Genomic DNA, 55,617 nt, shown 5'->3' with positions numbered 1-55,617 from the left:
CGGCTGCCGTCGGCAAAGCAGCCCGCATTATAGGGTCAAATTTCCTGCCGCAGGCGAAAATCGCACAACAAATGCGGAACTGAATTGACAGACTGAGACACAATTCTCCGCAAATTGCCGTTCTCACCACTTATCCGGCAATTTCCTGCTCCCTGCCCTGCTGCGACGCACAAGGCACTCCGGCCCAGAAACACAAACGCCCCGGCGGACCGGGGCGTTTGTGATTGCTGCATCGCGCAGCCGGATGACAAGCCAGCGATCAGCGCTTGGCAACGTCCGGCACGTCGCGGGTAGCTGCGCCAACGAACAGCTGACGCGGACGACCGATCTTGTATTCCGGATCGGTAATCATCTCTTCCCACTGCGAGATCCAGCCCGGGGTGCGGGCCAGCGCGAAGATGCAGGTGAACAGCGAGGTCGGGATGCCCAGCGCGCGCTGGACGATGCCCGAGTAGAAGTCCACGTTCGGGTACAGCTTGCGGCTGACGAAGTACTCGTCTTCCAGCGCGATCTTTTCCAGCTCCATGGCCAGCTTGAACAGCGGGTCGTTGTGCAGGCCCAGCTCTTCCAGCACTTCGTGGCAGGTTTCGCGCATCAGCTTGGCGCGCGGATCGTAGTTCTTGTACACGCGGTGGCCAAAGCCCATCAGGCGCACGCCCGAGTTCTTGTCCTTGACCTGCTTGATGAACTCGTTGATGTTGTCGACGCTGCCGATTTCTTCCAGCATCTTCAGCGCGGCTTCGTTGGCGCCGCCGTGGGCCGGGCCCCACAGGCAGGCCACGCCGGCGGCGATGGCTGCGAACGGGTTGGTGCCCGACGAACCGGCCAGGCGCACGGTCGAGGTCGACGCGTTCTGCTCGTGGTCTGCGTGCAGGATGAAGATGCGGTCCAGCGCGCGCTCCAGCACCGGGTTCACGGTGTACGGGGCGCACGGCGTGCCGAACATCATGCGCATGAAGTTGCCCGAGTAGGACAGGTCGTTCTGCGGGTAGATGTACGGCTGGCCGATGTTGTACTTGTACGCCATGGCGACCAGGGTCGGCATCTTGGCGATCAGGCGGATGGCCGAGATCTCGCGCTGGTGCGGATCGTCGATGTCCATCGCGTCGTGGTAGAACGCGCTCATGGCACCGACCATGCCGGTCAGCACGGCCATCGGGTGCGCGTCGCGGCGGAAGCCGCGCATGAAGAACTGCATCTGCTCGTGAACCATGGTGTGGTTCATCACGTGGCCGACGAATTCTTCCTTCTGCTTGGCGTTGGGCAGTTCGCCCTTGAGCAGCAGGTAGCAGGTTTCGAGGTGGTCGCACTTCTGCGCCAGTTGCTCGATCGGGTAGCCGCGGTACAGCAGTTCGCCCTTGTCACCGTCGATATAGGTGATCTTGGAATTGCACGAAGCCGTCGACATGAAACCGGGGTCGTAGGTGAACTTACCGGTCTGTCCGTACAGCTTGCGAATGTCGATTACGTCCGGGCCAACGGTACCCGTGTAGATCGGCAGCTCAACGCTGGGGGAACCATCGGAGAACGATAGCGTGGCTTTCACATCGGACGGCGTCATGTCGGATCCTTCAAATGCTGTGAATAATAATGTTGACCAAAACTCAGACCGTACGCAGCAGGGTGATCACTCGCTGCATCGGGGGCGTGTCGAGCTCACCGTCCAGTTCCTTGCGCGCAAGGAGCAGGTCCATCAACTCGTTGTCGCTGAGTTCGAACAGCTCGCTCAACGAAGCCACGTCCTCGTCGGACAGGCTCTCCTCGTAACGGTTGAAAAAACGTTCGACGATGATGTCGTTCTCCAGCAGACCGCGGCGGGCGCGCCAGCGCAGACGTGCGCGCTTGTGCGGGTCGGCCTGATGGGAGAAGGTGGTGGCAGGACTCTCAGTCATGGCTTCCTACTTTCGGCGCGCCAGCCAGATATAGCCGCTCTGGCTGACGCGCCGCTTACTACTGCAGACAGCCGCAGGCTCAGACCGCGCGGCGGACCATCAGCTCCTTGATCTTGCCGATGGCCTTGGTCGGGTTCAGACCCTTCGGGCACACATCGACGCAGTTCATGATGCTGTGGCAGCGGAACAGGCGGTACGGGTCGTTCAGGTTGTCCAGGCGCTCGTTGGTGGCCTGGTCGCGGCTGTCCGCGATGAAGCGGTAAGCCTGCAGCAGGCCGGCGGGGCCGACGAACTTGTCCGGGTTCCACCAGAACGACGGGCACGACGTCGAGCAGCTGGCGCAGAGAATGCACTCGTACAGGCCATCCAGCTCGTCACGCTCTTCCGGCGACTGCAGGCGCTCTTTCTCGGGCGGCGGCTCGTCGTTGATCAGGAACGGCTTGATCGAGTTGTACTGCTTGAAGAAGTTCGTCATGTCGACGATCAGGTCGCGCACCACCGGCAGGCCGGGCAGCGGACGCAGCACGATGCGGTCCGGCAGCTCGCGCATATTGGTCAGGCAGGCCAGGCCGTTCTTGCCGTTGATGTTCATCGCGTCCGAGCCGCACACGCCTTCGCGGCACGAACGGCGGAACGAGATGGTCTCGTCCAGCTTCTTCAGCTTGACCAGCGCGTCCAGCAGCATGCGCTCGTGACCGTCCAGCTCGACCTCGTAGGTCTGCATGCGCGGTGCCGCATCCTTGTCCGGATCGTAGCGGTAGACTTCGAAAATACGCTTCATTTCTGTGGGTCCTGTTGTCTCTACGATGCGGTGCTCAGAAGGTACGGGCCTTCGGCGGCACGCTTTCCACCGTCAGCGGTTCCATCTTCACCGGCTTGTAGTCGAGGCGGTTGCCTTCGCTGTAGAACAGCGTGTGCTTGAGCCAGTTCTGGTCGTCGCGATTCGGGAAGTCGCTGTGCGCGTGGGCACCGCGCGATTCCTTGCGGGCGGCCGCCGAGATCATGGTGGCCTTGGCCACTTCCACCAGGTTGGCCACTTCCAGGGCTTCCACCAGCGCGGTGTTGAAGACCTTGGACTTGTCCTTCAGGTGGATGTCGTCGGCACGCTGCGACACTTCCAGGATGCGCTCGACGCCTTCGTCCATCAGCTTCTGGGTACGGAACACGCCGGCATGCGACTGCATGTTCTTGCGGATGTCGTTGGCAATGTCCTGCGTGTACTCGCCCGAGGACGACGACTGCAGCTTGGCCAGGCGCGACAGCGCCAGGTCGGCGGCGTCGGCCGGCAGCGGCTTGTGCTCTTTCTGCTTCAGGTTCTGGGCGATGATGTGGTTGCCGGCGGCGCGGCCGAACACCACCAGGTCCAGCAGCGAGTTGGTGCCCAGGCGGTTGGCGCCGTGCACCGACACGCACGAGCATTCGCCGATCGCGTAGAAACCGTTCAGGACTTCGTTCGGGTTGCCGTTCTTAGGCACCACGACCTGGCCGTGATAGTTGGTCGGGATACCGCCCATCTGGTAGTGGATGGTCGGGACCACCGGGATCGGTTCCTTGATCGCGTCGACGTTGGCGAACTTCATGCCGATTTCGCGGATCGACGGCAGGCGCTTCATGATGGTCTCGGCACCGACGTGGGTCAGGTCGAGCAGCACGTAGTCGCCGTTCGGGCCGCAGCCGCGGCCTTCCTTGATTTCCTGGTCCATCGAGCGCGAGACGAAGTCACGCGGCGCCAGGTCCTTCAGCGTCGGGGCATAGCGCTCCATGAAGCGCTCGCCGTCCTTGTTGCGCAGGATACCGCCTTCGCCGCGCACGCCTTCGGTGATCAGCACGCCCGCGCCGGCCACGCCGGTCGGGTGAAACTGCCAGAACTCCATGTCTTCCAGCGGCACGCCTGCGCGCGCTGCCATGCCCAGGCCGTCACCGGTGTTGATGAAGGCGTTGGTGGAAGCTGCATAGATACGGCCGGCACCGCCGGTCGCGAACAGCGTGGTCTTGGCTTCGAGGATGTAGACCTCGCCGGTTTCCATTTCCAGCGCGGTCACGCCCAGCACGTCGCCGTCCTGGTCGCGGATCAGGTCCAGCGCCATCCACTCGACGAAGAAGTGGGTCTTGGCGCGCACGTTGCGCTGGTACAGCGTGTGCAGCAGCGCGTGGCCGGTACGGTCAGCCGCGGCGCAGGCGCGCTGCACCGGCTTTTCACCGTAGTTGGCGGTGTGGCCGCCGAACGGACGCTGGTAGATGGTGCCGTCGGGGTTGCGGTCGAACGGCATGCCGAAGTGTTCGAGCTCGTACACGACCTTCGGGGCTTCACGGCACATGAACTCGATGGCGTCCTGGTCACCCAGCCAGTCCGAGCCCTTGATGGTGTCGTAGAAGTGGTAGTGCCAGTTGTCTTCGCTCATGTTCCCCAGCGAAGCGCCGATGCCGCCCTGTGCCGCCACCGTGTGCGAGCGCGTCGGGAACACCTTGGACAGCACGGCCACGTTCAGGCCGGCTTCCGCGAGCTGGAGGGATGCGCGCATCCCGGCGCCGCCAGCACCGACGATGACCACGTCGAAACGGCGACGCGGCAATCCAGTCTTGACTGCGACCATTTATTACACCCTCCAGAGAATCTGAGCAGCGTAGCCCGCGCAACCGACGAGCCACAGAATCGTAAGAACTTGCAGCACGAGGCGAACCGCCATCGGACGCACATAGTCCATCCAGATGTCGCGCACGCCGATCCAGGCGTGATACAGCAGCGACAGGATGGTCAGGAACGTGATGATCTTCATCCACTGGTTGGAGAAGAGCCCTGCCCACGCTTCATACGAAGCGCCGTTCGACAGCAGGAAGGCAATGGCCAGGACCACGGTGAAGACCACCATGATCACGGCCGTGACGCGCTGCGCCAGCCAGTCTTTCAGGCCGTAGTGCGCACCGACGACAAGACGCTTGGGACCGATATTATTGTTTGCCACCTTGATTCTCCTCAGAACAGGCCGAACAGCTTCAGGCCGAAAATCAGGGTAAGCAGCAGGCTCACAACCAGCACGCCGATGGCAGACTTGGCCGAAGCCGGCTTGGAAACGCCGACGTGCACATCCAGCAGCAGGAAACGGATACCCGCGCAGAAGTGATGCAGATAACCCCAGATCAGGACCAGCAGAACCAGCTTGACGAAGCCACCGGACAGAAGCGCCGAGAACTTTGCGAAGCTCAGTTCCGAAGTTATGCTCTGCTCAAACAGATACAGGACGAAGGGAAGGAGGAGGAACATCAGTGCACCGCTCACGCGATGCAGGATGGATACCTTGCCGGCCCAGGGCAACCGGTAGCGCGCAATCTGCGCGATACCGATATTCCGGTACTCCGGCCTGGCTTGTTTGACGGCTTCAGCCATGCGAGACCCCATTTGCGGTAAACAAAAAACGAAACTGCCACTGCCCTGCATGCAACGGGATGCATTAGGGCAAATCCATGAGATTTTAGCGCCTTTGTTGCGCGCTGCACCAATAATTTTCAGCTATCAGGCACCAACAGGTGCCGCCCGACAATCGCACACCAATCACATCCGGCGGGCAATCCAGCGCAACATTAGCCGCGCCGCGCAACAGCCCGCACCGTCATGACGAAAGCCACAATAATCAACGCCAGCGGGCGCATCATGCCATGCGCCGGCGTCAGCTCAGGTCGTTCTGGTAATAGTGCCGCGTAGTCACGTACAGCCCGCGGCGCACTTCGACGGGGCGGTCGCCATAGGTGTACGACACCCGCTCGACTGACAGCAGCGGCGAGCCTACCGGGACAGACAGCAACTCGGCCGCGGTTTCATCGGCAGGCACGGCGCGGATCTTCTCCGAGGCGCGGATCATGCGCGTACCGAACTCGGCCTCGAACAATGCATACATGGGGCCCTTCCACTCGGTCAGCTTTTCAGCGGTGAGGCCCTTGAAGTTGGCGCCGAGCAGCCAGATTTCATCCAGCACGGTCGACTCGCCCGAGAAATTCAGCACGCGGCGGATCTGCACCACGCTGTCGCCGGTGCGGATGTCGAGCAGCCGGGCAATTTCGGCGGGGGCGCGCAGGCGCTTGCATTCCAGCACGCGGCTGGCGCCATAATGGGGTTCGCCTTCGTCCGGGACGAGGCGCAGGAAGCGGAACTTGACCACGTCTTCATGGTGCGTGGTCACGAAAGTGCCCTTGCCCTGCCGGCGCGCCACCAGGTTCTCGGCGGCGAGTTCATCGATGGCCTTGCGCACCGTGCCCTGGCTGACCTTGTAGCGCGAGGCCAGCTCCATTTCGCTGGGGATCATCTCGCCGGGCTTCCATTCGCCGGATTGCAGGCTGCGCGTGATCAGCGCCTTGATCTGCTGGTAGAGCGGACTGAAGGTGGGCGACGGCACGGACTGCAGACCAGAGGCGGGACCAGATTGCGGGGCCGCCTGCGGCACAGGCGCGGGCGGCGAAGAAGGCGGCTGCGCCCCGGCGCCAGGCGTGGCGGCGCCAGATTCCGGCGCGCCGGGTGCGGCTGCGCCAGTCAGGGACGTAGGCAGGGAGGACATAGCGGGATTTCACCACAAAAGGGCAAGATACGTCCAGCCTTACGTTAATTGTCTTATGTCTTATATAAGACATATGAATTGACATCACGGGAGGCCCGTCCTACACTCGCGCTGGTCCACGCCCGCGATGGCCCCAGGCACGCCAGCAGCAGTCAGGATACCGGAATGTATCGGCCCGGCAGAATCCCGGCAGCGCTCCGGTCTGGAAATGGCGCCACGCTTCGCAGTAGACTAACGCTTTGTTGCATCACCATGACCCGTTGTGGCTCTCCCTCACCGGTTCCGCCCCGTGGCCCCGCCACCTGGCTCCGGCGGACGGCCGCTCCCCGCTGTGGCGACAACCAGCACCCGGTGACCCGCCGCACCCCTTGTTATGGCAACGGCATGCCACCGACCGGCTTCCCCCCTTCTATCGTTTGGAGATTTACTCATGGCTAAAGCCCCAATGCGCGTCGCAGTGACCGGCGCCGCTGGCCAGATCGGCTACTCCCTGCTGTTCCGCATCGCCAATGGCGACATGCTGGGCAAAGACCAGCCGGTCATCCTCCAACTGCTCGACCTCCCGCAAGCCCAGCAAGCCGTCAAGGGCGTGGTGATGGAACTGGAAGACTGCGCGTTCCCGCTGCTGGCCGGCGTGGTCATCACCGACGACCCCAAGGTTGCCTTTAAGGACGCCGACGTGGCCCTGCTGGTTGGCGCCCGTCCGCGCAGCAAGGGCATGGAGCGCAAGGACCTGCTCGAAGCCAATGCCCAGATCTTCACGGTGCAGGGCAAGGCGCTGGACGAAGTCGCCAGCCGCAACGTCAAGGTGCTGGTGGTCGGCAACCCGGCCAACACCAACGCCTACATCGCCATGAAGTCGGCACCGAACCTGCCGCGCGAGAACTTCACCGCGATGCTGCGCCTGGACCACAACCGTGCCCTGTCGCAAATCGCCGCCAAGACCGGCAAGCCGGTGTCGTCGATCGAGAAGCTGTTCGTGTGGGGCAACCACAGCCCGACCATGTACGCCGACTACCGCTATGCCACCGTCGACGGCAAGAGCGTCAAGGACCTGATCAACGACCCGGTGTGGAACAACGACGTGTTCCTGCCGACCGTCGGCAAGCGCGGCGCCGCCATCATCGAAGCGCGTGGCCTGTCGTCGGCTGCTTCGGCCGCCAACGCCGCCATCGACCACGTGCGCGACTGGGTGCTGGGCACCAACGGCAAGGTCGTCACCATGGGCATCCCGTCGAACGGTGAATACGGCATCCCGGCCGACACCATGTTCGGCTACCCGGTGACCACCGCCAACGGCAAGTACGAGATCGTCAAGGGTCTGGAGATCGACGCCTACAGCCAGGAAAAGATCAATATCACCCTGAACGAACTGGAAGAAGAAAAGGCCGGCGTGCAGCACCTGCTGGGCTGATCCTCCGATCGCTCGAGGAAAGACCGGGGTTCCGCAACGATTCACGAATCAGTGCGGACCCCGGTTTTTTAATATCCAGGGGCTACGATGTCCCCTTGCTCTCCCCCCTCAACCCAAACCGGTCCGAATCAACGTGCATCCTTCCGAGGTCTTGTTCCAGGGCGAAGCCATCCCGGTCCAGTTGCCGGTGTGTGACCACTACGCGGGCAGCGAAAAGCTGATGCGCAAATCGCTTGCCCTGCAACAAGAGCTTGGCCCGGTCTTCGACATCACCTTCGACTGCGAGGACGGCGCCGCCGTCGGCCGTGAGAGCGAGCATGCCGAGCTGTGCGCGCAACTGGTCAACAGCCCGCTCAATGCCCACAATCGCGTCGGCGTGCGCATCCATGACCCGGCCCACCCGAACTGGCGCGAGGACGTCGACGTGCTGGTGCGCGCCGCCGGCGCGCGCCTGGCCTATGTGGTAGTGCCCAAGGTCAGCGACGTGGTCGAGGTTGCGCGCGTGACCGATCATGTCAACCAGGTGGCGCGCAATGCCGGCATCGCCCGGCATATCCCGATCCATGTGCTGGTCGAGACCCACGCCGCGCTGGAACAGGCCTTCGATATTGCCGCGCTGGTGCAGGTGGAATGCCTGAGCTTCGGCCTGATGGACTTTGTCTCGGCCCATCATGGCGCCATCCCGGGCGAAGCCATGCGCTCCCCACAGCAATTCGAACACCCGCTGATCCGCCGCGCCATGCTGGAGATCTCCGCCGCCTGCCACCGCCACGGCAAGGTGCCGTCGCACAACGTCAGCACCGACGTGCAGGCGCCGCAGCGCGCCGGCGACGATGCGCTGCGCGCGCGCAGCGAGTTCGGCTACCTGCGCAAATGGAGCATCCATCCGGGCCAGATCGCGCCGATCGTGGCGGCGTTCCGCCCCGGTGCCGAAGAAATCGGCGCGGCCAGCCAGATCCTGCTGGCCGCGCACGAGAACAGCTGGGCCCCGATCCGCCACGAGGGCCAGCTGCACGACCGCGCCAGCTACCGCTACTACTGGTCGCTGCTGCAGCGCGCGCAGGCCACCGGCACGCCGCTGCCGGCCAATGTGGAGGCATTGTTTTTCGCCTGAAGCCGATACCCGTACCAAAAACAAACAGGGCAGCGCCCAAGGAGACACGGATGTCCGCCTCGAAGTTCGCCGCACCCGACGCTGCACCCGACGCCACGGCCAGCGAGCCGGCCGCGCCCCGGGTCAAGAAATCCGTCGCCCTGTCGGGCGTGACCGCCGGCAATACCGCGCTGTGCACCGTCGGCCGCACCGGCAACGACCTGCACTACCGCGGCTACGATATCCTCGACATCGCCGAGACCTGCGAGTTCGAGGAAATCGCCCACCTGCTGGTACACGGCAAGCTGCCGACCAGATCCGAACTGGCCGCCTACAAGGCCAAGCTCAAGAGCCTGCGCGGCCTGCCCGCCAATGTGAAGGCCGCGTTGGAATGGGTGCCCGCCAGCGCCCACCCGATGGACGTGATGCGCACCGGCGTGTCGGTGCTGGGCACCGTGCTGCCGGAGAAGGAAGACCACAACACCCCGGGCGCGCGCGACATTGCCGACCGGCTGATGGCCAGCCTCGGCTCGATGCTGCTGTACTGGTACCACTACAGCCACAACGGCCGCCGTATCGAAGTCGAAACCGACGATGACTCCATCGGCGGCCACTTCCTGCACCTGCTGCACGGCGAGAAGCCGTCGGCGCTGTGGGAGCGCGCCATGCACACCTCGCTCAACCTGTACGCCGAGCACGAGTTCAACGCCTCGACCTTCACCGCCCGCGTGATCGCCGGCACGGGCTCGGACATGTATTCGTCGATCAGCGGCGCCATCGGCGCACTGCGCGGCCCCAAGCACGGCGGCGCCAATGAAGTCGCGTTCGAGATCCAGAAGCGCTACGACAACCCCGACGAGGCCCAGGCCGACATCACGCGCCGCGTCGAGAACAAGGAAGTCGTGATCGGCTTCGGCCACCCGGTGTACACCACCGGCGACCCGCGCAACCAGGTGATCAAGGAAGTGGCGAAGAAGCTGTCAAAGGATGCCGGCTCGATGAAGATGTTTGACATCGCCGAGCGCCTGGAAACGGTGATGTGGGACATCAAGAAGATGTTCCCGAACCTGGACTGGTTCAGCGCGGTGAGCTACCACATGATGGGCGTGCCGACGGCGATGTTCACGCCGCTGTTCGTGATCGCGCGTACTTCGGGCTGGGCCGCGCACATTATCGAGCAGCGCATCGACAACAAGATCATCCGCCCGAGCGCCAACTACACCGGTCCGGAGAACCTGAAGTTCGTGCCGATCGGCAAGCGCAAGTGAAGCGGGGCCAACTAGCCCCCGTCGATAATGTAACCAAAGACCAGAGCACTACGCCGCTCTGGGCAAATCGTAGAGAATAGCGGCGGAAATTGTCCCGGCGCCGCCCGGTTTGACGGCGGCGAATGAAACATAAATCGATTTCAGTATCCGAAAGGCACTCACAATATGAAACATCTTGTCCTTGCCGCCTGCATCGGCGCATTCAGCCTGACCACCGCCACCGCCGTGATGGCGCAGGAACCCGCCAAGAAGACCACCAGCAAGAAGGCTTCGACCAAGAAGAAGGCGGCCGCCGGAACCGCCGCAGCGGCCGGCGCTGCTGCCGCGGTCACCCCGAACGGCGAAAAATGGCAGTGTGAACTGGGCAACAACCTGTATATCGCCGGCGACATGCTGCGCGACGAAGTCCTGACCGTGCACTGGCAAGGCAAGGACTACAAGCTGCCGCGCCAGGCCACGGTGACCGGCGCCGACCGCTACTATGACGCCCGCACCGGCCTGGACCTGGTGGTGATCCCGAGCAAGGCCATGCTGTTCAACAAGAACCTGGGCCAGCGCCTGGCCGACGACTGCCAGAGCGCCGCCATGCAGGCTGGCGCCGCGGCCCCGACCCAGGCCGGCGGCCTGCGCGCCCCGGCCACCACCCCGCTGCTGGTCACGCCTCCGGGCGGCCCGACGCAGGTGCCGGAAGGCGCCCAGCAATCCGCAGCACCCAAGCAGTAAGTCCGTACCGGGGCGCTGGCGGCCGCTGAATTCGGCCCGCCAGCGCCCTTTTTTGCCTTGCCGGGCGGCCAATCCCGGGTGGGCATGCTGTCGGGCCGGCGCCGTCGCGGCCGGCGGGTTGCCGAGCCGGGTGGCGCCAAAGCCGCGCGGCGGTTAGAGTATGCAGTTGCAGTGCGCTGCCGGCCTCGGACCGCGGTCAAATGCCGCGGCAGCGCACCGGGGTCTCGATTCAGGTCCGAGCCAAATGCCATCGCATCATCCTTCGATCGGAGTACGGCAATGCCCCACAACCTCAAGAACACGCTAAAAGAATTCAAGATCGGCTCTTCCGGCAAGGGCCAGTATTACTCCCTGCCCCAGTTGGGCGAGGAGCTGGACGTGGTAATCGGGCGACTGCCGGTGTCGATCCGCGTGGTGCTGGAATCGGTGCTGCGCAACTGCGACGGCAAGAAGGTCACCGAAGAGCACGTCAGGCAACTGGCCAACTGGAAGCCGAACGCCGAGCGCGTCGACGAAATTCCCTTCGTGGTGGCCCGTGTGGTCTTGCAGGACTTTACCGGCGTGCCGCTGCTGGCCGACCTCGCCGCGATGCGCAACGTCGCCGAGAAGATGGGCAAGAACCCCAAGAAGATCGAGCCGCTGGTGCCGGTGGACCTGGTGGTCGACCACTCGGTGCAGGTCGACCATTTCCGCGAAAAGAAGGCGCTGGACCTGAACATGCAGCTGGAATTCCAGCGCAACAACGAGCGCTACCAGTTCATGAAGTGGGGCATGCAGGCCTTCGATACCTTCGGCGTGGTGCAGCCGGGCTTCGGTATCGTCCACCAGGTCAACCTGGAATACCTGGCCCGTGGCGTGCACAAGAGAGACGGCGTCTACTACCCGGACACCCTGGTCGGCACTGACTCACACACCACCATGATCAACGGCATCGGCGTGGTGGGCTGGGGCGTCGGCGGCATCGAGGCCGAAGCCGGCATGCTGGGCCAGCCGGTCTATTTCCTGACGCCGGACGTGGTTGGCGTGGAGCTGAAGGGCCGCCTGCGCGAAGGCGTCACCGCCACCGACCTGGTGCTGACCATCACCGAGATGCTGCGCAAGGAGAAGGTCGTCGGCAAGTTCGTCGAGTTCTTCGGCGAAGGCACCGCCAGCCTGGCCCTGCCCGACCGCGCCACCATCGGCAACATGGCGCCGGAATACGGCGCCACCATGGGCTTCTTCCCGGTGGACGAGAAGACCATCGACTACTTCAAGGGCACCGGCCGCACCGAAGAGGAAATCGCCGCGTTCGAGGGCTATTTCCGCGCACAGAAGATGTTCGGCATTCCCAGGGCCGGCGAGATCGACTACAGCAAAGTGGTGACGCTGGACCTGGGCACGGTGGCGCCGTCGCTGGCGGGCCCGAAGCGTCCGCAGGACCGCATCGAGATCGGCAACGTCAAGAGCACCTTCGCCTCGCTGTTCAGCAAGCCGGTGGCCGAGAACGGCTTCAACAAGGAGGCGGCCGACCTGGACCGCGCCTACACCACCACCGACGGCCTCGAGGTGAAGAACGGCGACGTGCTGATCGCCGCGATCACGTCCTGCACCAACACCTCCAACCCGAGCGTGCTGCTGGGCGCCGGCCTGCTGGCCAAGAAGGCGGTGGAAGCCGGCCTGACGGTGGCGCCGCACATCAAGACCTCGCTGGCCCCGGGCAGCCGCGTGGTGACTGAATACCTGACGGCCGCCGGCCTGCTGCCCTACCTGGAAAAGCTGGGCTTCGGCGTGACCGCCTATGGCTGCACCACCTGCATCGGCAACGCCGGCGACCTGACGCCCGAGCTGAACGAGGCCATCACCAGGAACGACCTCGTGGCCGCTGCCGTGCTGTCGGGCAACCGCAATTTCGAGGCCCGCATCCACCCGAACATCCGTGCCAACTTCCTGGCCTCGCCGCCGCTGGTGGTGGCCTACGCCATCGCCGGCAATGTCACGCGCGACCTGATGACCGAGCCCGTGGGCAAGGGCAAGAAGGGCCGCGACATCTACCTGGGCGATATCTGGCCGACCTCGGAAGAAATCCACGCACTGATGAAGTACGCGATGGATGCCAAGACCTTCAAGGGCAACTACGAACAGGTCAAGAAGCCGAGCAAGCTGTGGGCCGGCATCAAGGGCACCAAGGGCCAGGTCTACGACTGGCCCAAGTCGACGTACATCGCCGAGCCGCCCTTCTTCCAGGACTTCAGGATGCAGCCCGCCGCCACCAGCGCCAGCGTGCGCGGCGCGCGTGCGCTGGGCATCTTCGGCGATTCGGTGACGACCGACCACATCTCACCGGCCGGATCGATCAAGGACACCTCGCCCGCGGGCAAGTACCTGCTGTCGCACGGCGTGCTGAAGGCCGACTTCAACAGCTACGGTTCGCGCCGCGGCAACCATGAAGTCATGATGCGCGGCACCTTCGCCAACGTGCGCATCAAGAACCTGATGATCCCGCCCAAGGCCGACGGCTCGCGCGTGGAAGGCGGCATCACGCTGCACCAGCCCACCGGTGACGAAATGTCGATCTACGATGCCGCCATGAAGTACGTGGCCGAGGGCACGCCCACGGTGGTGTTCGGCGGCGAAGAGTACGGCACCGGCTCGTCGCGCGACTGGGCCGCCAAGGGCACGCAGCTGCTGGGCGTGAAGGCCGTGGTGGCACGCAGCTTCGAGCGCATCCACCGCTCCAACCTGGTCGGCATGGGCGTGCTGCCGCTGCAGTTCAAGGGCAACGACAGTGCGCAGACGCTGGGCATCACCGGCAACGAGACCTTCGATATCGAAGGCATCGAGGGCGACCTGAAGCCGCAGCAGGACGTGGTGCTGGTGATCCATCGCGCCAATGGCGACGTGCAGCGCGTGCCGGTGCTGTTGCGCATCGATACGCCGATCGAGGTCGACTACTACAACCACGGCGGCATCCTGCCGTTCGTGCTGCGCCAGCTGCTGGCCGCCTGAGATCCACCTGAGGCGCCCGCAGCCTGCCAAGGCTGACGCCGCCTGCCCGGGCCCCGTTGCGGGGCCCGGGCAGGCGGCGTTTTTCATTGAGGTCCTGCGCCCCTTGCATCACCCCGAACGAAGCCGGGCGCGTGTAAGTTCCACGCAAGCCAGTGCTGCCACACTGTGTTGCACAAGAACAGCGGTCGCACGACCGGAAGCCGGGTCCGCCCGGCATCATCCAGAATCAGGAGACACCATGGTTAAGATCCTTATCGCATTCGTCGTGGTTGCCGGCGCGGCCCTCTACCTGCTGACCAAGGGCGGCAGCGACGTTTCCATGTCCGGCGAGTCGCACAGCGTCGAAAGCCACGCGCCCGCGGCCCCTGCCGCCTCCGCTCCGGCCCAGAAATAAAGCCACACGCCCGGGCGCGTCCGCACACGCTGCACGCATATAGCGGCCTGCGTGTCAACGCAACGAGTAGAATACCGTTTTACGCATAAACGGACGGTTTCTTTCTATGGCAGGTTTTCGCCCCAAGGCTTCCCCACGACTCTCCCCTGACGCCGAGCGTCTGGTGGCCGATGCGCTCGCCCTCGACGCTTCGGGCAGCCGCATGGAGGACGCGTACTGGGAACGGCGGCTCTCGCAGCGCCTGGGCCGCCTGCTGAAGAACGGGAGCCAGACCGCGCTCGACGCGGCGCTGGAACACCTGTTCAAGCACAATGCAGACGCCTCCGACGTGCTGGCCGAGCAGGCCGAGACGCTCGCCGAATCCGCCACCATCGAGGTCGACGGCCAGCGCCATGACGCGCTGCTGATCGCCGCCCCGATCCTGGCGCACACGCGCTACGCCATTCCCTCCGGCTCGCTCAAGCCGGAGCTGGCGCAAACGTTGGCGGTGCACTTGCAGGCACATGTGCTGGCCACCGGGACCAAGGTCTCGCTGTCGCCCTACCTATACAGCATCGACCAGCTGCCGCGCACGCACAGCGACACCTTTGCGCTGACGCACAAGCTGTCCGCGGCCGCCCTGGCCGGCACGGTACCCAAGGTCGACTTGCGCGACCTGCCCGAGACCGCGCCGATCCTGGCCGATCCGCGCTACCTGCTGGCCGTGGTGGTGGCTCCGCACGAGCAGGCGCTGTTCCGCTGGCAGGAAGACGCCAAGGAGCACCACGCCGAGCGCTCGACCTGCCTCGACCAGTGGCGCACCCAGGTGCAGCCGTCGGTGGCGCTGCTGCTGCCGGGCTGCGAGTTCGAGCTGCTGCTGCCCGACGCATTCTTCCTGTCCTGCCGCGAGTCCGACAAGAGCATCCGCCCGCTGACCGTGCGCGCCGCGGTCAACTACCTGTGCGGCACGCTCGACATCTCCGCCGGCCAGCTGGCCGCCGTGGTGGCTGCCTTCGGCGAGGAAGTGGTCGAGGAATACCGCGTGGGCTTCACCATGCGCGGCGAGAAGGATGTGATCTACGGCATCGTGTGGCCGGTCTACGGCCGCGAAGCCGGCGAGGTCGATGCCGACGAAAAGGGCAACCCGCTCGAGCAGATCTGCGAGGAACTGCGCAACGCCGGCGTAGAAGACATCTTCCGCCACGCCGCGCTGTTCGATCCGGAATACTGCGAGGACTGCGGCACGCCGCTGTACGCGGACCGCAACGGCGAGATCGTGCATGCCGAACTGCCCGAGGACGCCCCGACGCAGCAGCCGCTGTTCCACTGACGCGCCCGGCTGCGCCTGGCAAAAAGACGGCCCGCATGCGCGGGCCGTTTTCATTGGCGAGCCGCTCAGGCGCGCTGGCGCTCGCTGACGCAGCGCCACAAGCCGTGGCCCGATGCCCCGTACTTGCGCTCGAACGGCGTCATCGGTTGCGCCGGGGCCCACGCCTCTACCCGCGCCGGGCGCCCGACCAGTGCTAGCGCCTGGGCAAACTCATCGATATAGATGCGCCAGTTGCTGCGGCACTCCAGATAGTCGCCGCAGGCGGCCAGCGCCGGGAACACCGCATGCCCCTGCCAGCGCCGCCCCAGGTGGCCGATCTTGGGCCACGGGTTCGGGTACAGCACGTAGTGGCGCGCCACCGGCACGGCCTCGGCCTGCAGCAGGCGCCACACGTCGACCAGGTCGGCCCGCGCCCAGCAGAAGTTGGCTGGCATCGGCGCCTCGCCCCACCAGTCCTTGCCGGCGGCCAGGCGCTTCTCGGACTGGTCGATGCCGATCACGAAGTGGTCCGGGAACGCTGTGGCCAGCCGCAGCGTGCTTTCGCCCACGCCGCAGCCCGCATCCAGGATCAGCGGCGCGCCGCCGGCCTGCTGCCAGCTTTGCAGCGCCGCGCCGAGCTCGCGCCGGCTGGCTTCGCCGATGGGCTTGCGGAACGGCTCGGCCAGGTGGCGCGCGACGCGCGCGGCCAGGTGTTCGTGGACATCGGCCTGGGCCGAGACAATGGTGCGGGAATTGGCAAACATGGGCGCCATTCTAACGGCGCCGTCCCGCATCGGCTTGCCTGCCCGCGCCAAAGGCTGCAACCAAGCCACTTTAGCGGCACAATGCGGGACAAACCCGCCTGAGAACCCGGCCGCGCCCGCGCGGACCCGTACGAGGAGCCAGCCAGATGACACCGACCCACGCCCTGCCGCCGCAACGTCCGCCCCGCCGCCCTGCCCGTCGCGCCGTGCTCCATGCCGCCACCGCGCTGGTGCTTGGCAGTGCCGCCTTCACGCTGCTGCCGGCGGGTGCCGCCCACGCCGAAGACCTGCGCATCGGCCTGGCGGCCGACGTGACCTCGATGGACCCGCACTGGAACAACTCGGGCCCCAACAACGCCATCGCGCTGCATGTGTTCGAGTCGCTCGTGTTCATGGACAAGAACGCGCGCTACATCCCCGGCCTGGCGTTGTCGTGGAAGCCGGTCAACGCCATCACCTGGGAGATCAAGCTGCGCCCCAACGTGAAGTGGCATGACGGCTCGCCCTTTACCAGCGAGGACGTCAAGGCCTCGCTGGAGCGCCCGGAGAAGCTGGTCAACAGCCCCGGCTCGTTCACCAGCTACACCAAGCCGATCGCGCGCATCGACACGCCCGACCCGCTGACGGTGCGCCTGACCATGAGCGTGCCCAATTACGCCAACCTGGCCAACGACCTGAACAGCGTGCCGATCATGCCGAAGAAGGTCGCCGCCACGCTGACGCAGGCGGACTTCGACTCGGGCAAGGCGATGATCGGCACCGGCCCGTTCAAGTTCGTGCGCTTTGCGCGCGGGCAGGAAATCGTGATGGAGCGCAACCCCAACTACTGGGGCCCCAAGCCCGAGTGGGACCGCGCCATCTTCCGCATCATCACCGACAACGGCGCGCGTTCGTCCGCGCTGCTGGCGGGCGATGTCGACGTGATCGAGAGCGTACCGTCGGCCGACGTCGCGAAGCTGAAGCAGAATCCGAAGTTCAAGATCGAGCAGCAGGTGTCGTGGCGCACCATCTTCTGGCAGATGGACCAGTCGCGCGACAACCCGCCCTTCGTCACCGACAAGGCCGGCAAGCCGCTGGGCAAGAACCCGTTCAAGGATGCGCGCGTGCGCGCCGCAATCAGCAAGTCGCTGAACCGCGACGCCATCATCAGCCGCATCATGGAAGGGCTGGCGGTGCCGGCATCGTCGATCGTGTCGCCGCAGATCTTCGGGCATCCGGGCACCAAGCCGGAGGCCTATGATCCGGAAGGCGCGAAGAAACTGCTGGCCGACGCGGGCTACCCCGACGGCTTCGGCCTGACGCTGCACGCCACCAACAACCGCTACCTGAACGACGCCGCAGTGGCGCAGGCCACCGCCAGCATGCTGACGCGCATCGGCATCCAGACCAAGGTGGAGACGTTGCCGGTGGCGGCCTACTTCACGCGCGCACGCCAGGGCGAGTTCGCCTTCCAGATGCTGGGCTGGGGCTCGGCCGCGGCCGACGTGGCCTTGCGCTCGATCACTGGCACGCCCAACCCCAAGACCGGTTACGGCACCTGGAACTGGGGCAAGTACAGCAACCAGCAGCTGGACCAGCTGATCGAGAAATCGCTGACTACCGTCAGCAGCGACAAGGCGCGTGAGGAGAATGCCCGCATCGCGGCCAAGTTTGCGCTGGCCGACCACGCGATCATTCCGTCGCACAGCCAGCTGGCGATGTGGGCGATGAAGAAGGGACTGAAGTACGAGGCGCGCACCGACGAGTGGTCGCTGGCGCAGTTCTTCCACAAGGAGTGAGGGCGGGACTGCCCGCTGCCGCTCTCCCGCGCAGCGGGAGAGCGGCCGTTCCTCAGATCTTCAACCGCTCTTCCTGCCGCGCATTCGCCGCGCGCAGCTTCTGCACCCAGTCGCGCGCAGGCAGGCCGGTAGTCTTCTCGACCACATCGGCGCGCGCCTCGATCACTTCCCACGACACATCGATCTCCGGCCCATTGAATGCCAGCGCAATGACGTTGCCGTCATGCACTTCCGGGAACACCAGCACGCGGTTGTCGAAGGCATCGCAGATGCGTTCGATATTCTTCGGAAAGCTGTCGTGGTCGCCGAACAGGTTGATGGTCATCACCCCGGGTGCCTTCAGCGTGCGGCGGCAGGCGCGGTAGAACGCGGTGGTGTCCAGCACCGGGCCGCGCGCGGTGGCGTCGTACAGGTCCACCTGCAGCACGTCGATGGCGCCGGCGTGGGTGCCGTCCATGACGTAGTCCCAGGCATCCTGCTCGCGCACGGTCAGGCGCGCGTCGTCCTCGCGCAGGCCGAACATGCTGCGCCCGGCGATGATCACCGCGGGGTTCAGCTCCACCGCGGTCACGCGCGCGCGGCTGAACTGGCGGTGGCAGAACTTGGTCAGCGCCGCTGCGCCCAGGCCCAGTTGCACCACGTGGAATTCTTCGACCGAGGGCGACAGGAACAGCAGCCAGGCCATCATCTGCTGCGCGTATTCCAGCTCGATCGCATCGGGCTTGCGCAGGCGCATCGCGCCCTGCACCCACTCGGTGCCGAAGTGCAGGTAGCGCACCCCTTCCATTTCCGAGAAGGTCACCGGCGCAAAGCGCGGCGTCATGCGTTTTTCTTCGCGTGCCGGCGCCTCGCCACGGGTGCGGGTGCCACGTGCCGGACGGCGCGAGGCCACGGCTTCAATCGATTTGCGTTTCAGTAGGGTCATGTTGTCGAGAAAGGCGTTCAGCACCCGTTCCAGCATAGATGGGGGAAACGCGGATTACTTGCCCAGCGCCGCCTGCGCGCGCTGCAGCCATTCGCGGTTGTGTTCGCGGGCGTGGCGCGGCCAGTGGCGGGCGTCGTGGACGATATCGGCATAGAGCTGCTGCGCGCGTTCGCGGTCGGCGGCGTCGGGCTGCGCCGCCAGCCAGTCGGCGAAAAGGCAGCGCGGCGCGGCATCGCTGGCGCTGGTCAGCGCCTGCTCGAACGCGGCGCGCGTGCCGGATGCGCCGGTGGCCGCCAGCGCGCGTGCATACAGCAAGGCCGGATCGGGCTGCTGGCGCGACTGCGGATTGGTGGCGAACAGCTTTTCCAGCGTTGCCAGCGCGCCGGCCGCATCGCCGGTGGCGAACTGCGCCTGTGCCAGTCCTTGTAGCAGCGCCGGATCGGTCGCAAACGGTCCGCTGGCCGCTGCCTGGTAGTGCTGCAGGGCTTCCGACGGCTCCCCGGCCGCCAGCAGCGCGGCGCCCAGGCGCATGCGGTGCGCCACCGTCGGGGCGCGGTCAAAGTCTGAGCGAGCCTCGCGCACCGCGCGGTTCGGATCGACCAGTTGCGTGATGGCACGCGTGGCCGCACGCGCGCCGCGCGACTGGCGCAGCTCGGGCAGGTAGATCGCGAAGAAATACACCACGCTGCCCAGCCCCGGGAACAGGAACAGGATCAGCAGCCAGTACATGTTCTGGTGTGTGCGCACCGCGTGCACCGCAAAGAACAGTGCAACGATGATATGGATGCTGATGCCGAAGATACGCATAGGGAATTTACCTTGAAATCAATGGCCGGCGCGCCAGCCGCCGGCATTGTGACAGAAAGGCGGGGCCACGGGTTTCAGCCGCCCGCCGGGATGCCGGCGCCGGCCGATTGCAGCCCCGCCACCGCCTGCGGCGTCAGCACGGCCTCGCCATTGACCGCGCGCGCCACCAGCGCATCGGCCGCCTCGATGGCAATGCCCTGCGCGCTGTACCAGGCATCGTCGTAATAGGTGTTGCCGTAGCGCTCGCCGCTGTCGCACAGCAGGCTGACGATGGCGCCGCCCTCCCCCGCCGCGCGCATCTGCTGGGCCAGGTACAGCACGCCGACGAAATTGGTGCCGGTGGACCCGCCCACGCGGCGCCCGAAGCGCCCGGCGAGGTAGCGCATGGCCGCGAACGAGAGCGCGTCCGGCACCTTAAGCATGGCGTCGATACAGGTCGGGATAAACGAATGCTCCACGCGCGGCCGGCCGATGCCTTCAATGCGCGAGCCCTCCGCCAGGGACAGGTCCGGCTGCGGCTTGCCGTCCAGGCAGCTGCGGAAGTAGTCAAAGAACACCGAGTTCTCCGGGTCCGCGCACAGCACGCGGGTCTTGTGGCGCCGATAGGCCACATAGCGCCCCAGCGTGGCGATGGTGCCGCCGGTGCCGCCGCTCGATACCAGCCAGGCCGGCACCGCATGCTCTTCGTGCGCCATCTGCTTGAAGATCGACTCGGCGATATTGTTGTTGGCGCGCCAGTCGGTGGCGCGCTCGGCGTAGGTGAACTGGTCCATGAAATGCCCGCCCGTCTCCTGCGCAATGCGGCGCGAGGCGGCGTAGATCCCGGACGGGCTGCCCACCAGGTGGCAGTGCCCGCCGTAGAACTCGATCGCCTCGATCTTGGCGCGCGAGGTTCCCGCCGGGATCACCGCCACGAACGGCAGCCCGAGCAGCCGCGCAAAGTAAGCCTCGGAGATCGCGGTCGAGCCGCTGGATGCCTCCACCACCGTGCTGCCCTCGTGCAGCCAGCCGTTGCACAGCGCATACAGGAACAGCGACCGCGCCAGCCGGTGCTTGAGGCTGCCGGTCGGGTGGCTGGACTCGTCCTTGAAATAGACGCGGATGTCCGGGTAGCCCGGCAGGTCCAGCGGGATCAGGTGGGTGTCGGCGGAGCGGTTGAAATCCGCATCGATCTTGCGGATGGCTTCGTGGGTCCAGTCGGAAAGTGGCATGGCAGTGTTCCGGGCAGGCCGGACGTCAGGACAGACCGTCAGGATGCCAGAAGCGCACGCCGCAAATCCAGTTTCCGGGATGGGCAGGCGGGCTGGCACAGCCCGCAAAGGGCGGTTTCACCACAACCGCGGGACCGGGCATGGCATTTCCCGGCCGGATGCAGCCACCGCGCGGGTGCTGGGATATGATAATACGATTAATATCCTATGTGACTGAAACAGATGTCCACGATGTCCGCGATACCCGGGCGAGCCACCCGCCGCCTTGCCCGCGCCAGCCAGCCGGCTGGTCCCCGGATCCTGCATTGCGCAAGGCTGCCGTCATGAACGAACGCAAACCGGACGCCGACCCCGGCGTCGCAGCGGGTAGCCGCCGCACATCCTTTGAGTCTTATATGCGCTTCCTGGCCGAAGCCCCGCGCGACGGCACGCCCGTGGTGCTGGAGACCGAGACCGCCCTGTCGCTGCACTTCGACGTGCTGGCCACGCAGAGCTTCATGTCGCGGCGCGATCCCGACCGGCTGGTGCTGGGCTACACGCGCACCATGATGGGATTCCTGCTGTTGCATCCGTCGCCGGCACGGATTTCGGTGATCGGGCTCGGCGGAGGCTCGCTGGTCAAGTATTGCTACCGGCACCTGCCCGCCACGCGGGTGGTCGCTGTCGAGATCGACCCGGCGGTGATCGCACTGCGCGAGCGCTTCCGCATTCCGCCCGACGATGTCCGCCTGCAGGTGGTCTGCGCCGATGGCGCCGAGTACGTCAGGGGCCGGGAAGCGCGCCCCGAGGTCATCCTCGTCGACGGCTTCCTGGCTGACGGCATGCCGCTGCAGCTTGGCTCCGCCGGCTTCTACGCGGCCTGCCACGCGCGGCTGGCCGACGACGGCATGCTGGTGGCCAACTTCCTTGCAAGCGACCGCGGCATGCCGCACTACCTGGGCGCGGTGCGCGCCGTGTTCGGGGCCTCGATGTCGGTCGCACGCGCCGAGGACAGCTGCAACTACACCTTGTTTGCCTGGAAAGGCCCGCCCCGGCTGCCGTCGCTGCAGACGCTGCTGACACGCGCACGGGCGCTGGAAGCCGTGCATGCATTGAAGCTGACACCGACTGCCCGCCGCATGAAGCGCGGCGAGGCGGTTGCCGCCGACCCCGACGCCTGGCACGCCCTTGCCCGGCCCCGGGACACCCTGTAGCGGCAACGCAGGTCCGCCGCCGCCCTTCCCAATCCGCCAGACGCCGCCCCATCGCCATGCCGATCCTGTACCTGCGCAAACTGACCGGGAAGCGGCGTAGCCCCCACGCCAACCGGCACCTGGCCGGCTACCTCTGCTTTGTCGCCGGCGCCATCAATGCCGGCGGCTTCCTGGCCGTGCAGCAATACACCTCGCATATGTCCGGCGTGGTCTCGGCCATGGCCGACAACCTGGCGCTGGGCAGCTTCGCGCTGGTGCTGGATGGGGTCGGGGCGCTGCTGTCGTTTCTCGGCGGCGCCGCGTGCTCGGCGGTGCTGGTCAACTGGGGACGACGCCAACGGCTGCACAGTGAATACGCGCTGCCGCTGGCGCTGGAGGCGGGGCTGCTGCTGTGCTTTGGCCTGATCGGCGGCAACCTGGGGCAGCACCAGTGGCTGTTCGTGCCAGCCACGGTGATGCTGCTGTGTTTCATCATGGGGCTGCAGAATGCCATGATCACCAAGCTTTCGAACGCCGAGATCCGCACCACACACCTCACTGGCATGGTCACCGATATCGGCATCGAGCTGGGCAAGCTGTGCTACTGGAACGCAGCCGCGCCGGCGCGCACGCCATCACGCACACAAGCGCGCCCACTGCCCCGCGTGCTCGCCAACCGGCGCAAGCTGCGCCTGCTGGTGGTGCTGGTCACGCTGTTCTTTGCCGGCGGCATCACCGGCGCGCTGGGCTTCAAGCACATGGGTTTCAGCGCCACGCTGCCGCTGGCCGCGCTGCTGCTGGCGCTGATCGCAGTGCCGCTGAGCGACGACCTGCGCAGCCGCTGGCGCACAGGCTCACTGCCGCGCCTGGCGGCGCGGATGCGGCAATGCGTGCAGGCGGGCGCGCCGCGCCGGCGGCGCTAGGCGCCGCCTAGCGGTACACCAGCACCGGGATCTTGCTGTGGGTCAGCACCTTCAGGGTTTCGCTGCCGATCAGCATGCCCTGGACCCCGCGCCGCCCGTGCGAAGCCATCACGATCAGGTCGCAGCCTTTTTCCTCGGCCGTCTTGATGATAGCCTCGTAGGGATGGTCGTTGACGACGTATGCCGTGTCACAGGCCACGCCCGCGGCGACGGCCTCGTCGGCCAGTCCGCGCAGGTAGCGGGTCGCGTTTTCCCAGGCCTCCTTCACGTAGGTTTCGCGCGTGTCCTCCAGCATCTCGACCTGGTAGGTCAGGACGTGGTAGTTCGGACAGACGCGCACCGCGGTGGCACTCGCCCCCATGTCCCGCGCCAGCGTGAGAGCCTTGCGGAACGCCGATTCAGACAGGTCGGAACCATCGACCGCCAGCAGGAGATGCTTGAACATGATTGCCTCCTTGCCAGCATGGTTGCCGGCTAAGGCGCTCACTTCCGATGCGTCATCGCCATGCGTCCGAAAGTGCAAGCCCGCAAGGCGCACTACAAGGAGCGATCGATACCCCCGGTTTCGAATGATTCGTCGCTCGACTCCAGTATAGGTGCGCCATGGCCCACGGCAATCCGGCATGCGTCACATGCTCACGGGTGGATTCAGTACGGGCGATTTGCGAAGCCGTTGGCTGGCTGCGGGCCGCGTCAGGCCCGGCATAGGCCATCAGCGCGATGAAGACAGCCATGACGGTGGCGCCGACCGCCATGAACACGCGCTCGCGGCCCTGCCCGACCTTGTCGAGCAGCCAGCCCACCCACGAGCAGGCAGGCAAAGGCCACCACATAGGGCACCGCCGAGGCGATGCCGGCGTGCAGGACGTGGCGAGGCACTGTCAGGAAATCATGCCGTGATGATCGGATCCGCGGCCATGTCCTGGCACCGGGCGGCGCGACGCCATGGCGCTCACCGATGCGGGCGCGAATACCTGGCTGAAATTGCACCGCTGCTGCGGCAGCTGGAGGGGGCCACCATGAACGTGATGGCCCTCAAGGGCAGAGGTGGCGCCCTGTCGCTCTCGGTAGGTGCGTCGCTGGGCAGCTACTGGCTGATCCCGCGCCTGCCCGCATTTACGCGCGCGCACGGCGAGATCACCCTGAACCTGCGCACGCGCGTGGGTCCGGTGGACTTCAGCACCGCGTCCGTGGATGCGTCGCAGCAGCACGAGGCAGGTGTCGCCGAAAGAAGCCTGATGCAACTTCCGTGAGCCATGGCATGGATATTGCGAAGCGGTCGCACAGGCCAACGGCGGCCTTGAAACAAGCTGGCAAGTCGCGATGACATGCTCCGAAAAGGAGCGTCCCGGGCAACGATGCCCCGAAGCGAATGGACCACGAACCGGACAACCGGTTCGCAGGCATCTCGCTTCGGGGCGCTTTTGCTTCGCCGGTCAGCGCGGTGCGCGTCTGCGTCGACACTACCTGCAAGGCATGGCATGAACGCTCTCTCCACTCAGTCACCCGAGACCGAAGTGTCCGCCGAGACCATCGGCGCATTGATCAACCTTTCCGGCAGGCAGCGCATGCTGTCGCAACGGATCGTCCTCCAGATGCTGCTCGCTTCGCGGGGGGACACTGCCGCGCTCGATATCGCACGCAAGTGCCTGTCAATGTTCGAGTCGGCGCATTCGGATCTCGTGACGGGCAGTGAGCGCTTCCCCGGCACATTCTCCGGCGCCTTGCAGCAACTGTACTTTGGCAGTGCGCGCGCTGACGCTCGCATCCGTGAATTCATCGCCCGGGTCAGAACAGCGATAGACACACCACTGGCCGACACCAGCCGGCAAGCGTCATTCCTCGATGTGCTTGTGACGCAGGCCACGCCGATACTTGAGCTGCTGCAGACTGTCACGCAGGCCTACCAGGAGGAAATGCACCGTTGCGAGCTCGCTGTGCGCAAACGCCAGACCGACCTCGCCGATCGCCTCAGCGGTATTTCGATGCAGGCCAACATCGTCGCAATGAATGCACGCATCTCGGCGGCGCGGGCGGGAGAGTACGGCAGGGAGTTCTCGGTGATCACGCAGGTGCTTGCGGACATCATCAAGGAAATGGATCAGCTGATCCGCCACGTCGTCGGCTCGAACGACGGGCCCAAAGGACCAACCAGAGCCTGACGCGGAGACGCCCTTGAAACGTTACCTCAGTTCCTTCTGCCTGATCGTCTGCAGCGTCCTGGCGCTGGCCGGGACCGCTTGCGCCGAAACGCTGACGATCAACGCGGCGATCAACAAGGCGGGCCGCCAGCGCATGCTGTCTCAGCGCATGGCCAAGGCTTACTGCCAGGCTGGCCTCGGCGTTGAAGTCGAACGTTCGAAGAAGATTCTCGAGCAGTCCGTGGCGCTCTTCGACAAGCAGCTCATGGAGCTGACGGCGTTCACACCCACGCCGGAGATCAAGGATTCCTACGCCAGGCTCGGGCAGACATGGATTCCCTATAGACAGTTGCTGTCCGGCGGCGATCCGAATCCCGATAGCGCGAAAACCATCGCAAGAATGAGCGAGGACGTGCTGAAGCTTGCGCAACAGGCGACCCTCCTGCTCGAGAAACATTCGGGCACCGCGACGCAAGCTGATCAACGTTGCCGGCCGCCAGCGGATGCTCTCGCAGAGAATCGCCAAGATCAGCATGTTCCGCGCCTGGGGCATTACCTCCCCCCGGATGGCGCAGGATCTGGACATGGCTACCAGGGAATTCGCAGCCGCGCAGGAGCTTCTCACCTCGGCGCCGCAAAACACCGAGGCAATCCGTCGCGAACTGCTGCTGGCCGGGTCTCAGTGGCTGTTCTTTGAAGAGGCACTCAACCAGACCGGGGTCAGTCGCGCGGAACAGTTGAGGAACATCGCCACGACCAGCGAGCGTATTCTTCAGGTAATGGATGACGTCACCGGCATGTATGAAGGGATGCCCAGGTAACGTGGGTGCGTGAACGAGCTATGCCAGACGCTGCCTTACAGGCAGCCACTCTCGCAATGCCTGCCAGGCGCCCAGCTTTTCCGTGTAGGGCAAGGTATGAGCGGGACTACTGGAAGGAAGCCTGATGATCCGGTGATGGTCGCCATGCTGCCCAAGGGCCTTCAAACCGATACGCGCGGCAGTGCCGCCATTGAAGGCGATGACAGCCAGCCTGGGTAGTGATTCGATCAGGCTCGCCAGGTCGTTGCCGGCGTGATCCCGGATGTTGCTGTCCAGGCTGCCCTCACGCTTCGCTTGCGCCACCACGTCCCACAGACCGACGTGATGCGCCAGAAGCGTTTGCAGCCGCGCGGCATATTCCATGCGGACCAGGTCTTCACCGAGAACTTCGCCGGTCAGGCGCCAGAACTGATTCTGCCGATGCGCGTAATACTGGCATTGCGCCAGTGACGCCTCGCCCGGCAGGCTGCCGAGAATAAGGATGCGCGTGCCGGCGTCAACGACAGGCGGGAAGCACCGCTTCAGTGTCATCGGTCACGCGCTCCGCTACAACATATTGAGATGGGAATCCCCCGCCGCCGGCGCGGCGGGGGCAGCCGGGGCGTCAGGCCAGCAGCTTGTTGACGCGCTGCACATACGCAGCCGGATCGTCCAGCATGCCGCCTTCGGCCAGCAGCGCCTGGTCGAACAGCACCTGCACGCGGTCGCTGAAGGCATCGCCCTCGGGGAGATCGCGCAGTTTCTGCACCAGCGCGTGTTCCGGGTTCAGTTCCAGGATCGGCTGGGCGTCCGGCGCCTTCTGGCCGGCCTGCTTGAGCAGGCGCTGCAGGTAGCCGCTCATGTCGCCTTCGTCAGAGACCAGGCACGAGGCCGACGCGGTCAGGCGCAGCGTCACGCGCACGTCCTTGGCCTTGCCGTCGAGCACGGTCTTGGCGCGATCGACCACGTCCTTCCAGTCGGCCTCGGCCTTTTCCTGCTCGGCCTTCTCGGCCTCGTCGGCGAGCTTGCCCAGGTCCAGGTCGCCGCGCGCGACCGACACCAGTTCCTTGCCGTCGAACTCGCGCAGGAATGAAAGCATCCATTCATCGACGCGGTCGGTCAGCAGCAGCACTTCGATGCCCTTCTTGCGGAACACTTCCAGGTGCGGGCTGTTCTTCGCGGCGGACCAGGTATCGGCGGTGACGTAGTAGATCTTGTCCTGGCCTTCCTTCATGCGGCCGACGTAGGCGGCCAGCGCCACGTTCTGCTCGGCGGTGTCGTTGTGGGTGGAGGCAAAGCGCAGCAGCTTCGCCACGCGCTCCAGGTTGGCCTGGTCTTCACCGATGCCTTCCTTGAGCGCCTGCCCGAACTGCTGCCAGAAGGTGGTGTACTTGGCGCGCTCGGCTTCATCTTCACTGTCGGCCAGCGTTTCCAGCATCGACAGCACGCGCTTGGTGCAGCCCTCGCGGATGGCCTTGACGTCGCGGCTTTCCTGCAGCAGTTCGCGCGATACGTTCAGCGGCAGGTCGGCGGAATCGACCACGCCCTTGACCCAGCGCAGGTAGCCCGGCAGCAGCTGGTCGGCATCGTCCATGATGAAGACGCGCTTGACGTACAGCTTCAGGCCGGCCTTGTGGTTGCGGTCCCACAGGTCGAACGGGGCGCGCGCCGGGATATACAGCAGCTGGGTGTATTCGCTGCGGCCTTCCACGCGGTTGTGGGTCCAGGCCAACGGCGCCTCGTTGTCGTGCGCGATGTGCTGGTAGAAGGCGGTGTACTGCTCGTCGGTGATGTCGGACTTGGCGCGGGTCCACAGCGCGCTGGCCTGGTTCACGCTTTCCCACTCGGCGGTGCGCTGGTAGGTGCTGGATTCAGCGTCCCACACCTCCTTGGGCATGCGGATCGGCAGCGAGATATGGTCCGAGTACTTCTGGATGATGCCCTTCAGGCGCCAGGCCGAGAGGAAGTCGTCCTCGCCCTCGCGCAGGTGCAGCGTGATGGTGGTGCCGCGCTCGTTGCGGGCGATGGCATCGATGGTGAACTCGCCGTCGCCGGTGCTTTCCCAGCGCACCGCGTCTTCGGCGCCCAGGCCGGCGCGGCGCGTTTCCACCGTGACCTTGTCGGCGACGATAAAGGCCGAGTAGAAGCCCACGCCGAACTGGCCGATCAGCGCGGCGTCCTTCTGCTGGTCGCCGGAAAGCTGCTGGAAGAATTCCTTGGTGCCCGAGCGGGCGATGGTGCCGAGGTTGTGGATCGCCTCGTCGCGGCTCATGCCGATGCCGTTGTCGGTGATCGTCAGCGTGCGCGCCTTGGCGTCGGCCTCGATGCGGATCGCCAGGTCGGCGTCGTTCTCCAGCAGGGACGGGTTCGCGATCGCCTCGAAGCGCAGCTTGTCGGTGGCGTCCGAAGCATTCGAGACCAGCTCGCGCAGGAAGATTTCCTTGTTGCTGTACAGCGAGTGGATCATCAGGTGCAGCAGTTGCTTCACTTCCGCCTGGAAGCTCATCGTCTCGTGCGGTGCGGTCATGGTTCTCCTCTTGGAAACAGGCGAATCTGGAAAGTCGGTGTGGCCACGGTCCTGTGGCCGGTGCCGCCAGACATAGGGCCGCCCGGGCCATTTTTCAAGGCCCGGGTGCTGCCGGGATGTGACTTACAGGCGTTCTAGCTGGCGCGCCAGGAAGGCCAGCATTTCCGGGTGGCCGCTGCTGGCAACGTTGAAGCGCATCCAGCCCGACGGCATCTGCGACGGCGAGAACAGGCTGCCCGGGGCGAACAGGTAGCCCTCTTCATGCCCCGCGGTGGCGATCGCGTTGGTGTCGCGGCCGGTATCGGCCCACAGGTACATGCCGGCGTGCTGGCCGGGAAAGAGCCGCAGGCCCAGGCGCTCCAGCTCGCGCCGGGTCTCGTCGCGGGCGCGGTCCAGCCGGGTGCGCACGCGCTCCACATGTTTGCGGTAGTGGCCCTCGGTCAGCACCTTGTACAGCACGCGTTCGTTGATCTCCGGCGTGGCCAGCCCCGCCAGCAGCTTGCTGTCGGTCAGCGCCGACGCCGTCTCCGGGTGCGCGGCGATAAAGCCCACGCGCAGGTTGGCCGCCAGCGTCTTGGAAAAGCTGCCCAGGTAGATCACCCGGCGCAGCTGGTCCAGGCTGGCCAGCCGGGTGGCGGCGTGGCCGGGCGGGCACAGGTCGCAGTAGATATCGTCCTCGACGATCAGGAAGTCGTACTGCTCGGCCAGGCGCAGCAGCTGGAAGGCCTTGGCCGCCGACAGCGAGGTGCCGGTGGGGTTGTGCAGCACCGAGTTGATCACGAACAGCTTGGGCCGCCGCGCCTGCACGATGCGCTCCAGCGCCTCCAGGTCCGGCCCTTCGGCGGTGTACGGCACCCCGATCACCTGGGCGCCCTGCGCGGCAAAGCGGCCGAACATCACGAACCAGGCCGGGTCGCCCACCAGCACCGTGTCGCCGGGCTGCAGGTAGAGCCGCGCGATCAGGTCCAGGGCCTGGGTGATGCCCGAGGTCAGCACGATCTGCTCGGCACTGGCACCGATCTCCAGTTCTTCCAGCCGGGTGCGCAACTGCTGGCGCAGCGGCAGGAAGCCCTGCGGCGTGCCGCTGGCCAGAAAATGGTTGCCGGGCTGGCGGCCCAGCCCGCGCAGCGCGCTGGCGATCAGTTCGCCGTCGAGCCAGTCATTGGGCAGGAAGCCCAGTCCGGGCGCCTTGTGCGCCTCGGCGGTATGGAACATGCTGCGCAGCAGCCAGGTCACGTCGATATTACGCGCCACCGCCACGGCGCCGGACACCGGCGCCGCGGGCGCGGCCGGGGCACGCTCGCGCACGTAGAAGCCGGAGCCGCGGCGCGATTCCAGGTAGCCCAGCGCCACCAGCCGCTCATAGGCCTCGACCACGGTAAAGCGCGAGATGCCCTTCTCCTGGGCCAGCTGCCGGATCGACGGCATGCGCATGCCGGAGCGGAACACGCGCTCGTCGATGCGCATGCGGGCCCATTCGGTCAGTTGCTCGACCAGCGTCATCTGCGCCGAGGGGATCGGATCCGGGAAGCGCTCGGTGGGCGGCACCACCAGCCGCAGCGCGCGGCCGGAGGTATGCCCCGATGTGCTGTGGGCGTCGCCTCCGCTATCCTTCTGACGGGTGACGGTGGCGGTCTCGCCGCCGGCGTCGCCATCCCTGCTGTTGGCATCCATGTGCTGCTCCTGCAACTGTACTGAATACGATCCGCTCAACTGTACCGGTACTGTACCGACTACCTTGTCTACCATCAAGCCAAGATGAAGCTCGCCCTCGATCACCTTGTCATCGCCGCGCCCGACCTGGACGCCGGCACGGACCATGTTGCCGGCCTGCTGGGCATTGCGCCCCAGGGCGGCGGTGCGCACACGGCCATGGGCACGCACAACCGTGTGCTGGGCATGTTCGGCGGCGTCTACCTGGAAGTGATCGCGGTCGATCCGACGGCAACAGCGCCGGCCCGGGCGCGCTGGTTCGGCCTGGACACCGAGGCCGTGCAGCAGCGCCTGCGCGACGGCCCCTTCCTGCTGCACTGGGCCGCGCGCGTGGAACGCCCCGCCGACCTGGGCCGGTGGCAGGCGCAGTACCCGGAGCGCATCGCCCCGGTCATCCCGATGACCCGCGGCGGCCTGCACTGGCGCATCACCGTGCCCGAGGATGGCAGCCTGCCGGCCTGGCCGGGCGAAGCCGACAGCGCCGGCGACGGCCTGCTGCCCAGCCTGATCCAGTGGGACGTGGCCAGCTACCCCGGCGCCAGCCTGCCGCGGCAGGGCCTGGCGCTGCGCAGGCTGTCCGGGCGCCACCCGCGCGCCGAACTGCTGCGCCAGGGGCTGGCCTGGCTGGGCGCCGACCACCTCATCGCCATCGAGCAGGCCGAAGGCCCGCCTGAACTGAGCGCCGAAATCGAAACCGCGCAGGGCATCCGCACCCTGCGCTAGCCACACCCGGAACAAGCCCACCAGGAGACCCCCGATGTCCGCCACCCGCAAGCGCTTCGACGAAGACCCCTACCTCGACCACTGCACCGCCACCGTGGTGGCGGCCGGCGCCGAAGGGATCGAACTCGACGAAACCGTGTGCTACGCGCGCAGCGGCGGCCAGGCCGGCGACACCGCCACGCTGGCGCTGGCCGACGGGCGCACGGTGGCCATCGCCGACACCATCTACGCCGAAGACCGCAGCCGCATCCTGCATGTGCCCGCACCGGATGCGCCGCTGCCGCGCGTGGGCGAGCGCGTCACCGTGACCATCGACTGGGCGCGCCGCCACAAGCTGATGCGGCTGCATACCTGCCTGCACCTGCTGGGCTCGCTGATCCCGGTGCCGGTGACCGGCTGCGGCATCTCGCCGGAGTCGGCGCGCGTCGACTTCGACCTGCCGGAATCGACCCTGGACAAGGCCGACCTGACCGAACGCCTGAACGCGCTGATCCACGCCGACACCGCCGTGCGCACCACGCTGATCACGCCGCAGGAACTGGCCGCCCAGCCCGAGCTGGTGCGCACCATCGGCGCCGCGCCGCCGGCGGGCACGGCCAGCATCCGCATCATCGAAATCCCCGGCGTGGACCGCCAGCCCTGCGGCGGCACGCACGTGGCCAACACCAGCGAGATCGGCGCAGTGGTGGTGACCAGGATCGAGAAGAAGAGCCGCACCAACCGGCGCGTGGTGGTCGCGTTCGCGTGATGGCGTCCGGCTTGCTCACCGGCCTGACGGCCGCGCAGTTCCTGGCCCTGCTGACCCTGCTGACGGTGGGCCTGTTCACGCCCGGGCCCAACACCACCATCGCCGCGGTCACCGGCGCCAACTTCGGGCTGCGCGCCACGCTGCCGCACTGCGTGGGCGTGGCCTTCGGCTTTGCCAGCATCCTGGCGCTGTGCGCACTGGGCGTGGGCGCGCTGATCCTGGGCCAGCCCGCGCTGGCCGCCAGCGTGCACCTGGCCGGCGTGGCCTACCTGCTGTGGCTGGCGTGGAAGATCGCGCGCAGCACGGTGCTGGCGCAGAAGCAGGTGCTGCGCCCGCTCAGCGTGTGGCAGTCGGCGGTGCTGCAGTACGCCAACATCAAGGCGTGGATGCTGGCGCTGGCAGTCGCGGCCTCTTACATGACGGGCGCGCCCTCGCCGCTGCAGCGCGTGCTGCTGGTGTGCGGCTTGTTCGCAGTGCTGGGCTTTGTCAGCAACGGCGTGTACGGCGTGCTGGGTGCGTCGTTGCGGCAATGGCTGCAGCAAGGCCAGCGCGTGAGCTGGTTCAACCGCGCCATGGGCGCGGCGCTGGCGCTGACCGCGCTGTGGATTGCGGTCAGCGCCAGCCCGGGCATGCAGTGACCCGCGGCGATCCGATTCCGAGCCGATTCCGAGCCGATGACAACCAAGACCCCGACCATGCCCGCCAGCCGCCCCGCTTCTCCGCCACTGACGTCTGCCCCACCGGCCTCCGGCGGCATGCTGCTCGGCTTTGTCGGCGTGGCGATCTTCAGCCAGACGCTGCCGTTCACGCGCATGGCGGTGGCCGAGCTGGACCCGGTCTTTGTGGCACTGGCGCGCGCCGTGCTGGCGGCGCTGCTGGCGCTGGCGCTGCTTGCCTGGCGCGGCGCGCTGTCCGCCAGCCGCCGCCCGCGCGGCGGCCAGTGGCCGCGGCTGGCCGTGACCGCGCTGGGCGTGGTGGCGGGTTTCCCGCTGTTTTCTTCGCTGGCGATGCGCGAGGTGCCGGCCAGCCACGGCGCCATCGTGATCGGCCTGCTGCCGCTGGCGACCGCGGTATTCGCCGCCTGGCTCGGGCGTGAGCGGCCGTCGCCGGCGTTCTGGCTGTCGGCCGTGGCCGGCAGCGCGCTGGTGGTGGGCTTTGCCGTCTGGCAGGGTGCCGGCGGCCTGCAGCATGCGGACTGGTACCTGTTCGCCGCCGTGGTGCTGGGCGCGCTGGGCTATGCCGAGGGCGGCAAGCTGTCGCGCGAGCAGGGCGGGCTGGAAACCATCAGCTGGGCGCTGGTGGTGTCGCTGCCGGTGCTGGTGCCGGTGGTGGCCTGGCTGACCCTGCGCGACCTGCCGGCAATAGCCGCGGCGTCGCCGCGCGCCTGGGGCGGCATGGCCTATGTGTCGGTGTTCTCGATGTTTGTCGGCTTCCTTTTCTGGTACGCCGGCCTCGCAAAAGGCGGCGTGGCGCGCGTCGGCCAGATACAATTGCTGCAGCCGTTCCTGACGCTGGCGGGCGGTGCGCTGATCCTGGCCGAGCCGCTTGACGCCCCCACCATCGCCTTCGCGGTGGCGGTGATCGCCGTCGTGGCCCTCGGCCGCCGCGCCGCCGTGCAGCAAAGCGCACCCGCCCCCGCCCCGGAAACGCCACCGATCCTCCCTGGACGCATTCACTGACTGGAGCCTACATGTCCGTCTACGACACCCTTGCCCGCCTCGGCATCGAACTGCCGGCCGTCAACGCCCCCGCCGCCGCCTATGTAATGGCCGCGCAAACCGGCAACACCGTGTTCCTGTCGGGCCATATCGCCCGCAAGGACGGCAAGGTATGGACCGGCAAGCTGGGCAAGGACATCGATACCGAGTCCGGCAAGGCCGCAGCGCGCGCGATCGCCATCGACCTGCTGGCCACGCTGCACGCGCATGTGGGCGACCTGAACCGCGTCACCCGCATCGTCAAGGTGATGAGCCTGGTCAACTCGACTCCCGAATTCACCGAGCAGCACCTGGTCACCAACGGCGCGTCGGAGCTGCTGGCCGAAGTGTTCGGCGACAAGGGCAAGCATGCGCGCAGCGCCTTCGGCGTGGCGCAGGTCCCGCTGGGCGCCTGTGTCGAGATCGAGATGATCGCCGAAGTGAAGGCGGCCTGAGGCCCGCATGCGCATCGACAACCTGCCCTTCGGCACCACCGACTGGTCGGCCATCGCGCCGACCCGCCACCCCGGCGAGCAGGGCGAGGCCACCTGGCGCACGCGCCAGTTCGGCGACATCCGCGTGCGCATGGTCGAATATTCGCCGGGCTACCTGGCCGACCACTGGTGCAGCAAGGGCCATATCCTGTTCGTGCTGGACGGCGAGCTCCATACCGAGCTGGAAGACGGCCGGCAGTTCGTGCTCGGCGCGGGCACCAGCTACCAGGTAGCCGACCAGGCGGAAGCGCACCGTTCGTCCTCGCCGAAGGGCGCACGACTATTTATCGTTGACTGAGCGGCAGGCTTGCCGCTCAGCCCAGAACTCCCCCAGACCACAAGAGACACATCATGAAATGGGCCATCTCCCGCCGGGCACAGCAACTGACCAGCTCGGCCATCCGCGAAATCCTGAAGGTCACCGAGCGTCCGGAAGTCATTTCGTTCGCCGGCGGCCTGCCGTCGCCGGCCTCGTTCCCGGTAGCGGCCATGGAGGCAGCGACGGCCCGCGTATTCGCCGACAACCCGCAGGCGGCGCTGCAATACGCCGCGACCGAAGGCTACCTGCCGCTGCGCGAGTTCGTCGCCAGGCGCCATGGCGCGCCGGTCGAGCGCGTGCTGATCACCACCGGCTCGCAGCAGGCACTGGACCTGATCGCCAAGGTGATGATCGACCCGGGCAGCAAGGTGCTGGTGGAAACCCCCAGCTACCTCGGCGCGCTGCAGGCGTTCTCGCTGTTCGAACCTGAGTTCGTCTCGATCCCCAGCGATGACAAGGGCCTGCTGCCCGAGGCGCTGACGCCCGAGCTGACCGCCGGCGCGCGCTTCCTGTACGCCCTGCCCAACTTCCAGAACCCGACCGGGCGCCGCCTGCCGCTGGAACGCCGCGAGGCGCTGGTGGCCCGCGCCAAGGAACAGGGCGTGCTGCTGGTCGAGGACGATCCCTACGGCGCGCTCAGCTACACCGGCGACCAGCTGCCCAGCCTGCTGTCGATGAATCCGGACGGCGTGATCTACATGGGCTCGTTCTCGAAGATCCTGGCCCCCGGCATGCGCCTGGGCTACGTGATCGCCCCGCCCGAGCTGCACTTCAAGCTGTGCCAGGCCAAGCAGGCGTCTGACCTGCACACGCCGACCTTCACCCAGCGCGTGGCCTACGAGACCATCCGCGACGGCCTGCTCGACACGCATATCCCGACCATCCGCGAGCTCTACGGCAAGCAGTGCCAGTACATGCTGGATGCGCTCAAGCGCCATATGCCCGAGGGCGTGACCTGGAACGAGCCCGAAGGCGGCATGTTCATCTGGATGGAGCTGCCCGAGGGCCTGGACAGCATGGTGATCCTGGAAGAAGCCGTGAAGCGCAACGTGGCCTATGTGCCGGGCGCGCCGTTCTACGCCAGCAACCCGAAGCGCAACGCGCTGCGCCTGGCCTTCGTCACGGTGTCGGCAGAGCGCATCGAGCAGGGCGTGGCCATCCTTGGCGAGCTGTTCCGCGAAGCCATCGCCGCGGCCGCCGCCAGGCAACCGCGCGCGGCCTGAAGCCCGGGCGCGCATCATCACTGGAGCCGAAATGTTGCGTATCTGGGGCCGACTCTCCTCCATCAACGTGCAGAAAGTGGTCTGGTGCGCGCGCGAGCTGCACCTGGACCATGAGCGCGTGGATATCGGTGTGACCAAGGGCGACCTCGACACCGAGGCCTATGTGCGCCTGAACCCGAACCGCCAGATCCCCGTGATCGAGGATTTCCGCGGCACCGATGTCGGCGGCGAGCCCTTCGTGCTGTGGGAATCCAATGCGATCGTGCGGTACCTGTGCGCGCGCTACGGCGAAGGCACGCTGTGGCCCGAGGACGTCAAGGCACGCGCCTCGGCCGACCGCTGGATGGACTGGCAGACCACCGCCTTCAGCCCGGCCATGGTGACGGCGTTCCTGAACCTGGTGCGCAAGCCGAAGGCGGAGCGCGACGAGGCTGCCATCAAGGCATCGTGCGAGCGCACCGAGCCGCTGGCCGAACTGCTGGACAAGGCGCTGGCCGGGCGCGAGTTCATCGGCGGCGACCGCTTCACCATGGCCGACATCTCGCTGGCCTGCGCCGCGCACCGCTGGATGGGGCTGCCGCTCAAGCACCAGTCGCGCCCCAACCTGGAGCGCTGGTTGAGCGCAATGCGCGCCCGCCCCGCCGCGGACGGCATCCTGGAACTGCCGCTGCGCTGAGCCGCGGCAGTTTTTTCTTTCCTGCCGTCCTGCCTTACTTCGCCGCGCGCGAGCCCGACGCCGCGGTAAATACCCCCAGCCCGATAAACGCCGCGCCGGTCAGGTAGCGGCCGAGCGCGCGCGCCCTGCCGGCGCGGCGCAGTGCCGGCATCACCGCGGCGGCGGCCATCACGTAGCAGGCGTCCGTGGTCGCGGCGATCAGCACGAAGGCCACGCCCAGTGCCAGGCTCTGCGTCAGCGCCGAGCCTGCCGGGTTCATGAACTGCGGCAGGAAAGCGGCAAAGAAGATCGCGGTCTTGGGATTGAGCAGCGCCACCACGAAGCCGTCGCGCACCACCTGGCGCAGGCTGCGTGGCGCTGCTTCAACCGTGCCGCCGTCAGCCGCCGCGGCGCCGCCACGCAAGGCGCGGATGCCCAGCCAGATCAGGTAGGCCGCCCCTGCGTACTTGACCACCGAAAACGCCAGCGCCGATACCGAGAACAGCACCGCCAGCCCCAGCGAGGCGCCGATCGCGTTGCCCAGGTTGCCCAGCGCCACCGCGCCGATCGAGGCCAGCCCGGCCTGCCGGCCCTGCGCCAGGGTGCGCGTGACGATATAGACCACGGCCGGGCCGGGCGTGATGGCCAGCGCCAGGCTGGCCAGCACGAATGCGGTCAGCAAAGGCCAGGGGGGAAGGAATTCGGTCATGGGCAGCCTCATTCAATGGTTGGATGCGGGCGGCAGCGCGCCTGCGGCATGACGCCCGCCAGTATGCGCCGAGCGCCGGCGCTTGTGCCAGTCCCGGCATGGCTGCCGGGCCGGTCATGCAAGCCGGTGGCAGGCACGCAGACTTTTGCAACAGGCGCCGTTTAGAGTACTCTCGCCGGAGTGCCTGGAAGGCACCACGTGCGCCGCAATGCCCCCCAGGGAAACCCTGATCCCTGAATGTGGCTCATGCCAGGCATGACGCAATATACGACAGCGAACACGGAACCCGTTCCTACAATCGCTGGTTCTTTCCCGCGCGCGGCGGATGCCGCTCGCCGGGGCAAAGCGCATGCACGGCGCCGAGGGCACGCAGATCGTCCCGGCGCCTGAGCCAACCTGAGGAGGACATCGATCGTGTGGAGTCAAGTCTATGACCCGCTAGGCAATATGGCGCTGTCGACCATTGCCGCGGGCATTCCCGTCGCCGTGCTGCTGGCAGCGCTGGCGTTCTTTCATATGCAGGCCCACCTGGCGGCGGGGCTGGCGTTGCTGATCGGCATCGTGGTCGCCTCCACGGTGTTCGGCATGCCGGCGGCAATGGCCGGCAAGGCGGCGGGGCTGGGCATCGTGTCCGGGCTGTTCCCGATCGGCTGGATCGTGCTGAACATCATCTTCCTGCACCGGCTGACAACCCTTAACGGGTCATTCAAGGTCTTGCAGAACTCGATCTCCGGCATCACCGAGGACCGCCGCCTGCAGCTGCTGCTGGTGGCGTTCAGCTTCGGCGCCTTCTTCGAGGGCGCGGCCGGCTTCGGCACACCGGTGGCCGTGACCGGCGCCATCCTGATCGGCCTGGGCTTCTCGCCGCTGGCCGCCTCGGGCCTGGCGCTGATCGCCAACACGGCGCCGGTGGCCTACGGCGCGCTGGGCGCCCCGATCATCGGCCTGGCGTCGGTGACCGGGCTGGACCTGCTCGACCTGTCGGCCATGATCGGCCGCCAGCTGCCGTTCTTCTCCGTGATCGTGCCGTTCTGGCTGATCTGGGCCTTTGCCGGCTTCCGCGGCATGCTGGCGATCTGGCCGGCGATCCTGGTGGCGGGCGTGAGCTTTGCGATCCCGCAGTTCCTGGTGTCGAACTACCACGGACCGTGGCTGGTGGACGTGATCGCCGCGCTGGTGTCGATGGGCTCGCTGACGCTGTTCCTGAAGGTCTGGCATCCGAAGGAGATCTGGACCTCGACCAGGATCCTGGGCCGCCACGACGACTCCAAGGTCGACCATCCCGAAGCGCTCGAAGCCGATGCCCGCGCCAGCGCCGCCTCGGCCGGCATCTCGGTGGCCAAGGCCTGGATGCCGTGGGTGATCCTGACGGTGTTCGTCTTTGTCTGGGGCGTGCCCGAGTTCAAGAAGCTGATGGATAGCCTGTGGGCGTGGAAATTCCCGATCCCGGGGCTGGACAAGGCCATCGTCAAGGTGCCGCCGGTCGTGCCCAAGGACGTCATCGAAGGCGCGGTCTTCAACTTCAACGTGCTGTCGATGGCCGGCACCGGCATCTTTGTCTCGGCCATCGCCGGCGGCCTGCTGATGGGCTACTCGGTGCCGCGCCTGTTCAAGGAATACTGGGAAACCATCAAGCTGGTGCGCTACTCGCTGCTGACCATCTGCGCGATGTTCGGCGTCGGCTACCTGACCCGCTACTCGGGCCTGGATGCCACGCTGGGCCTGGCCTTCGCCCACACCGGCGTGTTCTATCCGCTGTTCGGCACCATGCTGGGCTGGCTGGGCGTGGCGCTGACCGGTTCGGACACGGCCTCGAACGTGCTGTTCGGCGGCCTGCAGAAGACCACGGCGGAGCAGCTGGGCCTGTCGCCGGTGCTGATGGCCTCGGCCAACAGCTCAGGCGGCGTGATGGGCAAGATGATCGATGCGCAGTCCATCGTGGTGGCCTCGACCGCGACCAAGTGGTACGGCCACGAAGGCGACATCCTGCGCTATGTGTTCTTCCACTCGATCGTGCTGGCGATCCTGGTGGGCCTGTTCGTGACGCTGCAGGCCTATGTGCCGCCGTTCACGCATATGGTGATCCACCACCCCTGACCATTCAGAAGTTTCCGCACTGCGGTTCTGACAAGGCCCCGCCCCTGGCGGGGCTTTTCCATTGTGCAAGGCGCGTATCATGTTGTGTCTGATCCGCCGCACGCGCGCCCCCACCTCCCACGAAGACGCCAGGGCGCGCCGGGCACAACGGGAAACCTGCCATGTTGCGTCGCCTGGAAAGACTGATCGACCCCTTCCGGGGCATGCCCGACCACGAGCCGCCCGGCCAGGTCTGGCGCTTTTATGCCTGGTACCTGCGCGAAGTGTGGGGTGTGTTCGCGCTGCTGTTGCTGGTGGGTCTGGTCGGCGCACTGATCGAGGTGGCGCTGTTCAGCTTCCTCGGCCGGCTGGTCGACATGGCACAGACCACGCCAGGCGCGGAGTTCTTCAGCCGGCATCGCAACGAGCTGCTGTGGATGGCCGTGGTGGCGCTGCTGCTGCGCCCGATCTTCTTCGGCCTGCACGACGTCCTTGTGCACCAGGTCATCAACCCCGGCCTGGCCAACCTGATCCGCTGGCAGAACCACCGCTACGTGCTCAAGCAGAGCCTGTCGTTCTTCCAGAATGATTTTGCCGGGCGCATCGCGCAGCGCATCATGCAGACCGGCTTCTCGCTGCGCGATTCCGCGGTGCAGGCGGTGGACGCAATCTGGCACGTGGTGATCTACGCGATCAGCTCGCTGGTGCTGTTCGCGCAGGCCGACTGGCGGTTAATGATCCCGCTGCTGCTGTGGATCGCGTGCTACGTGGCCGCCCTGCTCCACTTCGTGCCGCGCGTGAAGCAGCGTTCGGTAGTCGCCACGGAATCGCGTTCCCGGCTGATGGGGCGTATCGTCGACGGCTACACCAATATCACCACACTCAAGCTGTTCGCCCACACCCGTCACGAGGAAGACTATGCGCGCGACGCCATGTCCGAGCAGACCGAGAAGTCGCGGCTGGCCGGGCGCATGATCAGCGGCATGGACATCACCATCACCGCCATGAACGGCGCGCTGATTGCCGGCACCACGGGGCTGGCCCTGTGGCTGTGGAGCGAGGGGCACGTCACCACCGGCGCGATTGCGCTCACCACCGGGCTGGTGATCCGCATCAACAATATGTCCGGCTGGATCATGTGGGTGGTCAACGGCATCTTCGAAAACGTCGGCCAGGTGCAGGACGGCATGAAGACGATAGCCGTGCCGCGCGTGGTGACCGACCGCGCCGACGCGAAGCCGTTGCGCGTCACCCATGGCGAGGTCCGCTTCGAGCGGGTGGGATTCCACTATGGCAAGGGCTCAGGCGTCATCGAAGGCGTGGACCTGACGGTGCGCCCGGGCGAGAAGATCGGGCTGGTCGGCCCCTCCGGCGCCGGCAAGTCGACGCTGGTCAACCTGCTGCTGCGACTCTACGACGTCGAGCGCGGCCGCATCCTGATCGACGGCCAGGACATCGCCGCGGTCACGCAAGAAAGCCTGCGCGCACAGATCGGCATGGTCACGCAGGACACCTCGCTGCTGCACCGGTCGATCCGCGAGAACCTGCTCTACGGCAAACCCTCCAGTACCGAGGCTGAACTGCAGCAAGCCCTGCACCGCGCCCGCGCCGACGAATTCACCCCGCACCTGGTCGACGCCCACGGCAATACCGGGCTGGAGGCACAGGTCGGCGAGCGCGGCGTGAAGCTGTCAGGCGGACAGCGCCAGCGCATTGCCATCGCGCGCGTGCTGCTCAAGAATGCGCCGATCCTGATCCTGGACGAAGCCACCTCGGCCCTGGATTCGGAAGTGGAAGCGGCAATCCAGGAAAGCCTGGAAACGCTGATGCAGGGCAAGACCGTGATCGCCATCGCCCACCGGCTGTCGACGATTGCGCGCATGGACCGGCTGGTGGTGCTGGACAACGGCCATATCGTGGAAAGCGGCACGCACGCGCAATTGCTGGCGCACGGCGGACTGTATGCGCGGCTGTGGGCGCATCAGACCGGGGGATTTGTGGGAGTGGATTGAGTCGCTGGTTTGCTCCCCTCTCCCGCTTGCGGGAGAGGGGAGCAAACATTCGCCTGGGCTGACGATTCAGCTAATCAATTGCCGCCAGCCGGCGGCTCCACGCGCACCGGATCGATGCGCGGCTCCTTGAGCTTGGCCTCGATCGCCTTGCCCTTGCGCGCGCGCTTGCCGACGTAGGCCTGCAAGGCCACGCCTGCCAGCTTCTGCGAGGTCGGCTTGCCGCCGCGCCCCGCGCCCGAGAGCATCAGCCCCGGCGCGCCGACGCCCACCGCCTGCAGCAGCTTCTCCTTGGGTTCCAGCTCGATCAGGATCACGCCACGCCCGCCGGCGGACAGCACCTTCACTTCATCGAGCGCCACCAGCAGCAGGCGGCCGTTGCCGGACAGGCAGGCCACATGCGTGGCCTCGTCGCCGATCGGCGCCGGCGCCAGCGGCGTGTCGCCGTCATCCAGCGTCAGGAACGACTTGCCGCCCTTCTGCCGGCTGATCATATCGCCGACCTTGGTCTGGAAGCCATTGCCGCCCGCGGTGGCGATCAGCATGCGCTGCTCCGCGCTGCCGGCAAAGGTGTGCGCGACCTGGCTGCCGGACTGCAACTCGATCAGCGTGGTGATGGGCACCCCGTCGCCGCGCCCGCCAGGCAGGCTGGCGACCGGCACGGAATAGACCCGGCCGTTGGTGCCGAAGACCAGCAGCACGTCGACGGTACGGCATTCGAAGGTGCCGTAGAGCGCGTCGCCGGCCTTGAAGGTGAACTGCTGCGCGTCGTGGCCATGGCCCTGGCGCGTGCGCACCCAGCCCTTCTGCGACATCACCACCGTCACCGGCTCGTCGATCACGCGCACTTCGGCCGCGGCGCGGCGCTCTTCCTGGATCAGCGTGCGGCGCGGATCCTTGTCTTCCGGGCTGTACTGCTTGGCGTCGGTCTCGATCTCCTTGATGATGCGGCGGCGCATCATGGTCTCGGACTTGAGCAGCACGTCCAGGTCGGCCTGCTCCTCGCGCAGTTCCTTGAGTTCCTTTTCGATCCGGATCGCTTCCAGGCGCGCCAGCTGGCGCAGCCGGATTTCGAGGATGTCCTCGGCCTGGCGGTCGCTCAGGCCGAAGGCCTCGATCAGCGCCGGCTTGGGCTCGTCGCTCTCGCGGATGATGCGGATCACCTCGTCGATATTGAGCAGCACCAGCATCCGGCCTTCGAGGATATGGATGCGGTCCTCGACCTTGCCCAGGCGGTGGCGCGTGCGGCGCGTGACGGTGTCGAAGCGGAACGCGATCCACTCCGACAGGATCTCGCGCAGGCCCTTCTGGCGCGGGCGCCCGTCGGTGCCGATCATCACCAGGTTGATCGGCGCGCCCGACTCCAGGCTGGTATGCGCCAGCAGCGTATGGATGAACTCCTGCTGGCCGACGTTCTTGCTCTTGGGCTCGAACACCAGCCGCACCGGCGCATCCTTGCCCGATTCGTCGCGCACCGCATCCAGCACTGCCAGCACGGTGGCCTTGAGCTGCTGCTGGTCCTGCGTCAGCGTCTTCTTGCCGGTCTTGATCTTGGGGTTGGTGATTTCCTCGATCTCTTCCAGCACCTTCTGCGCCGAGGTGTTCGGCGGCAGCTCGGTCACCACCAGCTGCCACTGGCCGCGCGCCATCTCCTCGATGGTCCAGCGCGCGCGCACCTTCAGGCTGCCGCGGCCGCCCTCGTAGATCTGGGCGATATCGGACGCCGGCGAGATGATCTGGCCGCCGCCCGGGTAGTCCGGCCCCGGCATCAGCGCCAGCAGCTCGGCCAGCGTGATATTGGGATTGCGGATCATCGCCACGGTGGCCGCGGCGACTTCGCGCAGGTTGTGCGGCGGGATCTCGGTCGCCATGCCCACCGCGATGCCCGAGGCGCCGTTGAGCAGCACGAACGGCAGCCGCGCCGGCAGCAGCCTGGGCTCCTGCATCGAGCCGTCGTAGTTGGGGGCGAAATCGACCGTGCCTTCATCGATCTCATCGAGCAGCAGCCGCGAGATCGGCGTCAGGCGCGCTTCGGTGTAGCGCATCGCCGCCGCGCCGTCGCCATCGCGCGAGCCGAAGTTGCCCTGGCCGTCGATCAGCGGGTAGCGCAGCGAGAAGTCCTGCGCCAGGCGCACCAGCGCGTCGTAGGCGGACTGGTCGCCATGCGGGTGGAACTTGCCCAGCACGTCGCCGACCACGCGCGCGGACTTGACCGGCTTGGCGTCGGCGCGCAGGCCCATCTCGTGCATCGCGAACAGGATGCGGCGCTGCACCGGCTTCTGGCCGTCGGCCACCTCGGGCAGCGCGCGGCCCTTGACCACGCTGACGGCGTAGTCCAGGTAGGCGCGCTCGGCGTAGCGCGCCAGCGTCAGCGAATCGGCCGGCTCTTCAGGTTGAAACGTGATGTCTTGTTGTTCCATGGGTAGGCAAGAATTCGGCGCGCCACGTTGAACTGCCGGCGCGCCGGGTTGCTTGTTGTTCGGGTATGCCGGTCAGGGCATGGCGCGGCGCCCGCCGATGACCATCTTCACGCGCGGGCCGTCCGCGCTGGCGCTGGCGCGCCTGAGCACCGCGCCCTGCTGCGGCTGGTACAGCCGGTAAAACTGCAGCACGGTGCTGACATACTGCCGGGTCTCCGGGTAAGGCGGAATGCGGTTGTTGTAGCGCTGCACCGCGCCCTCGCCGGCGTTATAGGCAGCCAGCACCAGCTCCAGGTTGTTCGGGAACAGCTGCATCAGCCAGCTCAGGTAGCGCACGCCCGCGGTGATATTGGTGCGTGGATCGGCCAGCTTCTGCTCGATGCTTCGGCGCGCATCGGCGTTCACGCCAAAGCGCGCGCCGGTGTCGGGGATCACCTGCATCAGGCCGATCGCGCCCTTGGGCGACACCGCGCCCGGGTTGAAGCCCGACTCGACCGCCATCACCGCCTTGACCAGCGCGGGATCGACATCCTGCTTGCCGGCGATCTGGTGGATCAGCGGCTCGACGGTCTTGATATTGGGATGGTTGACGACGTAGCGGTACAGCTTGTGCTGCTCCAGGTCGATGTCAGCGCCAGCGGCCGCCTGCGACTGCCGCGCCGCCAGGCGCGCGGTATCCAGCTTGCCGCCATCCTTCATGAACAGCTTGTAGCGCGCGTCGAGCTTCTGGTCGGCAAAGTGCGCCACGCCATCGGCATCGATAAAGCCCCACAGCTCGGCATGCGCCGCCGGCACGAAGGCGAGCCCGGCCAGCGCCACGACGGCTGCCGCCGCCTTGCGCCATGGTTTGCCGGGAGTTCTCGTCGTCATCGTGCGTTCCAGATTACTGTCCGTTGGCGGCCGTCGGGAATGACGGCCAGGCAGACTGGGGGATTATCTACCCAATCACCGGCCGCCGCTTTCCGCTCAGGTTTCGCTCAGATATCGGCCTCGACCTCGTTGCCCTTCTCTTCCAGCCAGCTGCGGCGCTGTGCGGCCTCGCCCTTGCCCATCAGCATATTCATCATCTCGACGGTCTGCGGCAGGTCGTATTCGCCCAGCGACACGGGCAGCAAGCGCCGCGTGTCGGGGTTCATGGTGGTTTCCCAGAGCTGCTCGGCGCTCATTTCGCCCAGGCCCTTGAAGCGGGAAATCTGCCACGAGTTTTCCTTGACGCCGTCCTTGAGCAGCTTGTCCTGGATGGCCAGCAGCTCGCCTTCGTCCAGCGCGTACAGCTTCTGCGCCGGTTTCTTGCCGCGCGCGGGCGCATCGACGCGGAACAGCGGCGGACGCGCCACAAAGACGTTGCCGGTCTCGATCAGCTTGGGGAAGTGCCGGAAGAACAACGTCAGCAGCAGCACCTGGATATGCGCGCCGTCCACGTCCGCGTCGGACAGGATGCAGATCTTGCCGTAGCGCAGGTTGGACAGGTCGGGCTCGTCGTTGGCGCCGTGCGGGTCCACGCCGATCGCCACCGCGATGTCGTGCACCTCGTTGTTGGCAAAGAGACGGTCGCGCTCGGTCTCCCAGGTATTGAGCACCTTGCCGCGCAGCGGCAGGATGGCCTGGAACTCCTTGTCGCGGCCCATCTTGGCCGAGCCGCCGGCCGAGTCGCCCTCGACCAGGAACAGTTCGTTGCGGGTCACGTCGGTGGACTCGCAATCGGTCAGCTTGCCGGGCAGCACCGCCACGCCGGAGCCTTTTTTCTTTTCGACCTTCTGCGCCGCGCGCGTGCGCGCCTGGGCCTGGCGGATCACCAGCTCGGCCAGCTTCTTGCCGTACTCGACATGGTGGTTCAGCCACAGCTCCAGCGCCGGACGGCTGAAGGTGGAGACCAGCCGCACCGCGTCGCGGCTGTTCAGGCGTTCCTTGATCTGGCCCTGGAACTGCGGGTCCAGCACCTTGGCCGAGAGCACGAACGAGGCGCGCGCAAACACGTCTTCGCTCATCAGCTTGACGCCCTTGGGCTGCAGCGCGTGCATCTCGATAAAGCTCTTGACCGCCTGGAACAGCCCTTCGCGCAGGCCGGATTCATGCGTGCCGCCGGCCGGCGTCGGGATCAGGTTGACGTAGGACTCGCGCACCGGCGCGCCGTCTTCGGTCCAGGCCACCACCCAGGAGGCGCCTTCGCCGTCGGCAAAGCCTTCATCGCCGGGATTGGCGTCGGGGTCGGCAAAATGCTCGCCCTCGAACATCGGGATCACCAATTCCGCGCCGCTGCCCTGCGCCAGCGCCTCGACCAGGTAGCCCTTCAGGCCCTGGTCGTACTGCCAGGTCTGGCGCTCGCCGGTCTTCTCGGTCACCAGCGTGACCTTGACGCCGGGCAGCAGCACCGCCTTGCTGCGCAGCAGGCGCTGCAGCTCGGCCAGCGGGATCGCGGCCGAGTCGAAATACCTGGCATCCGGCCACACCTGCACGCGGGTGCCGCTCTTCTTCTCGCCCCGCTCGATCTTGCGCGAGGCCAGCGGCACGGTCACGTCGCCGCCGGAGAAGGTCAGCGTCGAGCACATGCTGTCGCGCCACACGGTCACGTCCAGCTGCGTCGACAAGGCATTGGTCACCGACACGCCCACGCCGTGCAGGCCGCCCGAGAAGGCATAGGCACCGCCCTTGCCCTTGTCGAACTTGCCGCCGGCGTGCAGCCGGGTGAAGACGATCTCGACCACCGGCACGCCTTCTTCCGGGTGGATGCCCACCGGGATGCCGCGGCCGTCGTCTTCCACGCTGAGGCTGCCGTCGCGATGCAGGGTCACCAGGATCTCGGAGCCGTGGCCGCCGAGGGCCTCGTCCGAGGCGTTGTCGATCACCTCCTGCACGATATGCAGGGGGTTGTCGGTCCGGGTGTACATGCCGGGACGCTGCTTGACCGGCTCCAGGCCCTTCAGGACCCGGATGGAAGATTCGCTGTACTGACTGGTTTTGCTCGCCATGGAGTCGCTACGAAAGTGATGGTCCCGGCTGCCATGAGGCGCACAACTGTGCACGCGCCGGGGCACCGGGCACTGCATTGTAATGGAAGCGGGCGACGGCAATCCCGCCAAAAAGGCGCTTGGCCTGCCGACCCGCGCTGGCGCCGGTTTTGCCGGGCCGCCGCCACTTTTTGCCAGGGCGCCGGCAGCGCGGGCAGCGCCGTACGCGTTTTCCCGAGCCGGAGTAAACTCGCCAGCACCCGGCCCCGGCAAGCCCGATTGCCGTCCCGGCATGGACAACAACAAGCACACACAATCCCTGTCGGCACCGCTTACCCGGCGGGACTGCCGCACATCGAGCCAAGACATGCAGAACCGACAACTCTCCCTGACCACCGTACTTGTGTGCGGTGGGCTGCTCGTGACCCTTTCAATGGGCATCCGGCACGGCTTCGGCCTGTTCAACCTGCCGATCACCCAGGCCCATGGCTGGAACCGAGAGACCTTCGCCTTCGCGCTGGCGCTGCAGAACCTGATGTGGGGCGCCAGCCAGCCCTTTGCCGGGGCGCTCGCCGACAAGTTTGGCGCGCTGCGCATCATGCTGGTCGGCGTGGCGCTGTACGTGGCCGGGCTGGTGGTGATGGCGCTGGCCACCAGCGGCACCGCCTTTGCCACCGGTGCCGGCGTGATGATCGGCATCGCCCAGTCCGGCACCACCTACAGCATCGTCTACGGCGTGATCGGCCGTGTGGCCAGCCCCGAGAAGCGGGTCTGGGCCATGGGCATCGCCGCCGCGGCCGGCTCCTTCGGCCAGTTCCTGATGATCCCGGTGGAACAGGGCCTGATCTCCGGGCTGGGCTGGCAGAGCGCCCTCTATGTAATGGCATTGATGGCCTGCGTGATGCTGCCGCTGGTGCTGACGCTGCGCGAGCCGCGCGAAGCGGCCCACACCGGCGGCCACCACCAGACCATCGGCCAGGCCGTGCACGAAGCCTTCGGCAACCGCAACTTCCAGCTGCTGACGCTGGGCTACTTCGTGTGCGGCTTCCAGGTGGTGTTTATCGGCGTGCACCTGGCGCCCTACCTGAAGGACCAGGGCCTGACCGACCCCAAAGTCGCCGTCGTGGCGCTGGCGCTGATCGGGCTGTTCAATGTATTCGGCACCTATACCGCGGGTGCGCTGGGGCAGCGCCTGCCCAAGCGCTACCTGCTGTCCGCCATCTACGTGACGCGCTCGGTGGTGATCGCCAGCTACCTGCTGCTGCCGCTGACGGTGGCCAGCACCTGGGTGTTCGCGGCGGTCATGGGCTTCCTGTGGCTGTCCACGGTGCCGCTGACCAACGGCATCATCGCCCAGGTGTTCGGCGTGAAATACCTGTCGATGCTATCGGGCGTGGTGTTCTTCTCGCACCAGATCGGCAGTTTCCTGGGTGCCTGGCTGGGCGGCTTCCTCTACGACCGCACCGGCGGCTACAACACCGTGTGGCTGATCGCGATCGCGCTGGGCGTGGTGGCCGCGCTGGTGAACCTGCCGATCCGCGAGCAGGCGCTGGTGCGCGCGCAGCCGGCGGCGGCATGATGAGCACGACCCAGGCGCGCGTGATGAAGGCAGCCGGGCTGGCGGTACTGGCCGGGGTGCTGGCGCTTGGGTTCGTGGGTTACCTGCGGCCGGGGTTCATGGTCGACCTGACCAACATGGTGTTGGCCTGGTGCGGGTGAGGGTCGGCTTGCCTGACCTCAGGCCCCCTCGCCCTTCGACTTCGCCTCCAGCACTTCCCAGCGCTCCAGCGCTTCCAGCAGTTCCATCTCGATCTCGTCGTGCCGCGTGCCCAGCTGCGCGGCCTTGGGCGCATCGCTGACATAGAGCGAGCCGTCCGCGAGCTGTGCCGAGATCACCTTCTGCTCGGTTTCCAGCGCGGCAATGCGCTCCGGCAGGCCGTCCAGTTCGCGCTGCTCCTTGTACGACAGCTTGACCGTACGATTGGCGCCGCGCGCTTCGCGCGAATCCTTGCCCTTCACCGGCTCTGCCGCCTTCTGCTCCGGCTTGCGCGCCGCTTGCAGCGCCGCGCTGCGGGCCGACTGCTCGACCCAGTCGGAATACCCGCCCACCGACTCGCGCCACACGCCATCGCCCTCGGCGGCCAGGGTCGAGGTCACCACGTTGTCCAGGAAGGCGCGGTCGTGCGAGACCAGGAACACGGTGCCGCCATAGTCCTGCAGCAGTTCTTCCAACAGTTCCAGCGTGTCGATGTCGAGATCGTTGGTCGGCTCGTCCAGCACCAGCACATTGGCCGGGCGCGCAAACAGGCGCGCCAGCAGCAGCCGGTTGCGCTCGCCACCAGACAGCGACTTGACCGGCGAACGCGCGCGCTCCGGCGCGAACAGGAAGTCGCCCAGGTAGCTCATCACATGCTTGCGCTGGCCGTTGACCTCGACCCAGTCGCTGCCCGGGCTGATGGTGTCGGCCAGCGAGCGCTCCAGGTCCAGCGCGGTGCGCATCTGGTCGAAGTACGCCACCTGCAGGTTGCTGCCGTTGCGCACGGTGCCGCTGTCCGGCGCCAGTTCGCCCAGGATCAGCCGCAGCAGCGTGGTCTTGCCGGCGCCGTTGGGGCCGATCAGGCCGACCTTGTCGCCGCGCATGATGGTGGCGGTGAAGTCGCGCACCACCACCTTGTCGCCGTAGGCCTTGCTGACGTCGGTCAGCTCGGCCACGATCTTGCCGGAGCGGTCGGCCTGCGACACCTCCAGCCTGACATTGCCCTGCACCTCGCGCCGCGCGGCGCGCTCGTTGCGCATCGCCACCAGGCGCTGGATGCGCGACACGCTGCGAGTGCGGCGCGCCTCCACCCCCTTGCGGATCCACACCTCTTCCTGCGCCAGCAGCTTGTCGAACTTGGCCTGCTCGACCTGCTCGGCGGCAAGCATCTCTTCCTTGCGCGCCTGGTAGGCGGCGAAGTTGCCGGGGAAGGACACCAGCCGGCCGCGGTCCAGTTCGATGATGCGGGTGGCGACGCGGTCGAGGAAGGCGCGGTCGTGGGTGATCAGCAGCACGCTGCCGCGGAAGCCCAGCAGCAGGTCTTCCAGCCAGCGGATCGCTTCCACATCGAGGTGGTTGGTGGGCTCGTCCAGCAGAAGGATGTCGGGCTCGGCCACCAGCGCCTGCGCCAGCGCCACGCGTTTCTGCAGGCCACCGGACAGTGCCTCGACGCGCGTGTGCGAATCCAGCCCCAGGCGCGCCAGCGTGGTTTCCACGCGGGTGCGCAGCTGCCAGGCGCCGGCGGCGTCGAGCTCGGACTGCAGCCGGTGCAATTCGGCCAGCGCGGCTTCGTCGTCGTGGTTCTCGGCGACGCGGTCGGCGGCGGCCTCGTAGCGCACCAGCAAGTCGTGCGCATCGCCCATGCCCTGCGAGACCGCGTCGAACACGGTGATGCCCGCCTCGAACTGCGGCTCCTGCGGCACGTAGGCGCTGGTCACGCCGCTCTGGCGCGCGATCAGCCCGTCGTCGGGCGCCGACAGCCCCGCCACGATCTTCAGCAGCGAGGACTTGCCCGAACCGTTGCGCCCGATCAAACCCACGCGCTCGCCGGCCTCCAGCGAAAAGTCGGTGTGATCGAGCAGGGCCACGTGCCCGAAGGCAAGCTGGGCGTCGGTAATGGAAAACAGGGCCATGGGAAAAAGACGAGACGACGAGGGAAAGGAGGGACGGCCTGGCAGCCAGGGCTGGCGTGGCACGGCAGCCCGCATTGTAGACGACCGGGGCCGGGCCAAGGCTGGCCCCAAAAAAGAAGGGCCCGCGCACTGCGGGCCCAAGAGTCTCTCCTCGGTGCCCTGCTCGCAAGGCACGAAGCCAGCATAACAACGCCCCCCTGCCCGCTCCAGTCGGAAAAGTCCGTAAGGGAAAGCCCCGTCAACCGCGATTTCTGGACGCCGCCGCGGCAAATTGGTACGACCAAGGCACTCATGCGAAGATGTCGGCCGTGCCAATGGCCTGCTGCCACCTTCATGACCACCGCTTCGCTGAAATTGTCCGACCTGTCCGTGTCCGCGCTGGTCGCCGGGCTGGTCGCCACGCTCACCGGCTATACCAGTTCGCTGGTGCTGATGATCCAGGCCGGCCACGCCGCCCACCTGACCGATGCCCAGATTTCGTCCTGGATCTGGGCGCTGTCGATGGGAATGGGGATCACCACCATCAGCCTGTCGCTGGCGCTGCGCGTGCCGATCGTGGTGGCCTGGTCCACGCCCGGCGCGGCGCTGCTGATCGCCAGCCTGCCCGGCGTGCCCTACGCGGAAGCCATCGGCGCCTTCCTGCTGGCCGGGCTGATGATGGCCGCGGCCGGCATGACCGGGTGGTTCGACAAGCTGATGCGCGCCCTGCCCGCCAGCATCGCGTCAGCCCTGCTCGCCGGCATCCTGTTCCGCATCAGCGTGGATGTGTTCGTGCAGGCGCAGCACCAGACCGTGCTGCTGCTGGCGATGTTCGCCGCCTACCTGCTCGGGCGGCGCCTGTGGCCGGCCTATGCGGTGCCAGGGGTGCTGCTGACCGGGGCGGTGGTCGCCGGCGTGCTCGGCCAGCTCGATTTCTCGGGCGTGCGGCTGGCGTTGGCGGTGCCGGTGTGGACCACGCCGGCATTCTCGCTGTCAGCCTTGGTCAGCATGGCGGTTCCGCTGTTCATCGTGGCGCTGGCCTCGCAGAACATCCCCGGGCTGGCCGTGCTGCAAGCCGACGGCTACCACGTGCCGGCCTCGCGCCTGATCTCGATCACCGGCCTGACCTCGGCCGTGCTGGCGCCGTTCGGCTCGCACGGCGTCAACCTGGCGGCGATCACCGCCGCCATCTGCACCGGCCCGCAGGCCGACCCCGACCGCAACCGCCGCTATACCGCGGCCGTGGTCTGCGGCGTGGGCTACCTGGTCGCGGGCACGCTGGCGGCCAGCATCGCGGCGCTGTTTGCGGCCTTTCCGCAAGCGCTGGTGGTGGGCGTGACCGCGTTCGCACTGATGGGCTCGATCGCCAACGGCCTGACCGTGGCCATGCAAATCCCGGCCGAGCGCGAAGCCGCGCTGCTGACCTTCATGATCACGGCGTCCGGCATGACCCTGGCGGGTGTCGGCTCCGCGTTCTGGGGCGTGGTGGGCGGCATGCTGGCGTTCCACGTGCTGCGCCGGCGCGCCGCCTGAGCATCGCCGCTAGAGCATCAGGAAAGCCACGTCCGCGTAGCCGATATCGTCGGACGACACGCCCCTGCGGCGCTGGAACAAGACATGCTGCAGCATGCGGTCGCGATGGGCCGCGAAGGTTTCCGGATCCAGGTTCAACGCCGCGCGCGCGTAGTGCTCGGCCATCAGCTTGTAGACGCGATGACGCACCTGCAGCATCTCGTTCGCCGCCTGGAGCCGGCTCATTTCCCCCACATGGTCTTCGTCCAGCTGACGCATGCTGACCACCACCCGGGCATGCATGCCCCGGTAGCGATCGACCTCCGCATGGGCCTTGCGCAACTCTTCGCGCAGCGACCGCACCTCCTGCAACAGCTTCAGGTTGTGCTGCACGCCGCGTTGGATGCGCGAAGCCTCTTCCAGTGCTTGGTCCGCCGCGGCGATGGTGTCCTGCCACGGATTCGCGTCCGGCGCGGGCGCCCCGTCCCCGGGCTGCGAAGACGTCCCGGCGGCCGTGCCGTCGATGCCATTGTGATGCATACCGCTCCCCTTACCCATGCCCGCCGCCGGCATCGTGGGGTTCGTGCCGGCTTGGTCGGGCCAACTACCGCGACTGCCCTGTAGGACTTGTGCCGCGGGCCGGCCATGCGCCCGCTTGTTCTCTTCGTTATAGCCACATTCAATCCTCCATCACCGCTTTGCACAACCACCGCAACGGAGGGGCGCGGCTTTGGCGCAACATGCGGGAGCGCTAAGATGCCGGCTTCGGCCCGTTTCGGCCCACCCATTTATGCGCTCCCATGAACGGATACTTGCTCCTCGCCCTCGCCATCGTCGCCGAAGTCATCGCCACCAGCAGCCTGAAGGCGTCGCAGGGTTTTACGCGCCTGGTCCCCAGTGTGCTGGTCGTGACCGGCTATGTGGCGGCGTTCTATTTGCTGATGCTGGTGATGCGGACAGTGCCGGTGGGGATTGCCTATGCGATCTGGAGTGGGGCCGGGATCGTGCTGGTGTCGCTGATCGCGGTGGTGCTGTACCGCCAGGTGCCGGATCTGGCGGCTTGCGCTGGGATTGGTCTGATTATTGCCGGCGTCGCCGTCATTCAGCTGTTTTCGAAGACTAGCGCGCATTGATCATAGGTATGCTCGGCAGAGATGACCCCTCATCCACTCTTGCCGCAGTCCCATTTTGGGACTGGCATTGCCCACATGCGAATCATAGCGAAGGGGTCTTTGCTGCAATTCAGCAAGTTCCACCCCGAAGCCAGGCAACCGCTGCTTGCCTGGCATGAAGAAGCCCGCTGCGCGGCCTGGACCGCGCCCAGGGACATCAAGGCACGCTACGCCAGTGCCAGCTTCGTCGGCAGCAACCGCGCGGTCTTCAATCTCGGCGGGAACAAGTACCGGCTTATCGTCGCTGTCGCATACCGATTGGGGGTCGTCTGCGTGAAGTTCAAGCGCTGGCCGCGGTCTCCGCCCTGGTCGACGCAGACCCTGCGCCCGACACGCCTGAGGGCGACAAGCTGGAAATCCTCTCCATGCTGGTGGAACGGTATGAAGCCGGGCACTTTCCGATGGATCTGCCGGATCCGATCGCCGCGATCCGCTTTCGCATGGAACAAGCTGGCCTCACGCCACGCGACATGCAACCGTACCTGGGTAACCTCAACCGCGTATATGAAGTGCTCAATGGCAAGCGCGCGCTGAGTCTGGCCATGATCCGGCGGCTGCACCGTGACCTGAAGATTCCCGCGAACGTGCTGATCGCCGAACGCAGTGCGGCATGAGCACTTGCGCAGCGACTGGCGCGCGTGCTAGCCAAAGCGCGCATCGATCTGCTTCCTGGCCCAGTCCGAGGCATGCTGCCATGCCTCGCCTTCGCTGAAGAACTGGCCCGGAACAAGATGGTGATCGAAGACCTTGAGTGGCGCGCCATCCGCCGCTTTCGCGCAGATGGTCACCTCACCTTGCCAGGGGCCGCCAACGCCAAGGGACGTTGCCGATGCTTCATACCAGTGGTCGCGGTAATACGTGAACCCTTGGAGATCCATGTCTTTCTCCACTTGTGGCGTTCAGGAAGTGTCAGTCGTTGGCGTCGCCTGAAGTGGCCTGGTCAATCTCCCGTTTCGCGGACGCATAAGCGTTATCAATCGCGACCGATTCCGTAGGAGCAAGCGCCCCGGTGTTGTGCCGGTGTCCGTGACCGCGGATGCCATATGACCAGTCCCACTGGCCGCCCGAGTCCTTTATGACCTGGATCGAGATCTCTCGGCCTTTGTATTTCAGTTCCATGGCGAGCGCTCCGGAGTTTGGAGGATCGTAGCATGAAGCACCTGTCAATCCAGGCCCTCGACGGCGAGGCTGGCGCCATCCTCTCGGACTGAAACTCCGGGGAATGCCTAGATCGAGTTGGGGAGGAAGCACTGCTGGGAACCACAGCGGTCCCGGCATTCTTCGCCCTGAGTGGCGTAGCTAGGGCGCGCGACGCCCATAGCGGGAGAGATATTCCGGCGCGAACGTCGCCCCCCATCCCGTGTGTATGCGTTCGATCGCTTTAGCCTGGCAAACGCCGGTGCTGATAAGGCGGTGCACTTCGGCATCAACATGTTCCTCAGTGAAAATGCGGGTTTTCACCGGCTCGCCATCATCTGGGCAATGAAACCGTGCCACAAGCGTACTCGGTATGAGATCGGAGAACCACGCATGATTCCCATCTAATTGCCCTCCTTGGCGGTTCATGAGGAACGAAACGGGACCCAACACCATGACGCCCGCGAGCACGAATGCGGCGCGCTTAGCGCCCACCAACCAAAAGCACGCAAGTGCGCCGAACAGTGCGATTGCGCCCATGAATCAGTCCATCCTTTGGAGCGTGCGTGTTGTGACAGCGCCCATGGTAAGTGCCCCCTTCCGGCTAGGTTCTGATAAGAGGCGGCCATTGTACCGTGAGCCGGGCAACTCCCCCGTCCTAGCGCGGGCCACGCCTCCACCGTCTTCCGGTGCTTCGCTTCACACGCCCCTAGCGCTTTCAGCACGCCCCTCATCCCCCATTCCTGCCACGCATCGCATCATAGTCGGCCGTAGCGGTCGCGTCCGGCAGGTCGCCACAGGCCTCTTGGCGGCGATGGATCGACTACACGCGGGCACCGAATCGAAGGGGTTTCACGGATGGGAGAACGGGCTGTGCGAGCCCGCCGGCGACCAACTGGAGGAAGTACGGCACGAGTTGGAAATTTTGCTGGCGAGCACGCCAAGGCAAACAAGCCTGATCACGGGCGCCGACTTCGATCCTGAGGCGTTCGAGCGCATCTGGAAGTCGGAAGCCGTCCAGCGAGCAGCAAGCAGCTATGGCTGGCGCGGCTTGGCCGAGGCCGTCTGGGCAGACGCCTTTCACGAAGTGTCGCGGACTTGCCAGCGCCCCCGGAGAACATCGTGCTTTGCGGGGAATGCATCTACCGAGATTAGGTCCCTCCCCACAGGCTGATGAAGCGATCACCAAGATCTTGACGCTCAATCCGGTGGGTCTCTTTGGCCTTCAGGTCAGTCACGAGCCAGGATGACCCGAGCCTGCAAGCACATAAACTATAATCTTGGCGCTTTCCCGTACTTACTCTGTTCATCAAATAAAAGCAGTTGCGGCTCTTCAATCGCGCAATCGCACCAAGGTTCATGAAAATATTGCGACAAGGAAGTATCGATACACAAGCAAAGCTATGGATGCCTGTGCGAGGTTGCCTTATGTTATTGTTGTTGGCAGGGCAAAATCTCCTGATTTTTTGGCGACATTACTTTGATGGCATCGCGTTCCCCGACGACTTCCTGTTGACTTATCACGCCATTCCGTACTACTGGATCGAGGCAGTCAAGTTGGGCAAAGGGATCGCCTGGATTCCTTTTCAGGGTATGGGGTATCCCTTGTTCCTGAACCTGCAAAGCGGAGAGTTTTATCTTCCATTCTGGCTGTTTCCCTTGTTTGACGGAACATACACCATCCATGCCGCTGTCGTGATGCAAGGCGCGCACGTGCTGCTTGGAAGTATCGGCGCGGCCGTCTGCGCACGACTGTTGGGGG

52 protein-coding genes and 3 pseudogenes are annotated in these 55,617 nt (G+C 66.3%); 30 read left to right on the top strand and 25 right to left on the bottom strand.

Translation table 11 applies throughout. From position 1 onward, the window contains the following. Positions 1-259 precede the first annotated feature (259 nt). The 7 genes from gltA to AC3WQZ_RS08610 form a co-directional block, all read right to left on the bottom strand. Positions 260-1,561, bottom strand: a complete 1,302-nt coding sequence (gene gltA / locus AC3WQZ_RS08640) for a citrate synthase (protein ID WP_010814621.1) — start codon at positions 1,559-1,561, stop codon at positions 260-262. Positions 1,562-1,604: 43 nt separating this feature from the next. Continuing rightward, entirely contained in the window at positions 1,605-1,892 is a 288-nt protein-coding gene (locus AC3WQZ_RS08635) for an FAD assembly factor SdhE (protein ID WP_010814620.1), read from the bottom strand. Between the two features lie 79 nt (positions 1,893-1,971). Beyond that, positions 1,972-2,673, bottom strand: a complete 702-nt coding sequence (locus AC3WQZ_RS08630) for a succinate dehydrogenase iron-sulfur subunit (RefSeq protein WP_010814619.1) — start codon at positions 2,671-2,673, stop codon at positions 1,972-1,974. Between the two features lie 34 nt (positions 2,674-2,707). Then, the gene (gene sdhA / locus AC3WQZ_RS08625) at positions 2,708-4,486 is read right to left on the bottom strand and encodes a succinate dehydrogenase flavoprotein subunit (protein WP_492300340.1); all 1,779 of its coding nucleotides are present in this window, start codon (positions 4,484-4,486) and stop codon (positions 2,708-2,710) included. Positions 4,487-4,489: 3 nt separating this feature from the next. After that, positions 4,490-4,855, bottom strand: a complete 366-nt coding sequence (gene sdhD / locus AC3WQZ_RS08620; protein WP_010814617.1) for a succinate dehydrogenase, hydrophobic membrane anchor protein — start codon at positions 4,853-4,855, stop codon at positions 4,490-4,492. An 11-nt stretch (positions 4,856-4,866) separates the two neighbouring features. Beyond that, a complete protein-coding gene (gene sdhC, locus AC3WQZ_RS08615; RefSeq protein ID WP_010814616.1) occupies positions 4,867-5,277 on the bottom strand; it encodes a succinate dehydrogenase, cytochrome b556 subunit in 411 nt (136 codons plus the stop codon). Between the two features lie 280 nt (positions 5,278-5,557). After that, complete coding sequence (locus AC3WQZ_RS08610; RefSeq protein ID WP_011615746.1) at positions 5,558-6,439, bottom strand: GntR family transcriptional regulator; 882 nt, start codon at positions 6,437-6,439, stop codon at positions 5,558-5,560. A gap of 430 nt (positions 6,440-6,869) precedes the next feature. On the opposite strand from AC3WQZ_RS08610, the gene AC3WQZ_RS08605 reads away from it, so the two are divergent. From AC3WQZ_RS08605 to AC3WQZ_RS08575, 7 genes are all read left to right on the top strand, one after another. Further along, positions 6,870-7,853: a malate dehydrogenase gene (locus AC3WQZ_RS08605; protein WP_010814614.1), complete on the top strand. Its 984-nt coding sequence runs from the start codon at positions 6,870-6,872 to the stop codon at positions 7,851-7,853. Positions 7,854-7,986: 133 nt separating this feature from the next. Then, complete coding sequence (locus AC3WQZ_RS08600; protein WP_010814613.1) at positions 7,987-8,967, top strand: HpcH/HpaI aldolase/citrate lyase family protein; 981 nt, start codon at positions 7,987-7,989, stop codon at positions 8,965-8,967. 50 nt (positions 8,968-9,017) lie between these two features. Beyond that, positions 9,018-10,214 (top strand): bifunctional 2-methylcitrate synthase/citrate synthase, encoded by a 1,197-nt coding sequence (gene prpC / locus AC3WQZ_RS08595; protein ID WP_492300338.1) that lies wholly within the window; start codon positions 9,018-9,020, stop codon positions 10,212-10,214. A 165-nt stretch (positions 10,215-10,379) separates the two neighbouring features. Beyond that, positions 10,380-10,937 (top strand): hypothetical protein, encoded by a 558-nt coding sequence (locus tag AC3WQZ_RS08590; RefSeq protein WP_010813536.1) that lies wholly within the window; start codon positions 10,380-10,382, stop codon positions 10,935-10,937. 279 nt (positions 10,938-11,216) lie between these two features. Further along, entirely contained in the window at positions 11,217-13,922 is a 2,706-nt protein-coding gene (gene acnA, locus AC3WQZ_RS08585) for an aconitate hydratase AcnA (RefSeq protein WP_492300337.1), read from the top strand. 238 nt (positions 13,923-14,160) lie between these two features. Continuing rightward, positions 14,161-14,316 (top strand): hypothetical protein, encoded by a 156-nt coding sequence (locus tag AC3WQZ_RS08580; RefSeq protein WP_010813538.1) that lies wholly within the window; start codon positions 14,161-14,163, stop codon positions 14,314-14,316. Between the two features lie 106 nt (positions 14,317-14,422). Then, on the top strand, positions 14,423-15,625 hold the full coding sequence (locus tag AC3WQZ_RS08575; protein ID WP_010813539.1) for a DUF2863 family protein: 1,203 nt from the start codon (positions 14,423-14,425) through the stop codon (positions 15,623-15,625). A 65-nt stretch (positions 15,626-15,690) separates the two neighbouring features. Here AC3WQZ_RS08575 and trmB read toward each other — a convergent pair whose 3' ends face one another. Next, a complete protein-coding gene (gene trmB / locus AC3WQZ_RS08570) occupies positions 15,691-16,377 on the bottom strand; it encodes a tRNA (guanine(46)-N(7))-methyltransferase TrmB (RefSeq protein WP_010813540.1) in 687 nt (228 codons plus the stop codon). A 137-nt stretch (positions 16,378-16,514) separates the two neighbouring features. On the opposite strand from trmB, the gene AC3WQZ_RS08565 reads away from it, so the two are divergent. Then, positions 16,515-18,146 carry an ABC transporter substrate-binding protein gene (locus AC3WQZ_RS08565; RefSeq protein WP_011615749.1) on the top strand — a complete coding sequence of 544 codons (1,632 nt, stop codon included), beginning with the start codon at positions 16,515-16,517 and terminating at the stop codon, positions 18,144-18,146. 52 nt (positions 18,147-18,198) lie between these two features. On the opposite strand, the gene AC3WQZ_RS08560 is transcribed toward AC3WQZ_RS08565, so the two are convergent. The 3 genes from AC3WQZ_RS08560 to AC3WQZ_RS08550 form a co-directional block, all read right to left on the bottom strand. Continuing rightward, positions 18,199-19,071 (bottom strand): class I SAM-dependent methyltransferase, encoded by an 873-nt coding sequence (locus tag AC3WQZ_RS08560; RefSeq protein WP_010813542.1) that lies wholly within the window; start codon positions 19,069-19,071, stop codon positions 18,199-18,201. 54 nt (positions 19,072-19,125) lie between these two features. After that, positions 19,126-19,878: a tetratricopeptide repeat protein gene (locus AC3WQZ_RS08555; protein ID WP_010813543.1), complete on the bottom strand. Its 753-nt coding sequence runs from the start codon at positions 19,876-19,878 to the stop codon at positions 19,126-19,128. A gap of 74 nt (positions 19,879-19,952) precedes the next feature. Beyond that, on the bottom strand, positions 19,953-21,089 hold the full coding sequence (locus AC3WQZ_RS08550) for a PLP-dependent cysteine synthase family protein (RefSeq protein WP_010813544.1): 1,137 nt from the start codon (positions 21,087-21,089) through the stop codon (positions 19,953-19,955). A 323-nt stretch (positions 21,090-21,412) separates the two neighbouring features. Here AC3WQZ_RS08550 and AC3WQZ_RS08545 point away from each other — a divergent pair, with 323 nt between their 5' ends. Both AC3WQZ_RS08545 and AC3WQZ_RS08540 read left to right on the top strand, forming a co-directional pair. Continuing rightward, a complete protein-coding gene (locus AC3WQZ_RS08545) occupies positions 21,413-22,282 on the top strand; it encodes a spermine/spermidine synthase domain-containing protein (RefSeq protein WP_492300336.1) in 870 nt (289 codons plus the stop codon). A gap of 56 nt (positions 22,283-22,338) precedes the next feature. Beyond that, positions 22,339-23,148, top strand: a pseudogene (locus AC3WQZ_RS08540) (YoaK family protein); the annotation flags it as partial. 43 nt (positions 23,149-23,191) lie between these two features. On the opposite strand, the gene AC3WQZ_RS08535 reads toward AC3WQZ_RS08540, so the two are convergent. Further along, positions 23,192-23,629 carry a universal stress protein gene (locus AC3WQZ_RS08535; RefSeq protein ID WP_010813547.1) on the bottom strand — a complete coding sequence of 146 codons (438 nt, stop codon included), beginning with the start codon at positions 23,627-23,629 and terminating at the stop codon, positions 23,192-23,194. Between the two features lie 52 nt (positions 23,630-23,681). Continuing rightward, the gene (locus AC3WQZ_RS08530) at positions 23,682-24,017 is read right to left on the bottom strand and encodes a hypothetical protein (RefSeq protein ID WP_492296553.1); all 336 of its coding nucleotides are present in this window, start codon (positions 24,015-24,017) and stop codon (positions 23,682-23,684) included. A gap of 63 nt (positions 24,018-24,080) precedes the next feature. Between AC3WQZ_RS08530 and AC3WQZ_RS08525 the strand changes: the two genes are divergently transcribed. From AC3WQZ_RS08525 to AC3WQZ_RS08515, 3 genes and pseudogenes are all read left to right on the top strand, one after another. Next, a complete protein-coding gene (locus AC3WQZ_RS08525) occupies positions 24,081-24,437 on the top strand; it encodes a hypothetical protein (RefSeq protein ID WP_492296551.1) in 357 nt (118 codons plus the stop codon). 228 nt (positions 24,438-24,665) lie between these two features. Next, complete coding sequence (locus tag AC3WQZ_RS08520) at positions 24,666-25,346, top strand: methyl-accepting chemotaxis protein (RefSeq protein ID WP_041687462.1); 681 nt, start codon at positions 24,666-24,668, stop codon at positions 25,344-25,346. Positions 25,347-25,359: 13 nt separating this feature from the next. Continuing rightward, positions 25,360-26,146, top strand: a pseudogene (locus AC3WQZ_RS08515) (type IV pili methyl-accepting chemotaxis transducer N-terminal domain-containing protein). Between the two features lie 18 nt (positions 26,147-26,164). Here the strand turns inward: AC3WQZ_RS08515 and AC3WQZ_RS08510 are convergent. The 3 genes from AC3WQZ_RS08510 to AC3WQZ_RS08500 form a co-directional block, all read right to left on the bottom strand. After that, positions 26,165-26,677 carry a DNA-deoxyinosine glycosylase gene (locus tag AC3WQZ_RS08510; RefSeq protein WP_011615757.1) on the bottom strand — a complete coding sequence of 171 codons (513 nt, stop codon included), beginning with the start codon at positions 26,675-26,677 and terminating at the stop codon, positions 26,165-26,167. 73 nt (positions 26,678-26,750) lie between these two features. Further along, positions 26,751-28,652, bottom strand: coding sequence for a molecular chaperone HtpG (gene htpG, locus AC3WQZ_RS08505; RefSeq protein WP_439668083.1), 1,902 nt, complete (start codon positions 28,650-28,652; stop codon positions 26,751-26,753). A gap of 123 nt (positions 28,653-28,775) precedes the next feature. After that, on the bottom strand, positions 28,776-30,326 hold the full coding sequence (locus tag AC3WQZ_RS08500) for an aminotransferase-like domain-containing protein (RefSeq protein WP_010813554.1): 1,551 nt from the start codon (positions 30,324-30,326) through the stop codon (positions 28,776-28,778). 84 nt (positions 30,327-30,410) lie between these two features. Here AC3WQZ_RS08500 and AC3WQZ_RS08495 point away from each other — a divergent pair, with 84 nt between their 5' ends. The 8 genes from AC3WQZ_RS08495 to AC3WQZ_RS08460 are packed head-to-tail and all read left to right on the top strand — an operon-like array spanning position 30,411 to position 36,245. Continuing rightward, the gene (locus AC3WQZ_RS08495) at positions 30,411-31,088 is read left to right on the top strand and encodes a VOC family protein (protein ID WP_492300335.1); all 678 of its coding nucleotides are present in this window, start codon (positions 30,411-30,413) and stop codon (positions 31,086-31,088) included. A 34-nt stretch (positions 31,089-31,122) separates the two neighbouring features. Beyond that, entirely contained in the window at positions 31,123-31,836 is a 714-nt protein-coding gene (locus tag AC3WQZ_RS08490) for an alanyl-tRNA editing protein (protein ID WP_010813556.1), read from the top strand. Next, positions 31,836-32,474 (top strand): LysE family translocator, encoded by a 639-nt coding sequence (locus AC3WQZ_RS08485; protein WP_010813557.1) that lies wholly within the window; start codon positions 31,836-31,838, stop codon positions 32,472-32,474. The genes AC3WQZ_RS08490 and AC3WQZ_RS08485 overlap by 1 nt, the downstream gene beginning before the upstream one ends. Before the next feature lie 57 nt (positions 32,475-32,531). Continuing rightward, positions 32,532-33,515 carry a DMT family transporter gene (locus AC3WQZ_RS08480; RefSeq protein WP_011615760.1) on the top strand — a complete coding sequence of 328 codons (984 nt, stop codon included), beginning with the start codon at positions 32,532-32,534 and terminating at the stop codon, positions 33,513-33,515. An 11-nt stretch (positions 33,516-33,526) separates the two neighbouring features. Then, a complete protein-coding gene (locus AC3WQZ_RS08475; RefSeq protein ID WP_010813559.1) occupies positions 33,527-33,988 on the top strand; it encodes a RidA family protein in 462 nt (153 codons plus the stop codon). A gap of 7 nt (positions 33,989-33,995) precedes the next feature. Next, positions 33,996-34,325: a DHCW motif cupin fold protein gene (locus tag AC3WQZ_RS08470; protein ID WP_010813560.1), complete on the top strand. Its 330-nt coding sequence runs from the start codon at positions 33,996-33,998 to the stop codon at positions 34,323-34,325. Positions 34,326-34,378: 53 nt separating this feature from the next. Continuing rightward, positions 34,379-35,569 carry an aminotransferase-like domain-containing protein gene (locus AC3WQZ_RS08465; RefSeq protein WP_439668085.1) on the top strand — a complete coding sequence of 397 codons (1,191 nt, stop codon included), beginning with the start codon at positions 34,379-34,381 and terminating at the stop codon, positions 35,567-35,569. Positions 35,570-35,600: 31 nt separating this feature from the next. Beyond that, positions 35,601-36,245 (top strand): glutathione S-transferase family protein, encoded by a 645-nt coding sequence (locus AC3WQZ_RS08460; RefSeq protein ID WP_010813562.1) that lies wholly within the window; start codon positions 35,601-35,603, stop codon positions 36,243-36,245. 34 nt (positions 36,246-36,279) lie between these two features. Here the strand turns inward: AC3WQZ_RS08460 and AC3WQZ_RS08455 are convergent, their stop codons facing one another. Further along, positions 36,280-36,933, bottom strand: coding sequence for a LysE family translocator (locus AC3WQZ_RS08455; protein WP_011615762.1), 654 nt, complete (start codon positions 36,931-36,933; stop codon positions 36,280-36,282). Between the two features lie 414 nt (positions 36,934-37,347). On the opposite strand from AC3WQZ_RS08455, the gene AC3WQZ_RS08450 reads away from it, so the two are divergent. Next, positions 37,348-39,030 (top strand): L-lactate permease, encoded by a 1,683-nt coding sequence (locus tag AC3WQZ_RS08450; RefSeq protein WP_010813564.1) that lies wholly within the window; start codon positions 37,348-37,350, stop codon positions 39,028-39,030. Between the two features lie 161 nt (positions 39,031-39,191). Further along, a complete protein-coding gene (locus AC3WQZ_RS08445) occupies positions 39,192-41,021 on the top strand; it encodes an ABC transporter ATP-binding protein (RefSeq protein ID WP_010813565.1) in 1,830 nt (609 codons plus the stop codon). 74 nt (positions 41,022-41,095) lie between these two features. Here AC3WQZ_RS08445 and parC read toward each other — a convergent pair whose 3' ends face one another. The 3 genes from parC to AC3WQZ_RS08430 all read right to left on the bottom strand — a co-directional run bounded on the left by parC (position 41,096) and on the right by AC3WQZ_RS08430 (position 46,407). Next, positions 41,096-43,438 carry a DNA topoisomerase IV subunit A gene (gene parC, locus AC3WQZ_RS08440; RefSeq protein ID WP_492300333.1) on the bottom strand — a complete coding sequence of 781 codons (2,343 nt, stop codon included), beginning with the start codon at positions 43,436-43,438 and terminating at the stop codon, positions 41,096-41,098. Between the two features lie 72 nt (positions 43,439-43,510). Continuing rightward, complete coding sequence (locus tag AC3WQZ_RS08435; RefSeq protein ID WP_010813567.1) at positions 43,511-44,308, bottom strand: lytic transglycosylase domain-containing protein; 798 nt, start codon at positions 44,306-44,308, stop codon at positions 43,511-43,513. 107 nt (positions 44,309-44,415) lie between these two features. Next, on the bottom strand, positions 44,416-46,407 hold the full coding sequence (locus AC3WQZ_RS08430) for a DNA topoisomerase IV subunit B (RefSeq protein WP_010813568.1): 1,992 nt from the start codon (positions 46,405-46,407) through the stop codon (positions 44,416-44,418). Positions 46,408-46,753: 346 nt separating this feature from the next. Between AC3WQZ_RS08430 and AC3WQZ_RS08425 the strand changes: the two genes are divergently transcribed. Beyond that, complete coding sequence (locus AC3WQZ_RS08425) at positions 46,754-47,965, top strand: MFS transporter (protein WP_492300332.1); 1,212 nt, start codon at positions 46,754-46,756, stop codon at positions 47,963-47,965. Continuing rightward, the gene (locus tag AC3WQZ_RS08420) at positions 47,962-48,105 is read left to right on the top strand and encodes a hypothetical protein (RefSeq protein WP_155737093.1); all 144 of its coding nucleotides are present in this window, start codon (positions 47,962-47,964) and stop codon (positions 48,103-48,105) included. The genes AC3WQZ_RS08425 and AC3WQZ_RS08420 overlap by 4 nt, the downstream gene beginning before the upstream one ends. Before the next feature lie 18 nt (positions 48,106-48,123). Here AC3WQZ_RS08420 and AC3WQZ_RS08415 read toward each other — a convergent pair whose 3' ends face one another. Continuing rightward, positions 48,124-50,055, bottom strand: coding sequence for an ATP-binding cassette domain-containing protein (locus AC3WQZ_RS08415; RefSeq protein ID WP_011615765.1), 1,932 nt, complete (start codon positions 50,053-50,055; stop codon positions 48,124-48,126). 333 nt (positions 50,056-50,388) lie between these two features. Between AC3WQZ_RS08415 and AC3WQZ_RS08410 the strand changes: the two genes are divergently transcribed. Continuing rightward, on the top strand, positions 50,389-51,567 hold the full coding sequence (locus AC3WQZ_RS08410; RefSeq protein ID WP_010813572.1) for a benzoate/H(+) symporter BenE family transporter: 1,179 nt from the start codon (positions 50,389-50,391) through the stop codon (positions 51,565-51,567). A 9-nt stretch (positions 51,568-51,576) separates the two neighbouring features. Here AC3WQZ_RS08410 and AC3WQZ_RS08405 read toward each other — a convergent pair whose 3' ends face one another. After that, entirely contained in the window at positions 51,577-52,086 is a 510-nt protein-coding gene (locus tag AC3WQZ_RS08405; protein WP_492300363.1) for a hypothetical protein, read from the bottom strand. A 260-nt stretch (positions 52,087-52,346) separates the two neighbouring features. On the opposite strand from AC3WQZ_RS08405, the gene AC3WQZ_RS08400 reads away from it, so the two are divergent. The 3 genes and pseudogenes from AC3WQZ_RS08400 to AC3WQZ_RS08390 all read left to right on the top strand — a co-directional run bounded on the left by AC3WQZ_RS08400 (position 52,347) and on the right by AC3WQZ_RS08390 (position 53,332). Continuing rightward, on the top strand, positions 52,347-52,679 hold the full coding sequence (locus tag AC3WQZ_RS08400; RefSeq protein WP_010813574.1) for a DMT family transporter: 333 nt from the start codon (positions 52,347-52,349) through the stop codon (positions 52,677-52,679). Positions 52,680-52,700: 21 nt separating this feature from the next. Next, positions 52,701-52,940, top strand: a pseudogene (locus AC3WQZ_RS08395) (type II toxin-antitoxin system HigB family toxin); the annotation flags it as partial. A 29-nt stretch (positions 52,941-52,969) separates the two neighbouring features. Then, the gene (locus AC3WQZ_RS08390; protein ID WP_492300361.1) at positions 52,970-53,332 is read left to right on the top strand and encodes a helix-turn-helix domain-containing protein; all 363 of its coding nucleotides are present in this window, start codon (positions 52,970-52,972) and stop codon (positions 53,330-53,332) included. Between the two features lie 27 nt (positions 53,333-53,359). On the opposite strand, the gene AC3WQZ_RS08385 is transcribed toward AC3WQZ_RS08390, so the two are convergent. The 3 genes from AC3WQZ_RS08385 to AC3WQZ_RS08375 all read right to left on the bottom strand — a co-directional run bounded on the left by AC3WQZ_RS08385 (position 53,360) and on the right by AC3WQZ_RS08375 (position 54,395). After that, positions 53,360-53,596 (bottom strand): hypothetical protein, encoded by a 237-nt coding sequence (locus tag AC3WQZ_RS08385; protein ID WP_010813577.1) that lies wholly within the window; start codon positions 53,594-53,596, stop codon positions 53,360-53,362. A gap of 31 nt (positions 53,597-53,627) precedes the next feature. Continuing rightward, positions 53,628-53,837 carry a hypothetical protein gene (locus AC3WQZ_RS08380; RefSeq protein ID WP_058696641.1) on the bottom strand — a complete coding sequence of 70 codons (210 nt, stop codon included), beginning with the start codon at positions 53,835-53,837 and terminating at the stop codon, positions 53,628-53,630. Positions 53,838-54,017: 180 nt separating this feature from the next. Then, entirely contained in the window at positions 54,018-54,395 is a 378-nt protein-coding gene (locus tag AC3WQZ_RS08375; protein ID WP_010813579.1) for a hypothetical protein, read from the bottom strand. Between the two features lie 888 nt (positions 54,396-55,283). Between AC3WQZ_RS08375 and AC3WQZ_RS08370 the strand changes: the two genes are divergently transcribed. After that, positions 55,284-55,617, top strand: a 334-nt coding sequence (locus AC3WQZ_RS08370; protein WP_492300330.1) for a hypothetical protein, incomplete at its 3' end; no start/stop codon positions are given.

The sequence above is a fragment of the Cupriavidus sp. FW305-26 genome (genome assembly GCF_058787975.1).
The sequence above is the reverse complement of the archived record's forward strand: the minus strand, read 5'-3'. Positions and strand labels throughout refer to the sequence as shown.

Coding starts and splice junctions, on each gene's coding strand:
- gltA (WP_010814621.1), bottom strand. CDS start 1,561: ATGACGCCGTCCGATGTGAAAGCCACGCTATCGTTCTCCGATGGTTCC.
- AC3WQZ_RS08635 (WP_010814620.1), bottom strand. CDS start 1,892: ATGACTGAGAGTCCTGCCACCACCTTCTCCCATCAGGCCGACCCGCAC.
- AC3WQZ_RS08630 (WP_010814619.1), bottom strand. CDS start 2,673: ATGAAGCGTATTTTCGAAGTCTACCGCTACGATCCGGACAAGGATGCG.
- sdhA (WP_492300340.1), bottom strand. CDS start 4,486: ATGGTCGCAGTCAAGACTGGATTGCCGCGTCGCCGTTTCGACGTGGTC.
- sdhC (WP_010814616.1), bottom strand. CDS start 5,277: ATGGCTGAAGCCGTCAAACAAGCCAGGCCGGAGTACCGGAATATCGGT.
- AC3WQZ_RS08610 (WP_011615746.1), bottom strand. CDS start 6,439: ATGTCCTCCCTGCCTACGTCCCTGACTGGCGCAGCCGCACCCGGCGCG.
- AC3WQZ_RS08605 (WP_010814614.1), top strand. CDS start 6,870: ATGGCTAAAGCCCCAATGCGCGTCGCAGTGACCGGCGCCGCTGGCCAG.
- prpC (WP_492300338.1), top strand. CDS start 9,018: ATGTCCGCCTCGAAGTTCGCCGCACCCGACGCTGCACCCGACGCCACG.
- AC3WQZ_RS08590 (WP_010813536.1), top strand. CDS start 10,380: ATGAAACATCTTGTCCTTGCCGCCTGCATCGGCGCATTCAGCCTGACC.
- acnA (WP_492300337.1), top strand. CDS start 11,217: ATGCCCCACAACCTCAAGAACACGCTAAAAGAATTCAAGATCGGCTCT.
- AC3WQZ_RS08580 (WP_010813538.1), top strand. CDS start 14,161: ATGGTTAAGATCCTTATCGCATTCGTCGTGGTTGCCGGCGCGGCCCTC.
- AC3WQZ_RS08575 (WP_010813539.1), top strand. CDS start 14,423: ATGGCAGGTTTTCGCCCCAAGGCTTCCCCACGACTCTCCCCTGACGCC.
- trmB (WP_010813540.1), bottom strand. CDS start 16,377: ATGGCGCCCATGTTTGCCAATTCCCGCACCATTGTCTCGGCCCAGGCC.
- AC3WQZ_RS08565 (WP_011615749.1), top strand. CDS start 16,515: ATGACACCGACCCACGCCCTGCCGCCGCAACGTCCGCCCCGCCGCCCT.
- AC3WQZ_RS08560 (WP_010813542.1), bottom strand. CDS start 19,071: ATGACCCTACTGAAACGCAAATCGATTGAAGCCGTGGCCTCGCGCCGT.
- AC3WQZ_RS08555 (WP_010813543.1), bottom strand. CDS start 19,878: ATGCGTATCTTCGGCATCAGCATCCATATCATCGTTGCACTGTTCTTT.
- AC3WQZ_RS08550 (WP_010813544.1), bottom strand. CDS start 21,089: ATGCCACTTTCCGACTGGACCCACGAAGCCATCCGCAAGATCGATGCG.
- AC3WQZ_RS08545 (WP_492300336.1), top strand. CDS start 21,413: ATGAACGAACGCAAACCGGACGCCGACCCCGGCGTCGCAGCGGGTAGC.
- AC3WQZ_RS08535 (WP_010813547.1), bottom strand. CDS start 23,629: ATGTTCAAGCATCTCCTGCTGGCGGTCGATGGTTCCGACCTGTCTGAA.
- AC3WQZ_RS08530 (WP_492296553.1), bottom strand. CDS start 24,017: ATGTGGTGGCCTTTGCCTGCCTGCTCGTGGGTGGGCTGGCTGCTCGAC.
- AC3WQZ_RS08520 (WP_041687462.1), top strand. CDS start 24,666: ATGAACGCTCTCTCCACTCAGTCACCCGAGACCGAAGTGTCCGCCGAG.
- AC3WQZ_RS08510 (WP_011615757.1), bottom strand. CDS start 26,677: ATGACACTGAAGCGGTGCTTCCCGCCTGTCGTTGACGCCGGCACGCGC.
- htpG (WP_439668083.1), bottom strand. CDS start 28,652: ATGACCGCACCGCACGAGACGATGAGCTTCCAGGCGGAAGTGAAGCAA.
- AC3WQZ_RS08500 (WP_010813554.1), bottom strand. CDS start 30,326: ATGGATGCCAACAGCAGGGATGGCGACGCCGGCGGCGAGACCGCCACC.
- AC3WQZ_RS08495 (WP_492300335.1), top strand. CDS start 30,411: ATGAAGCTCGCCCTCGATCACCTTGTCATCGCCGCGCCCGACCTGGAC.
- AC3WQZ_RS08490 (WP_010813556.1), top strand. CDS start 31,123: ATGTCCGCCACCCGCAAGCGCTTCGACGAAGACCCCTACCTCGACCAC.
- AC3WQZ_RS08485 (WP_010813557.1), top strand. CDS start 31,836: ATGGCGTCCGGCTTGCTCACCGGCCTGACGGCCGCGCAGTTCCTGGCC.
- AC3WQZ_RS08480 (WP_011615760.1), top strand. CDS start 32,532: ATGCCCGCCAGCCGCCCCGCTTCTCCGCCACTGACGTCTGCCCCACCG.
- AC3WQZ_RS08475 (WP_010813559.1), top strand. CDS start 33,527: ATGTCCGTCTACGACACCCTTGCCCGCCTCGGCATCGAACTGCCGGCC.
- AC3WQZ_RS08470 (WP_010813560.1), top strand. CDS start 33,996: ATGCGCATCGACAACCTGCCCTTCGGCACCACCGACTGGTCGGCCATC.
- AC3WQZ_RS08465 (WP_439668085.1), top strand. CDS start 34,379: ATGAAATGGGCCATCTCCCGCCGGGCACAGCAACTGACCAGCTCGGCC.
- AC3WQZ_RS08460 (WP_010813562.1), top strand. CDS start 35,601: ATGTTGCGTATCTGGGGCCGACTCTCCTCCATCAACGTGCAGAAAGTG.
- AC3WQZ_RS08455 (WP_011615762.1), bottom strand. CDS start 36,933: ATGACCGAATTCCTTCCCCCCTGGCCTTTGCTGACCGCATTCGTGCTG.
- AC3WQZ_RS08445 (WP_010813565.1), top strand. CDS start 39,192: ATGTTGCGTCGCCTGGAAAGACTGATCGACCCCTTCCGGGGCATGCCC.
- parC (WP_492300333.1), bottom strand. CDS start 43,438: ATGGAACAACAAGACATCACGTTTCAACCTGAAGAGCCGGCCGATTCG.
- AC3WQZ_RS08435 (WP_010813567.1), bottom strand. CDS start 44,308: ATGACGACGAGAACTCCCGGCAAACCATGGCGCAAGGCGGCGGCAGCC.
- AC3WQZ_RS08430 (WP_010813568.1), bottom strand. CDS start 46,407: ATGGCGAGCAAAACCAGTCAGTACAGCGAATCTTCCATCCGGGTCCTG.
- AC3WQZ_RS08425 (WP_492300332.1), top strand. CDS start 46,754: ATGCAGAACCGACAACTCTCCCTGACCACCGTACTTGTGTGCGGTGGG.
- AC3WQZ_RS08420 (WP_155737093.1), top strand. CDS start 47,962: ATGATGAGCACGACCCAGGCGCGCGTGATGAAGGCAGCCGGGCTGGCG.
- AC3WQZ_RS08415 (WP_011615765.1), bottom strand. CDS start 50,055: ATGGCCCTGTTTTCCATTACCGACGCCCAGCTTGCCTTCGGGCACGTG.
- AC3WQZ_RS08410 (WP_010813572.1), top strand. CDS start 50,389: ATGACCACCGCTTCGCTGAAATTGTCCGACCTGTCCGTGTCCGCGCTG.
- AC3WQZ_RS08405 (WP_492300363.1), bottom strand. CDS start 52,086: ATGCATCACAATGGCATCGACGGCACGGCCGCCGGGACGTCTTCGCAG.
- AC3WQZ_RS08400 (WP_010813574.1), top strand. CDS start 52,347: ATGAACGGATACTTGCTCCTCGCCCTCGCCATCGTCGCCGAAGTCATC.
- AC3WQZ_RS08385 (WP_010813577.1), bottom strand. CDS start 53,596: ATGGATCTCCAAGGGTTCACGTATTACCGCGACCACTGGTATGAAGCA.
- AC3WQZ_RS08380 (WP_058696641.1), bottom strand. CDS start 53,837: ATGGAACTGAAATACAAAGGCCGAGAGATCTCGATCCAGGTCATAAAG.
- AC3WQZ_RS08375 (WP_010813579.1), bottom strand. CDS start 54,395: ATGGGCGCAATCGCACTGTTCGGCGCACTTGCGTGCTTTTGGTTGGTG.